Consider the following 57,671-nt stretch of genomic DNA (forward strand, 5'->3'; position numbering starts at 1 on the left):
AGGCAGCAACAGGCCGAGCGCACCTTGATGGAACAGAATCGCGAACGCTCGGACGCCAATGCATCAAAATCCGACTTCATTGCCAATATGGGGCATGAACTGCGCACCCCGCTTAATGCGATTATCGGCAATTCCGAATTGATCGCCGAAGGCGTGCTGGGCGATATTTCCGACAGCTATCGTGACTGCGCGCGCGACGTGTACGAGGCCGGAACGCATCTGCTTGAACTCGTGAACAATGTTCTTGATGTCTCGAAGCTTTCAAATGGCTCGATGGCTTTGCAACTGGCAGAAGACGATATTGTTTCTGTAACGCAGGAAGCAACAAAACTAGTCAGCGACGACATCAAAAAACGGCATCACAAACTGATCCTGAATTTGCCGCAAAAACCATTGATGATGCCATGTGATCGCCTGAAACTGAAGCAAATCCTGATAAACATCCTCAGCAACGCCGCCAAGTTCACCCCCGACAAGGGAGAGATTTCCGTAACATTGACGGTCTTGGACGACGAAATCTGTTTTGCCATTCAGGATAATGGTGTCGGCATGAGTCCGAACGACATTCCACGTGCGCTTGCTCGATTCTCCCAATTGCACCCATCTGGGGTCAAGGAAAGTGCCGGAACGGGACTTGGTTTGCCGCTGACCAAGCTTTTGGTTGAATTGCACGGTGGACGACTAAGCATCGAAAGCGACCTTGGCAAGGGCACAACAGTAAGAATCACCCTGCCCCGCGTTTAGGTTTTATGTCGTAAAAACATGAAGGCCCGGCAGAACATTGCCAGGCCTTGTGCTTTATTGGTCGGCCGACTTGTTCATCTGATCGTGACGCATCCGGATTTCTTTGGGCCAGCGGCTTTTGATATAGGACAGGGATGCTATGATTTCCTCATCCGTCAGAACTTTTTCAAAGCCGGGCATCGCAGACTGATAACCATCACCGATCATTTTCGCCGGACCATATTTGGTCAATGCAAACAGCAAATCATCCGGGTGATGCCAGGTATGGCCGGTTTCATCATGGGGAGGTGCAGGCAGCAAACCATCGTCGCGTCGTTCGCGCCAGTTTGCTTCCCCTTTAAAATCACGACCGTGGCAGGACGCACAATTGGCGTCATAGATTTTCTTGCCCATTGCAACCAGTTGCAAATTATCGGGTTGCAAGCGAACCTGCGCCGCATCTTTTTCAGGGTAGGCACCTGAAACGACAACAGCAATCACCAGGATTGCGGACACGGCCACAGCTCCGCCGAGGGCAAAAATCGTTTTCTTCTTCAACGAATGTCTTCCTTCTTCAGATTTAAGCAGGCTATCCCGCGAGATCGTTGATGATAGGACAATGAGGACGATGATCGCCTTGGCATTCGTCAACCAGATGCGACAAGGTCTTTTGCAGACTTTGCAGTTCTGCGATCTTGCGTTCGATTTCGATCAGATGTGTTTTGGCAATCTGCTTCACATCTGCCGAAGCACGGTTGCGATCCTCGTAGAGCGACAGTAACACCCGGCAATCCTCTACCGAAAAGCCAAGCCCCCGGGAACGCTGCAAAAAGCGCAATTTGTGCAAGTCATCGTCGCTGTAGTCCCGGTAGCCGTTTTCAAGCCGACCGGGCTTTACCAGTCCGATATCCTCGTAATAACGGATGGTTTTCGCCGGAAGACCGCTATCGCGGGATGCATCGGAAATATTCATGGTTTTTCTCCGCGGACTTTCCAACCGCGCAGCAACAGCGAGTTGCTGACGACCGAAACCGAACTCAACGCCATCGCAGCCCCCGCAATCGCGGGGCTCAGGATACCGAACGCCGCCAACGGCACGCCGATCACGTTATAACCAAACGCCCAGAACAGGTTTTGGGCGATCTTGCGCCGTGTTGCGATCGACACATCAATTGCCCCCTCGACAAGTGCCGGGTCAGACCGCATCAGGGTAATGCCCGCCGTCTCCATGGCCACATCGGTACCGCCCCCCATCGCAATACCGACATCCGCCGCCGCCAGGGCTGGCGCATCATTGATACCATCGCCGACCATGGCAACATGACGGCCAGCCTTGCGCAGTTTTTCGACCTCGCGCGCCTTGTCCTGCGGACGGATACGACCGCGGCCTTCTTCAAGACCAAGCTGCTCTGCAACATAGGAAGCAACATCTTCACCGTCTCCAGACAACATGATGCTGTTGATCCCACGCGCTTTCAGATCGGCTATCGCCTGCTTTGCCGACGCACGAATCCGATCTTCCAGCGTGATGAACCCGGCGAACCTGCCGTCAATCGCAACCAGAATGACGGTCTGGCCGCGCCCTTCGTAATCGGCAATCTGGCTGCCAAGATCACCATCTGGCAATCCAATACCAAGATCGGCAAGCATTGCCTCATTGCCTATAACGACATTGTGGTCTTCAACCTTTGCCTGAACACCGGCACCGGTTTTGCTGCTAAAATCAGTGATGTCAGGAATTTTAATTTCCTGTTTGCGTGCGGCATTGACGATTGCACGCGCCAGCGGATGTTCGCTTGCGGCCTGCACGGCGGCAACCATACGCAGCAGTTCGGCTTCATCTGTGCCCTCTGCGGGTTTGATGTCTCGAACTGTTGGCTTGCCTTCGGTCAGGGTACCGGTTTTATCAAAAATGACGGTATCAACATTGTGTGCCTGTTCCAGCGCATCGAAGTTCCGGATCAGGATACCGCTTTTCGCCGCGGCCCCCGTGCCCGCCACCAGTGCGGTTGGTGTCGCAAGCCCCAATGCACAGGGGCAGGCAATAACAAGAACCGAAACAGCGGCCACAATCGATGCTTCCATCGTGGCACCGAATAAAAGCCATCCGCCAAAGGTAACCATGGCAATCAAGACGACCACGGGCACAAAAATCCCGGAAACTTTATCGACCAGTTTCTGAACCGGTGCCTTTCCGGTCTGGGCATGTTCAACCAGCCGAATGATCCGCGACAGTGTTGTATCTTCGCCGATTGCGGTGACTTCGACATCAAGCCGCCCGGTACCATTGACAGCACCACCAACGACCATATCCCCTGCCACACGCGCGATCGGGCGTGTTTCTCCGGTGATCAGGCTTTCATCAAGCTCACTTTCACCTGCTGAAACCTTGCCATCAACGGGAACACGTTCACCTGGCAAAACCCTGACGGTGTCACCGATAACAAGCTGGGCGATATCGATTTCAATTTCGCCTTTGGTTTCGTCAAGTTTACGCGCACGGCGCGGACGTAGCGCCATCAGTTCACGAATAGCCGCCGACGCACCGCGTTTGGCGCGTTCTTCCATGATTTTACCGGCAAGGATCAGGGTGATGATCGCGGCGGATGCCTCGAAATAAAGATGCGTCTGCCCGTCATGACCAGCCACAATCATGTTATAAAGGCTCAGGAAATAGGCGGCCGACGTGCCAAGTGCGACCAGCACGTCCATATTGGCACTGGCGTTACGCAACGCCATCCAGGCGCCGCGATAGAACCGCCAACCGATCAGGAACTGCACCGGGGTCGCCAGCGCCAGTTCTACCCACGGGCTCAAATGAAAATCGACCCCCAGATACATCCAGATCATCTGGGCCACCAGCGGCGCGGTCAGGACAATAGAAGCCGCCAGCCACCAAAACGACTTGTCGGGATTCTTTTGGTCTGCGGGATCCTGCCCGTTTTCCTGACCCGATTTGCCTCGTGAAACAGCGTGATAACCGGCCTTTTCAACAGCCGCGATGACATCGGCGTCACCAACCTGTCCCGGTAAGGTATGAATATCGGCCCGCTCCAGTGCGAAATTGACACTGGCTTCCGTAACCCCGGGCAGTTTGCTCAATGCCTTTTCGACGCGAAGCGCGCAATTGGCGCAGGTCATGCCATCAATATCAAAAGACCGGCTTTCATCGGCAACAGAATAGCCCGCAGAACGGATGGTATCGGCCAGTTTGCTAACTGATGTCTGATCACGATCAAAGGTGACATGGGCAGAATTCAGCGCAAGGTTCACCTCGGACGATACACCGGGCAGCTTGCCCAATGCCTTTTCAATCCGACCGGCACAGGATGAACAAGTCATCCCGCCGATTTGCAGGGTCACTTCGCCACGCGCCCCTTCGTCCGTCGGTTTTTTCAAACCGGGGGCACCATTGCCACGAATTTCAGGGATGTCGGGTTCTGATCGCCTGTCCATTTAGGTCACCATTCCATGATCAATAACTTGATATGGGTGACCATAGAGGTTCCAGCAACTGGAAGGTCAAGCATAAAACGGGCGGATTGATTTTGCGTTATCAATTCACCCGCAAATATCTGATAAAAATAAAAAAACCCCGGACAATACCGGGGTTTTCAAATGACATTTGGCAACCTTAACCGTGCGGGTTCGGCTCGCCAACAGCGCGGAACTGGATATAGTTCGGCAAGCCCATCATATCGATCAGACGGATCTGCTGTTCAAGCCAATATGCATGATCCTCTTCGCTGTCATCCAGCAGCGTGGTCAGCATATTGCGCGTCTGATAATCTTCTTCCTTCTCGGCAAGTTTAATCGCCTTTTTCAGAAGATCGATCACATGATATTCGTGTTCGAGATCGTTTTTCATCATCTCAGGCACGGTTTTGCCGATCTTGATCGGACTGCGCGACGCGGTATCGGGCACACCTTCAAGGAACAGAATACGTTCGATCAGGCGTTTTGCATGTTCGAGTTCTTCGTCCTTTTCATGATGCATACGAGCATAAAGTGCATGCAAACCCCAATCGAGATACATCTCGGCATGGGTGTTGTACTGGTCGGCGGCGGACAATTCAGCCGTAAGCTGCTTGTTCAGCGCGTCGATAACCTTCTTGTTACCCTTCATGGCGTAAAGCTCCTGAATTGTTAGTCGCCGTCGCCAGAACGGCTTTGAATATAATTCTGCATACCGACATTTTCGATCTGCCACTGCTCCGTTTCCAGCCAGTCGACATGTTCTTCCTGATCTTCAAGGAATTTGACCAGCAGATCGCGGGTTACAAAGTCTGCGGCCTTTTCGCAGGCGCTAATCGCCTCGCGCAGAAGCGGCAGGCTTGCCAACTCGAACTTCATGTCGCAGGAAACGATTTCCTCGACATTCTCGCCGATCATAAGCTTGTTCAAATTCTGAAGATTGGGCAGACCTTCAAGGAACAGAATGCGCTCGATGGTGTCATCGGCACGTTTCATTTCCTTGATCGAAAGTTTGTATTCGTACTCGCCCATTTCTTCCACGCCCCAGTCGCGGAGCATACGGGCATGCAGGAAATACTGGTTAATCGCCGTTAACTGGTTGGTAAGCACGCGATTAAGATAACTGATGATCTTGGGATCACCCTTCATGGTGGCACTCCTGATGATTGGGCTGTCCAAATAGTGGGATCGACCATTCCCCTTTTCAAGGGAAAACCGCGCCTTTGATTACCATTATCAATAATTTAGCCGATTTTTTTGCAAATTTTCAGATCATGGCACACAAGTAAAAATCATTCGCGCAGCAACCATTGCGAATGAAAATCGGTCCGCCCGTTTTCGGTTGTTTTTGTTTGCTTCAACCAATCTCTGGGACCTTTTTTCGCGTACGAGTCGGAAATATGATTTTCGCTGCCGGAGGTCGCCCGTTAAATGTCTGCCATCAAATCGATCCGTTTCATACTTGGTGATCAGCTGTCTGTTTCACTGGCAAGTTTAAGGGATGCCGATCCTGATCACGACTTGATTGTAATGGCGGAACCGAACAGCGAGGCAAACTATGTCGCCCATCACAAGCAGAAAATTGTCTTCATTCTGTCTGCGATGCGCCATTTCGCTCATGAATTACGTGAAAAGGGTTTCGCGGTTTGTTATTTCGATTATGAGAATCAGCCGACCAATAGCTTTAGCGATGCCCTGAAACTGGCATTGAAAAATCATCCGGTAAAACAGGTAATCATTACAGAGCCCGGCGAATGGCGGATACGCACGGAAATCGAAACATGGGCGGACAAGTTCGGTATCGTCCTTGATGTTCGCGACGATGATCGTTTCTTTGCCCCACTTTCGGTATTTGCGGAATTTGCTGAAAACCGCAAGGAACTCCGTATGGAGTATTTCTATCGGCAACTGCGACGTACAACCGGTATCCTGATGGAACCGGATGGCAAACCGGTTGGCGGTCAGTGGAATTTTGATCACGATAATCGCAAACGCCTTCCCGATGATCACAGGCCGCCAAGCCCCCTGACTTTCAAACCGGATAGCATCACGCAGGCATTGCTCAACCGGGTTAAACAGGATTTCCCGAATGCCTGCGGGGATCACGAAAGTTTCGGCTGGGCGGTTACCCGACGCGATGCGCTTACAGTCCTTGATCACTTTATAGAACATCAATTGCCGCTATTTGGTGACTATCAGGATGCGATGACTGTAAAAAGCAGCACTGTTTATCACTCTCTTCTAAGCGGCTATATCAATGTCGGCCTTTTGCTCCCCGATGAAGTATGCCGTGCCGCTGAAAATGCCTATCGCGTCGGCAAGATACCAATCAACGCCGCCGAGGGCTTTATTCGTCAGATCCTTGGCTGGCGCGAATATGTGCGCGGGCTTTACTGGCATATGGGGCCCGATTACGGAAAAGGCAGTTATTTCGATGCCAGACGCCCCCTACCCGCCTTTTTCTGGGATGGGAATATTGGGATGAACTGCCTGCATCACGCCATCACCGAAACGCTGGACAATGCCTACGCGCATCACATTCAGCGATTGATGGTGATTGGCAACTTTGCGCTTCTATCCGGTCTGGATCCAAAGGAAGTCTGTGAATGGTATCTGGCAGTTTATATCGACGCATTTGAGTGGGTGGAACTTCCCAACACCTTTGGCATGGCACTTTATGCCGACGGGGGAAAAATGGCGTCCAAGCCCTATGCTGCGAGTGGAAAATACATCAACCGGATGTCTGATTACTGTACGGCTTGCCAATACAGTCCCAATAAGAACACAGGGCCCGATGCATGCCCCTTTAACGCACTTTACTGGCACTTCCTGGATCGTAACGTCGATAAACTCGGCAAAAACCCGCGCCTTGCTATGCCATATCGCAATTGGTCGCGTATGAATGGGAACAGTAAAACGGCACTAATCGAACAGGCCGAGCATTTCCTGACACAGATGGATACCGGAAAAATCCCAAAGCCATCACATCAGGCAAGCCTGTGGTAGCCGGGATCATCTGAAATACAGCGCATATTCAGAAGACAGAAAAACAAAAAGCCGGACGAAATGTCCGGCTTCTGCTTACACAGCTGCCTACAAACTGGCGCTGTCGAAATTCAGTCTGGCTTAAGCGATCGCGTCACGAGCAGCTTTGCGCGCTACGTCTTTGATCTGCCAGTGGGAAATCCCGACATCATCCAGGTCACGCTTATCGAGATTGTAGAGTTCGTTCGCGACAGAGCGTGCATAGGCCCAACGGCGAACAGCAACGAGAATACTGGACAGGAACATGTTGAACCTCCTTGGTTTAAGAATAAGAACGCTAGCCTGCGGGTCTTCCGCTTTTGGTCGGCGCGTTCATCACTTCGCTTTCTGCAATGCAATATGCTCCCAAGAGCCATATATCTCAACCGCCAAAGATTGCATATCATCTATTCCAAAACGTCACAATTGAATGGGTTCAATTGTGAAACTTGTAGCCTTCATCACAGGAAAAATTGAAATAAATCATATATTTCAGCCTTCGCCCCCATGCGGCAACGCAACATAGCCACGCACGGCAAAAAGCTCATTTCGCCATTCCCGCGGCAACCACACATTTATCACCCGCTAATTTATCACCCGCTAGCTGATCACGTACCCCCATTGCCAATTCAAAGAACTGTTCCCGCACGGCACCGGCATAGGGGTTCTCGTTTTCAATCGCCCAGAAAACGCTGGGCGCGTCGTAGCGCACCATTTCGGTGGCCTTGACCAGCAAGTCAAAGCTTGCTGTTGTCATGCGCACAGGCAATGGATCCATCCGGGCAAGAACCTTGGCAATGAGATGCGTGACACCCTGCACGACCGCGGCCTCGCGGTCATGGACCTCCGGAGTAACAACAAAAACCTTGAGCCGCAGAATATGGCGCAGGAACGCGGCAATCCGGCGAAATTTGTATCCCCGCACAGGGCATATCGCGATCTTGAGCCCGGAAATACCGTCCCGCGCACTTTGCGGACCAAACAACGGATGGGTACCGATGATCTCGACATGATCGGGAAGCCCTTCAAGCATTGCCTGCGCCGGTTCCATTTTCACGGACCCGACATCCAGAACAATCGCCCCCGTACGCAAATATGGTGAAATCGTCGCGATCACAGACCTCATTTCCGTAACGGGAACGGCCAGAATGACGATATCGCATTTCGCCACGCTTAGAATATCAGCCGCCCGAATGTTTCCATGTGCGGCTTCCGACACGTATGCCGAAACCGCATCAGGATTAACATCATGTACCAAAACCGGAAAATGATCTGCCAGATGCCGGGCGGTCAAACAGCCAAAGGCGCCGAACCCGAAAATCCCGATGGTCGGGTGATCTGGAAATAAAAAAGGCATCGTCTGTCTCCGAAGAGCTGCGATGCCGGTGCCTGCCTTATAAATCAACCGCCGACGACGCAGCGGTTGAACATAGAAAAACGCTCCCGCCTTATGTGGCAGGGCCGTAATAGAAATCAGCAAACAGGCAAATAACGTTTTTCATGGCGGCGATTAATAATGCCAAACCTTTCCATGTCAAGGCATCTTGGCATCTCTGGTACGATACCAAGAGCAGCACAGCATCAATACTAAAGTCCCTCACCCTCTCGCAGAGCTTTTCACGCCTTCTCCGAAGGACGCATACTGAATTCAAATTGCACCGGCACGCCTTTTCCAAGCTGTTACAAATACGGACACATTTCATTCAGTTGTGCATCATTGGAATAACTGTCTTGCGGCGAAATACGCTAATTTTTCTTGCTGCCATGCAATATAATTCAGGACTATCATGCTATTTTTGTAACAGTTTGTTTCAGTTCGCATTCTGGAAACGCCCTGTTACAGTTTTGTGAGTGCAAAGGGTCCCCCTTGGCAGCATGTTGTCGCTGCAATTGGTTTAAAGCCAGGGAGGAAACCTAAATGAATCTGCGCAAAACCATTCTCGCCACCGGTGTGGCGTTCTCTGCTCTCGCGACTACAAGCTTTGCACATGCCGAACCGACTGCCGAAGTCCTGCATTGGTGGACCTCGGGCGGTGAAGCCAAAGCGGTCTCTGCCCTGAAAGAAGATTTCGAAGCACGTGGTGGCAAATGGGTTGATAGCCCGGTTGCCGGTGGTGGCGGTGACGCCGCAATGACCGTGCTGCGTTCGCGCGTTCTGTCGGGCGATGCCCCGGCCGCTGTTCAGCTTAAAGGCCCGGCGATCCAGGATTGGGCAGAACAGGGTGCACTTGCCGATCTGAATGACGTTGCCGAAGCAGAAGGCTGGGACAAAGTCATTCCGCCAGCTATTCAGAGCGTCATGAAGTATGAAGGCGATTATGTTGCCGTTCCTGTAAACATTCACCGTGTTGACTGGATCTGGGCAAACCCGGAATTGCTGGCCAAAGTTGGTGCCACCGAAGCGCCGAAAACCTGGGACGAATTCAACGCCCTTGCTGACAAGCTCAAAGCGGCCGGCATCACGCCTGTCGCCCATGGTGGTCAGCCGTGGCAGGATGCAACCGTCTTTGAAACCGTCGTTCTTGGGCTTGGCGGCCCGGAATTCTACCAGCAAGCCCTGGTTGATCTCGACGAAGACGCGCTGAAATCCGACACGATGAAAGCCGTGTTCGACCAGATGCGCAAAATCCGCGGTTATGTCGATGCCGACTTCCCGGGCCGTGACTGGAACCTTGCAACAGCTATGGTCATGAATGGCGATGCCGCCATGCAGATCATGGGGGACTGGGCAAAAGGCGAATTCCTTGCCGCAGGCAAAGTCCCGGGCAAAGACTTCATCTGTTCGGCAACCCCGTCCGAACACGGTTACCTGTTCAACGTTGACAGCTTTGCGATGTTCAATGTTTCGGGCGATGACAAGGTAGAAGGCCAGAAACTGCTTGCAGAACTGATCGTTGGCCAGAAATTCCAGGAAACCTTCAACCTTCTCAAAGGCTCGATCCCGGCACGTCTTGGCGTTCCGCTCGACAAATTTGACGATTGTGCGAAGAAATCCGAGGCTGACCTTCTGGCTGCCCAGGACGCAGGCGGGTTCCTTCCGTCGATGGCACACGGCATGGCTCTTCGCGGTCATCTTTCGGGTGCGATCATTGACGTCGTAACCGCACATTTCAACTCCGACATGTCGTCTGACGAAGCCGTCTCGCGGCTGGTCGAAGCTGTTGAACTGGCCAAAGACTAATCTCATCTGACCTGTACAGTCACATTGACTGACGACGCACCGGCCCCGGACATTTCCGGGGCCGGATTCCCGCTACTTTAATTGTTTGAGGCAAAGGGTATGGGGGCTTCTTCAAGCACCGAAAGCAACCTGACGGCCAGCATCCAGCGTCATCTTTCCAAGATCGTTGTTGCACCGTCCTTTGCTGCGTCCCTGTTTTTCGTCTACGGGTTCATCCTGTGGACAGGCTATATGGCGTTTTCGAAATCGCGCATGCTTCCGGTCTGGGATTGGGCCGGTCTGCGGCAATACGAACGTCTGTGGCAAATGGAACGCTGGCATGTTGCCATCGAGAACCTGCTGATTTTCGGCGGTCTCTTTATTGTTATCTGCCTGTTTCTTGGCTGCCTGCTTGCAGTTCTTCTTGATCAGCGCATCCGCGCCGAAGGCGTCCTTCGCACAATTTTCCTGTATCCGATGGCCCTGTCCTTCATCGTGACGGGTACCGTCTGGAAATGGCTTCTCAACCCGGGCCTTGGCCTGGAAAGCATGATGCATGACCTTGGCTGGACCAGTTTCAAATTCGACTGGCTGGTCAATTCGGACATGGCGATCTACACGGTCGTGATCGCAGCCGTCTGGCAGGCATCGGGTTTTGTTATGGCAATGTTCCTTGCGGCATTGCGCGGCGTCGATCAGGACATCATTCGCGCAGCCTATATGGATGGTGCCAGCCTGCCCCGCATCTATTTCGGCATTATCATCCCGTCGATCCGTCCGGTTTTCCTAAGTGCGATCGTCGTTCTGGCCCATCTGGCCGTTAAAAGCTTCGACCTCGTCATTGCGCTTACCGGTGGCGGCCCCGGCTATTCGTCCGATCTTCCGGCAACCTTCATGTACACGATGGCCTTCCAGCGCAACCAGCTGGGCGTTGGTGCCGCAAGTGCCATGATGATGCTGGCGACCGTGATGGCGATCATTGTGCCGTATCTGTATTCCGAACTGCGCGGAGGCAAGAAAAATGGCTGATATTCAGCATTACAGTCACGACGCAGGCTGGAAACATACCATACTGCGCGGGTTGCTATATCTCGTTCTGATCCTGTTTGCAGCCTACTATCTGTTCCCGCTTTTCGTGATGATTTCGACCTCGTTGAAGTCGCTCGATGAAATTCGGGAAGGCTCACTCATTTCGCTGCCGCGCGTCATCACGTTCGATGCCTGGACCTATGCGTGGAATGAAGCCTGTGTTGGCGTTGAATGTTCAGGCATCAAAATTTACTTCTGGAATTCGGTCAAAATGGCGGTTCCGGCGGTTCTGATTTCGACATTCCTTGGTGCGATCAACGGATATGCCCTGACCAAATGGCGTTTTAAAGGGGCTAATATCGTCTTTGCCCTACTGCTGTTTGGTTGCTTCATTCCGTTCCAGGTTGTGCTGCTGCCGATGTCACAGGTTCTGGGGTCACTTGGCCTTGCCAGCTCGACCACCGGTCTTGTTCTTGTGCATGTCGTTTACGGCCTGTGCTTCACCACCCTGTTCTTCCGCAATTACTATGTTTCGATCCCGGATGAACTGGTGAAGGCAGCCACCATCGACGGCGCAGGTTTCTTCACCATTTTCTGGCGTATCATTCTGCCGATTTCGACACCGATCATCGTCGTGTCGGTCATCTGGCAGTTTACCCAGATCTGGAATGACTTCCTTTTCGGTGCTTCCTTCGCCTCTGGCGATAATGCGCCGATGACTGTCGCACTCAACAATATCGTCAACACCACGACCGGCGTGAAACAGTACAATGTCGATATGGCCACAGCCCTGCTGACCGGCCTGCCGACGCTACTTGTTTATGTTCTGGCCGGAAAATACTTCGTCCGCGGCCTGACCGCCGGTTCGGTGAAGGGATAAGCAAATGGCATCACTCACCCTTGATAAAGTTCGCAAGGCCTTCGGTCCTGTCGAGGTTCTCAAAGAAATCAATATTGCTATTGAGGACGGCGAGTTCCTGGTTCTGGTCGGCCCGTCGGGTTGCGGCAAATCGACCCTTCTTAACCTGATCGCAGGTCTTGAAGGTTCCAGCGACGGGGAAATCCGCATCGGTGATCGCGTGATCAACGATGTCCACCCCAAGGACCGAAACATCGCCATGGTGTTCCAGTCCTACGCGCTTTATCCAAATATGACCGTTCGCAAGAACATCACCTTCGGTCTTGAAATCCGTGGTGTTTCGGCAGCAGAACGTGACAAGGCTGTCGCCGACGTCGCCAAACTGCTACAGATCGAAGCCCTGCTGGATCGCAAACCATCCCAGCTTTCGGGGGGACAGCGCCAGCGCGTTGCGATGGGCCGTGCACTGGTTCGCGATCCGGACATCTTCCTGTTTGACGAACCTTTGTCGAACCTTGATGCCAAGCTGCGCGTCGATATGCGCACCGAGATCAAGAAACTGCATCAGCGTCTGGGTGCCACCATCGTTTACGTGACCCACGACCAGATCGAAGCCATGACCCTTGCCTCGCGCATTGCGGTCATGAAAGACGGCATTCTGCAGCAGTTCGATACGCCGCAGAACATCTATGAACGCCCAAACAATATCTTTGTTGCTGGCTTTATCGGTTCGCCGTCGATGAACTTCATCAACGCAACCCTGATCAATGACAATGGCAATCTGGCCGTATCGATCAAACGCGATAACGACCCGATCATTCTGCCGCTGAAAGATGCGCCGGAAAGCTATCAGAGCTATGTCGGGAAAGATGTCGTTTTCGGCATCCGTCCGGAAGGTTTGACGCACAAGCGTACCGGTTCTGATGAACCGGGCAGCCAGTATGTCAATTTCGACTGCAAGGTCGAGGTTATTGAACCGACCGGTGCTGACACCATGACCGTTGTCGAAATCGGCGGAAAGGAAATCGTTGCACGTGTCCGGCCTGACCGGGCACCGCAACCGGGCGAGATGATGACATTCTCGGCCGACATGTCTCAGATCAGTCTGTTTGATCCGGTAACGGAACTTCGGATCTGATCTGATCGGCGGGCGGTTCTGGGGGCCGTCCGCCGTTCTTGTCTTTATAGGATTCTTAAAAACGGCCTGGAATTCCCGGGTCGTTTTGTTTTCAACCTTTGTCGACGCGCCGCGGCAAAGCAATCGTGACCTCCAACCCACGTCGGGGCAGATTGCGTAATCGTATCGTCCCGTCATGGGCATCGATGACCGTTTTTACAATCGACAGACCAAGGCCGCTGCCACCGGTGGTGCGTGCGCGTGATCCTTCTACACGGAAGAACGGCAGAAAGACATCCTCCTGATGTTCCGCGGCGATACCCGGTCCTTCGTCCCGAATGGACACCAGAACCGTATCGGCCGTCGCATCCAGACTGACATAAGCGCGATAGCCATATTTCAGCGCATTCTCGATCAGATTGGTGAAGGCACGTTTTAATGTTCCGGGTCGGCAGGTCAGACGGATGCTGCGCTTGTCACCAAACGAATGCGCCTCGTCCCCGCCGCCAAATACGGTGTGAACCGAACTGAAACGAAGCGGCTGCGGTCCCTCGAAACTTACCGGACGGCCAAGATCGGCATAATCGTCACAAATCGCTTCGAGAACCGATGTGAAGTCAACTGTGCGCTCTTCTTCCTTGCTAATCCAGTCACCAAGGAAATCGAGTGCATCGTTGAGAAGCCCGTCCATTTCATCAAGATCGCGCAACACGGTTTCGCGCAATTCTTCATTTTCGATAAATTCTGCACGCAGGCGCAGGCGCGTGCTGGGCGTGCGCAAATCGTGTGAAATTGCGGCCAGCATACGGGTTCTGTCACCCAGCATCCGTGAAATCCGTTCTCGCAATCCATTATATGCCGCGGCCATTGACCGGGCTTCGGTCGGGCCGCGCTCCTCCACCGGTGGGCCTTCAACTTCATCCCCCTGGCGAATGATCGCCTCGGTCAAATTCTTGAAGGGACCGGCCAGAAGATCGGCCAAAGCAGCAAACACCGCCAACACGGCAACAACCCCGACCAGAAAGATCAGAAAAACCATGGATGGCGATGCATAGTCGGACCACAGCACCGGATGAGACAGCAGCATTCGCATGCCGGATGGCAACATGATTTCAACGCGAGCCTCAAGTCCCTGACGCGCTATTTCGCGCGATAGGCCGGCAAAAAACAGACTGGGATTTTCGGCGGTTTCAATCAGGTCGCGCTGTTCCGCACCAAGACGCCCGCGCCGAAAATGCACCTTTACCGATGTCGGCCAGCCCGTATCGGCCAGACGTGCGGGCATTGCGATATGTTGTGCCGGGCGCGAAAATAACAGAATGGTACCGATATCGTCAGATGGCAGAACACGAACAGAAAGCCCGTCACGCGCGGCTATATCAACGATATTTCCCTGTAACTCCGGACTTTCGGCAATCAGGATCAATTCGCGAATGGTAAAGCCCAGAGTATAGGCTCGGCTGATCCGCTCGCTCCGTTCGATGATGTATTTCGATGCGATTGAACTGATGCCCGCGATGATGACACCGCCGACCATCATGATCATAAAGATGCGTCCGCCTAGCGTGCGGGGCTTGAATCGCCGCATATATTCGGAAAACGCACCAATCTGAACTGCCATCGATCGAATTCCTAGACGGTCCTCGTATCGGCACAGAACTGATAGCCAATGCCGCGCACGGTTTTGATCAGCTTGGGGTTTTTGGCATCTTTTTCAATTTTGCGGCGCAGGCGACTGATCTGGATATCGATACTGCGGTCAAACGGGATAGAGCTTTGCCCGCGTACGATATCAACAAGCTGTTCACGCGACAGCGCACGCTTGTTATGCTTGACCAGCGCCAGCAACAGCGAAAATTCCCCGGTCGACAAATGCACCGCCACATCATCCAGATCGCGCAATTCACGTGATCCGATATCGAGCGTCCAGTCGGCAAACAGGATTTTCTGGGTTTTGGTTTCTTCGTGATGAACCTGTGTCACGGTACCGGTTTCAAAACGGCGGAACACGGCACGAATACGGGCCAGCAATTCACGCGGATTGAACGGCTTGGTCAGATAGTCATCTGCACCCAGTTCAAGACCAAGAATACGATCTGTATCCTCGCCCACCGCAGTCAGCATGACAATCGGTACCTTGGAATTGCGGCGCACATCCCGACAGAGCGCAAAACCATCCTCGCCAGGCAACATGATATCAAGGATCACCAGATCAATATTCCAGTCACGAAGCGCACGATGCATCTCCGCCCCGTCGGAAACGGTGGTGATACGAAACCCGTGCTGGAGCAGGAATTTTTTCAGGAGCTTCTGGATTTCCTGATCGTCATCGACAACCAGAATATGGGGTTCACGCCGCGTACTCAGTCTCCGCCTCCCTTGGATCCGACAGGTCCGTGACCGGACTGTCGCGCGGAGTTTAGTGCATATTGTCCCGGGTTTGAACTATTTTACCCAATGCCGGGGATAAATGAAAAAGCCGGGATAAAAAACCCCGGCTTTCCTAAAGAAAATCTTCTTCCCCAACGTGTTAGGTGACCTATTTCAGGTCATAAACCTTGGTGCTTCCCGATACTTCGGATGCGACGATCAACATTGCATTGCCCGTCGGGCTGTTTTTGGCATCAACAAACAGCATCCCTTCCGGGGCAAGTTCACCCGCGGTGTCGGCTTCCGGGCTTCCGGAATATCGACGATCAGAATGATATGTCACGAATTGCGGGTTAACCGGATTGGTCAGATCATAGACCATAAACCCGCCCTGACGTTCCAGACCGATGAAAGCATAAGGCGTGCCATTGACATAACCCGATGCCAGACCTTCGGGTTCTGGCCCCTTGTCATCGGAACGATTATCGCGGCTATAGTTTTCGGTATCCGAGGCATTGAAAACATTGCTGTAATTCGCTGCCATGAACTGTTCAAATTGATCACCACTGTCAAAGACCATCTTGCCACCGGCATCAAGGACCGAGAACGACCGGGCGCCATAGCTATAAATCACATCGAAATCACCATCGCCGTCAATGTCGCCCTGTGCCTTGGTGGTTTTAAGGCGGCCCAGGTTTTCATCCTTTTGCAGGTTTGCTGCATTCGGGAATGCTACCGGATCAAGGGTCAACTTGCCGACGCGGGTTTCCTCGCTATAGCCATCATAATCGCGGGAATCGCCTTCGTTCGCGATCAGCACCCAGGTTTTGCCATCGATTTCAATCGTATCAATGGTGTCGGGCATATACATCCCCATCACCGGCCAGGTGCGGATATTGATCTTGCCGTCCTTGTCGCTGGCATCAAACGCATTGACCGAATGGTCCTTGAACCCAAGACCGGCAACACGGATCACGCTGGCGGTTGCAATATCAAGGATCGCAACAGCGTTATTTTCCTGAAGCGACACATAGGCCGTTTTACTGTCTTTCGACACGGCGATATATTCCGGCTCAACATCCTGTGCGACACTTGACGTGCCCGGGTTCGATACCCGCATGCCGTATGGAAGCGTCGCATCATTCAAAAAGGCGAAATCAACGTTACGAACATCCGCATCCGTTAACTTGGCCACATCACCCGATACCGGAATGATCGAAACGCTGCCTTCCGGATCATTGTCAAACGCATCATTTGGTTCACCTTCATTGGCAACCAAAACATATTTACCATCCGGGGTAAATTTGATCATATCGGGCAAGGCGCCCACAGTAACGGCTGCGATAAAATCACCATTGGTGGTAAAGAACACAGCTTTGCCAGATGCCTGTTTATCTTTATTTTCAACAGCAACGGCCACAACGCCATCGTGAACAGCAACGCTGTTGGCGGCTTTGCCCCAATTCGAAAGATCAAGCGCCCCGATTTTACTGATTTCATTTGGGTTCGACATATCAAGAATGTCGATGGCCTTATCCCCACCATTCACAACAAAAATACGCTTGGTCACCGGATCAAATGCCGGAATTTCAGCCGCACTTTCATCAAACACGCCGGTGCGATATTCGCCCATTGAAAGGATCGAAAGCGGTTTGGCCGCCGGTGTTGCCGTATCAAGCCCCATCGCAACGTTCTTTGACGTCGCCGCTGTACCACAAGCCCCAAGAAGCACAGACATCGCAACAGTCGCCATTAATGAATAACGCATAGTTCCCCCTGAAAACTGAATTAACCGTGGCAGACAACCTGCAAACAAGCCGTAACAGTTTGATGACGACGCCGTGACAGTTTCATAAATTTCCTGAACCCCGCTATGCTCTGAACAGCCACAATCAACCTAAAGCAATAACCGTTCACGAAAATCAGTTGGAAACAGCAAGAATGGCCACGATCAATATCGCCGTGATCGGTGCGGGCATGGCTGGCCTTAAGGCAGCATCGACCCTGCATGGCATTGGCATCAATGTAACGGTCTTTGAAAAAAGCCACGGCACAGGCGGGCGGCTTGCGACCCGCCGAACCGAATTTGGCAATTTCAACCATGGCGCCCAATATGTGACGGCACGTGATCCGGCATTCCGTGCCTTCCTGCGCCATGCCGCAAGCCAAAATTCAGCGCGCGACTGGCGGCCCAACCTGTATCACGGCCAGCAAGCCCAAAGACAACAGACGCCACGCCCGATTGCGGATGGCAACACCGCCGCCGACATTTGGTATCAGGGCGCGCCACTAATGAACAAGCTGGTCACGCCTCTTCTGACCTCATTTGAAATTCGCACCCGTCACCACATCAATCGCATTGAACCACATGGCCCCCGTGAATTTATCCTGCATAATAATCTTGGTCAGGAATTTGGTCCTTTTGACGGTGTAATCGCAACTGCACCGGCCCCTCAAGCCGCCGAACTGTTACAGCCCTTAAGCCCGCGGTTTGATGTCATCAATAACGTTAAAATTGCTCCCTGCTGGTCAGCAATGATCGCATTTGCCAACCCTTTACCCACGGCATTTGACGCCATGGTCCATCCTGACCCTGCCATCAGTTGGGCCGCGCGAAGCGACAATAATAATAATCTGCCCCACAGACCATCACCGGATCTTTGGGTTTTGCACGCCACCACAGAATGGTCCCGTGACAATCTGGAAGACGACAACGAACGTGTCGCATCGCGCTTGCTGGAAAAATTTCGCGATATATGTGGCAGCCGACTTCCCGAAATCATATCAATCGACGCCCATCGCTGGCGATATGCCCGAACGGAAACACCGCTTGGCCAAAGCCATTTAACCGGGATGAAGGGTCGAATAATTGCCGCAGGTGACTGGTGCCTTGGCGCACGGGTCGAAGCCGCATGGCGCAGCGGAAAATGCGCGGCACATGCCATGATCGAAACTCTGACCAGTTGATCCCCATGGCAAAAAAGAATGCGTAAACAAAGACAAGGACGGTGCCAGCCGATAGCCGCCACCGCCCCCAAATGATTGACGTCTGCATCACGTGTGGTGATTAACCACGCAATGCCTGCAACTGCTTGATCAAACCGGCCGTGGATGCATCACGGGCATCGGCACTTTGCGTGGCCTGCACCATCGGCAACAATTCCTTGGCCAATTGTTTGCCCAGTTCCACCCCCCATTGGTCATAGGAATTGACGTTCCAAATGATGCCCTGAACAAAGATTTTATGTTCATACATCGCAACCAAACGTCCCAACGTGAAGGGATCAAGCTGCTTATACAGGATCATATTGCTCGGCTTGTTGCCGGCAAAAACCTTTTGCGGGGCCAGAACATCAATCTCGGCCGGGGTTAAGTTGGTATCCGAAAGTTCATCGCGGACTTCGGCCTCGGTCTTACCACGCATCAGGGCCTCGGCCTGGGCAAAGCAATTCGCCACCAGCTTGTCATGATGGTTTGCCAGTGGATGCAATGCATTGGCCGCTACAATGAAATCAACCGGGATCAGTTCTGTTCCCTGATGGATCAGCTGATAAAACGCATGCTGGCCATTGGTCCCGGGCTCGCCCCAAATAATCGGACCGGTTTCGTAATATATCGGCTTGCCATCGCGGGTCACCGACTTGCCGTTGCTTTCCATATCGGCCTGCTGCAAATAGGCAGGCAGTCGTGACAAATGCTGATCATACGGCAAAATCGCCTGACTGGATGCGCCCAGCACATTGCGATACCACACCCCGATCAACGCCAAAGTCACCGGAATATTTTTATCAAGCGGGGCGGTCTGGAAATGCAGATCCATCGCCTGCGCACCGCGCAACAATTCTTCGAACCTGTCATAACCAACGGCCAGAATGATTGGCAACCCAATCGCCGACCAAAGGCTGTAACGGCCCCCAACCCAATCCCAGAAACCGAACGCATTATCAGTATCGATGCCAAAGGCGGCGACCTTATCAAGGGCGGTCGACACGGCCACGAAATGCTTGGCAACCGCGGCCTCGTCCTTTAGCAGCCCAATCAGCCAATCCCGCGCCGAAAAGGCATTGGTCAGGGTTTCATCGGTGGTAAAGGTCTTTGACGCAATGATGAAAAGCGTCGTTTCCGCATCAAGGTCTTTCAGCGTATCAACAATATGTGCGCCATCGACATTGGAAACAAAATGGCAGCGAATGCCGTCAATATGATACGGGCGCAAGGCCTCGTTGACCATCACCGGGCCAAGGTCCGAGCCACCAATCCCGATATTGACCACATCGGTAATCGCCTTGCCGGTATGCCCCTTCCAATCGCCACGATGAATGCGTGCACTAAAGGCCTTCATCCGTGCCAATACGGCTTTGACATCAGGCATGACATCCTGACCATCAATCACCACCGGGCCACCATCCAGATTGCGAAGGGCGGTGTGAAGCACTGCACGGTCTTCGGTGACATTGATCCGCTCACCGGCAAACATGCGATCGCGCCAGCTTTCAACCTGTGCCGCCCCGGCCAGATCACGAAGGGCTGTCATCACTTCATCGGTGATCAGGTTTTTTGAATAATCAACAAACAGATCATCCAGCGTGACCTGAAAACGGTCAAACCGCGCCGGATCATCGACAAAAGCCTTGCGTAAATTGAGGCTCTTGGAAACATCCCCCCCCAATTGATCAAGCTTTTCCCAGCAGGTCGTCATATTTTCTGTGGACATTCCACCCTCGGCTTCAAACAGATAGCAAACAATACCGGCGTTATATTCAAAGAATAACATGCCGATACGACCATTTGTGGGACAGTTTATGGGACATTTTGATGGCAATTCCGATGGGGTGAAACTGCCATCAAACAAATTCTAACCGGGCAATCCGTTCACAGACAGGAATTGCGCAACCTCTGCCTCGGTCGGAAGGGCCGCAATCGCACCGCGTTTGGTGGCTGTCATCGCGCCGACCGCATTGGCAAATCGGCAGGCAGCAGCGACCTTTTCCGCCGATGTCAGCAATTCCGGGTCCTTAAGCAAACGTGACAGGAAACCGGCGGTAAAGCCATCCCCTGCCCCGGTCGCATCAACCGCTGTGACTTTGAACGGCTTGGCCGCCCCTTCAAAATCCGGGGTAAAGAAACGGCTGCCTTTCGGGCCGGATGTTACGATCATCAGTTTCCAGTGATCACACCATAATTCGCGAACCCCTGCCTCAAGGTCATCCTTCCCGGTGATAAAGGCCACTTCATCATCGGAAATCTTGACCACATCCGCCTTGGTAATCGCAAGCCGCAACATATCACGCGCGGCGTCCGGATTGGGCCAAAGCGGCAAACGAAGGTTCGGATCACAGGAAATAATCGCCCCGTTTTCGCGTGCAATGTCAATTGCGGCAAGGGTCGCTGCACGCGGATCATCATCAATCATGCAAAGCGTACCGTAATGAAACAGGTCACAGCCTTTGAGCATATCCTGATCAAGATCGGCCGGTGTCAGCAACATATCCGCCGACGGGCTGCGATAGAAAGAAAATTCGCGTTCGCCATCGGCACGCAGCGACACAAAAGCCAACCCGGTCAGGGCTTCCTTGGTCAGAACAATGCCCGATGTATCAACATTGTCGGCCTTTAAAGTATCGACCAGAAAATGGCCAAAAGCATCATCGCCAAGCTTGCCGATAAAACCGGTTTCAATGCCCAGCCGTTGCAATCCCACAGCCACATTGCCCGGCGCACCACCTGCGGCCTTGGCAAAGGCCGGTGCATCGGCAAGGCCGGTACCGGTCACAGTCGGGACAAAATCAATCAGCAATTCCCCAAGGCAAACTGCTTTTGCGCTCATAGCGATTCTCCGTTTATATCGCCCGTCAACCGGGTTGCGGGCATTATCATTTGCTGTGGGACGCGATGGTTTTAAATCGATTCAATTCATCAGGCAAAGAAAAAGCCACCTTAGGCAAAAAGTGGCTTTAGCCCGCTGCTTTTTCAATAACTTCAGGCCGATTTCCCCAGCGCAACTTCACGCCCGCGGCCAAGCGATGTCATCCATTCATCGAAATGATCATCATGCTCAAGCTGATAACGATAATGGCGTGTCAGCGCCGCATTCAGTTTACCACCCCGCCCCAGCAGATCATCGGCAAAGGAAATCATGCGCGAATTGGGCCAGGCAATCGGACGAATGGCACGAAGGGTTGCAAAAAGTTCATCTTCGTTTGCATCGGGCTGGGTTTGCGCCATGAGCGTCAGCATCGCTGCTGTCGAACGTGAAACGCCCATATGGCAATGCACCAGCAAATGGCCGTCCTTACGGGCATCGACGGTGTTTTTGAGTCCCTCACCAAAGGCGAGAACCTCTTCGACATGGGCGACCGTCGGAGCCATCTGACCGGGCAGTTCATCAATGATATCGTGGAACCGCAAAATGGTACGTTCATGCGGGGCATAAGCCGCGAATGCATCCGGGTCCGGTCTTTCCGGATCAAGGACCGAAAGCACATGCGAAACCGACCGGGTTTGATGGGTTGGCAGTTCATCAATGCCACAAATCGTCAAAAGCGAAATAGAAACCGGTTTCATGTCTTTCCTCCAATACACTGATTAAGCGTAATAACATCACAGCAACCGTAAAAAGCAAAGGGCCGGTACTGTTAAAATACCGGCCCGCGTTGAAATCTGTGTGATCTTGCTATTACGGCTTTCGGTTCACCGCATGGATATTCAGCATTTCCCAAGCAATCGTCGCACCGGCAAGCGATGTGATGTCCGATACATCATAAGGCGGGGAAACTTCCACCACGTCCGAGCCGATCAGATTGATCCCCCCCGCAAGACCGCGCAGGATCGAAACCGCCTGATGGCTGGTCAGGCCGCCCAGAACCGGCGTGCCGGTGCCCGGTGCATAGCACGGGTCAAGCCCGTCGATATCAAAGGTGATATAGGCGTGATTGTCGCCGACCACGTCTTTGATTTTGGCAACGATCTGATCAATCGACATCGCCTGCACATCCGGCCCGTACAGGATGTTATATCCATGGGTCGATTCATTATGCGTGCGGATGCCAACCTGAATGGATTTCGACGCGTCAACAATGCCATTCTTTGCCGCATGCCAGAACATGGTGCCATGATCGATACGATCGCCATCATCTTCCCATGTGTCGGAATGGGCATCGAACTGGATCAGCGAAATTCCCTTGCCGTACTTTTCGGCATGAGCCTTCAGGATTGGGTAACTGATGAAATGGTCGCCACCAATCGTCAGCATTTTCGCACCCGAGCTAACGATATCGCGTGCGTGATCCTCGATCATCTCCGGGATTTTATGCGGATAACCGGGATCAATCACCATATCGCCATAGTCGATCACGGCCAGTTCACCAAAAATATCGCGCCCGGACGGGAAATGCGGTGCCCATGCAAGATTTACCGACGCACGGCGCACCCCCTGCGGGCCAAGGCGCGTACCAGGGCGGCTCGACGTTGCAAGATCAAAGGGGATGCCCGTAACCGCAACATCAATGCCCGTAAGATCACGGGTATATTTGCGGCGCATGAATGACAGCGCGCCGGAATACATCGGCTCGCTGGTATTCTGATGCACGGATTTCGCAGTAAAAGCGTTGTCGCCGCCTTTGGTATCAATAACCCCGGTACTGCTCATAATTCGTCCCCTTGTCCTTTCCGAACCTCAGGCGTCGCCTAGTGCAATCCAGGTCGACTTGATTTCACAATATTTGTCCATCGCATGCAGCGAACGGTCACGACCGGTGCCCGATTGCTTGTAACCGCCAAACGGCATGGTGATGGATCCACCGTCCCAGCAATTGACCCAGACAAGACCGGCACGCAGTTTTTTCGCGGCCAGATGCGCCTTGTTGATATCGCGCGTCCATACGGCTGCGGCAAGTCCATATGGCGTATCATTTGCCGTCTGAACAGCCTCTTTCCAATCCTTGACCGAAATCACCGACAAAACCGGGCCAAAGATTTCTTCCTTGGCAATCGTCATGTCGTTTTTGACCGCATCAAAAACGGTTGGTTCGACATAATAGCCACCGGACTCGGTGCGTGCACGCTTGCCGCCGGTGCAAAGTTTTGCACCCTCGGCCGCCCCCTTCTCGATATAGCCGAGAACGCGGTTCATCTGATTTTCATCGACGATTGCGCCCATCTGGCTGTTCGGGTCTAGGGGGTCACCCGGCTGCATTTTGCGGCCTGCTGCAACCACTTTCTCGATGAATTCGTCCTTGATGCTTTCTTCGACAATCAGGCGCGAACCGGCCGTGCAAACCTCGCCCTGATTATAGAAAATTCCGCCTGCTGCCGCTTCGGCCGCCGCGTCCATGTCGGGGCAATCGGCCAGAACGATATTCGGGCTTTTTCCACCGCATTCCAGCCAGACGCGTTTCATGTTCGACTGACCGGAATATTGCAAGAACAGTTTCCCGACTTCGCCCGAACCGGTAAAAGTCACGCAATCAACATCGGGATGCAGACCAAGCGCCTTACCCGCCGTCGGGCCAAAGCCGGGCAGAACGTTCAGAACACCCGCCGGAAGACCGGCTTCGACCGCCAGCTCCGCAACACGGATCGCGGTTAATGGCGACTGTTCGGCAGGTTTGAGAATGATCGAGTTCCCCATCGCCAGTGCCGGACCCAGCTTCCAGACCGCCATCATCAGCGGGAAGTTCCATGGCACGACTGCCGCCACCACGCCCAGCGGTTCACGCGTGATCATACCGATTGCGCGTGCTTCACCCGGTGAAATCTCGTCATAAATCTTGTCAATCGCCTCTGCGTACCAGCGAATGCATTTATAGGACAACGGAATGTCATCACCCGCCGCAAGGCTGATCGGTTTGCCCATATCAAGACTTTCAAGCAGCGCCAGTTCGGCAGCATGCTTTTCCGTCAGATCGGCAAATTTCATCATGACGGCCTTGCGCTTGCCCGGTGATGCTTCCGACCAACTGCCTTTTTCAAAGACCGCACGCGCGGACTGCACCGCGCGATTGACGTCTTCAACATCGCATTCGGCGACTTGGGTCAAAATCTTGCCGTCGCGCGGGCTGATGCAATCAAACGTTTTACCCGATGCCGCATCGACATAAACGCCATTGATAAAGGCCTTGTTGCGGATCGTCAGGCTGGCGGCCTGTGCTCTAAGCTGTTCGAAATTCAACTGGTTTGTCATCGGAAATCCTCCTGACGGATCGCGCGTGCTGTTTGTTCCGCGCGATATTCAAACATGATGATTGTGCAATCAGTATGACGGTGGTGTCGCGGCACTGACAACTTCGCATTCAATGTCGCCCGCGTTACGAAACCGGTGCGGGATTTCCGCATTAAAGTAATAGGCGTCACCTGGCCCAAGAACCTGAACCCGTTCGCCCACCGTGACCTCAAGCTTGCCACGGACGACAACACCGGCCTCCTCACCCTTCTGGACGATCAGATTGTCGCCGGTATCGCCGCCGGGCGGATAAATTTCATGAAGGACGCGCAGATTGCGGTCCTTGCGTGTTGCGCCGACAAGACGCATCGACATGGTGCCATCGGAAAGCTCGACGAGGTCTTCCTTGCGAAAGAAAATCTCCTCGCCGTTTTCCAGATCAATCGTAAAGAAGTTGATCAGGCTCATAGGGATGCCTGCCAGAACCTTGGCCAGACTGTCGACCGACGGGCTGACCCGGTTCTGTTCAATCGTCGATATCGTGCTGTTGGTGACACCGGCGCGGCGCGCCAGTTCACGCTGGGATAGCCCGTACATGGTACGTACTGCTTTCAGGCGATCCCCAACCTTTTGTGACATCCGGTCTCTTCCCTGTCGGTCGCTCTTATCGGCGACCATTTTGCAAAAATGGCGTTATACCGCGTCAAGATACCAGCGGTATTCAAGCGGCGTGACCTCCGAGAAGAATTCATCATATTCGGAACGTCGACAGATATCGAATACCTCGACAAACCGTTCCCCCAGATATTCCTTGACGATGTCACCCTCGACAAAACGATCAAGTGCAGAAATCATGCTGCGCGGGACGATCTTGCCGCCATGCTGTTCATAGCCGTTACCAACAATCGGATCACCTGGATCAAGCTTGTTCTTGATGCCGTAATGCATCCCTGCAAGAACGCAGGCCAGAACCAGATACGGGTTGGCATCCGCGCCCGACACACGATGTTCGATACGCGCGGCCTGCGGGCTACCGGCTGGGATACGCAGGGCAACCGTACGGTTGTTAAGCCCCCAGTTTGGAGACATCGGCGCATAGGCCTTGTTCTGGAACCGACGGTAGGAATTCGGATTTGGCGCAAAAATCGCCATGCTTTCAAACATCGACGCCTGCAAGCCGCCAATAGCGTTCAACAGGAGATCCGAAACATCCTCGTCGCCCTTGGGCGACAGGGCGTTATTTCCTTCCTCGTCACGTAGCGACACATGAACGTGCAATCCGTTACCCGCCTGATCGGAATAGGGTTTTGCCATGAATGTCGCGGTCACACCATGATCCCAGGCAATACCTTTGACAACGCGCTTAAGCTGCATCGCGTGGTCTGCCGCCTGCATCGGATCATTGACATGACCCAGATTGATCTCGAACTGGCCGGGGCCAGCTTCGGCAACGATTGTATCAGCAGGAATGCCCTGACGGTTCAGTTCGGCAACCGCGTCGTGAAGGACTTTTTCGAAATCCTCGATCTGCTGGAGGCCATAGACCTGCACACCATCCGACGCGATCCCGCCGCCAAGCGGTGCGGGTGGCAAGGGTGCGGCAGTTTGTTCGTTCTGATCGGCAAGATAGAATTCAAGTTCCAGCGCCACGGTCGGATAGAAACCATCCGCTGCCAGACGATCCACAACCGCCTGCAAAACGTTGCGCGGATCGGCAAAGAATTTTGTACCGTCCAAGTTATACAGGCTCATCATGACCTGTGCCAACGGTAGCTCACCATAGGGAACCGCATGCAGGGTTCCCGGGATTGGCTTGGCGATATTGTCCTGATCACCACTGGACCAAAGCATGCCGGTACCTTCCGGGTTGTCGCCGGTGATATCCACCAGACACACAGAACCCGGCATGTTGATGCCTTCATGGAAGCTTTTAAGAAACTTCTGCTTGCTGATTCGCTTGCCCCGGAACACCCCGTTCACATCAGGAATGAGTAATTCGACAAGTTCTATATCCGGATTTGCTTCAAAGAATCGTTGAGCTTCCGCCCTACTGTCTTCGACGAACGACTTGTTCATCGTCTAATACTCCCAGAAAAGCCTGTTTATTTCACTTTTCATCGTGCCCCGCCCAATGATTGCGGTCAAGCCCCTCGTTCGATATATCGTGCAAATAATGCACTGCAAAATAAACGCACGACATCATTGCATTGGATATTAATAATGGTTTGAAACAACCAGTGCATATCAAATTTGGCACCAAGACGACAAAATTGTTTCATAAAATTTCCCCTTGCAAAGGTGTTCAAAAAAACGAACACTTGTCTCAGATGTTCAACATATCGCACAAAGCAGGCGACTATCGCTGTCAGGAGACGTTATGAATAATTTCGACAAAACCGCCTATTGGCAGGATATCGATCAGCAGCACCACATTCATCCGTTTACCGATACGGCCGACCTTAACAATCGTGGCACACGCGTGATTACACGCGCCAAAGGCGTCTTCATCGAAGATTCGCACGGTAAACAGTATCTGGACGGCATGGCTGGCTTGTGGTGCGTCAATGTCGGTTATGGCCGCAAGGAACTTGCCGAAGCCGCCTATAACCAGATGCTGGAATTGCCCTACTACAACAACTTCTTCCAGTGCGCGAACACGCCTGCGATCGAGCTTTCCAAAGTTCTTGCAGAAATCACGCCCGATGGTTTGAACCACGTATTTTATGCCAACTCCGGGTCGGAAGCGAACGACACGGTCGTGCGCATGGTGCGCCAGTACTGGAAGCTTAAAGGCCAGCCGGAACGCACCTACATCATCAGCCGCAAGAACGCCTATCACGGCTCGACCATTGCCGGGGCATCGCTTGGCGGGATGGCCGGGATGCATTCACAGGGCGGGCCGATGCTGCCTGATGTTGTGCATATCGATCAACCGTACTGGTACGGCGAAGGCGGCGATCATACCCCCGAAGAATTCGGCCTGATTGCCGCACGCAAGCTTGAAGAAAAAATCGAAGAACTTGGTGCCGACCGCGTCGGCGCCTTCATCGGCGAACCGATCCAGGGTGCCGGTGGCGTGATAATTCCGCCATCAACCTACTGGCCGGAAATTCAACGCATCTGCAAAAAATACGACATTCTTCTGATTGCAGATGAAGTCATTTGCGGATTTGGCCGTACCGGCAACTGGTTTGGCTCCGACACGTTCGATATCAAGCCGGACCTGATGCCAATGGCAAAGGGCATGTCGTCGGGTTACCTTCCGATTTCGGCCGTTATGGTCGGTGAACGGGTTGCTGACGTCCTGATCAACGAATGCGGCGAATTTACCCACGGCTTCACCTATTCCGGCCACCCGGCAGCCGCCGCCGTAGCCTTGGAAAACATCAGGATCATTCGCGATGAAAAGCTTGTTGAACGTGTCCGCGATGATATCGGTCCGTACTTTGCCGAAAAACTTAAAACCCTTGCCGATCATCCGCTGGTCGGGGCAGTTGAAACCGTCGGCCTGATTGCCGGTATTCCGCTGGTCGATAACAAGGCGACCCGCAAACCGTTCGATAAACCGGGCACGGTGGGCACGATCTGCCGGGATGCCTGTGTTGAAAATGGCGTTATCATGCGAGCCTGCGGTGATCGCATGGTGGCATCACCTCCGCTTTGCATCACGCACGACGAAGTCGATGAGCTGGTCAAACGCGCACGTGCCGCGTTTGATGCAACAGCCAGGAAAATCGGCAAAATGTAGGTTCCGATTTAAATCAAGACATTACACAAACACCCGGCGGGATATATCATTCGCCGGGTGTTTGTGATTTTGTCTCGAAACACTGCTGAAATGCCCTATCTCAAAAGAGTCCGCCATGCTCAAACGCCTTTATCAATCCCCCGCCTATCAAACCGCCACCCTGCCCGACAGCTATTGGGTTGCCAGTGCTGGCCATCTGCCCGAATGTGATCAAATGCCCGATGAGGGCACCATCACGGCCGATGTCGCGATCATTGGTGGCGGTTATTGCGGCCTGTCAGCTGCACTGGAACTGGCAGAAAGCGGCATTGATGTTGCGGTATTCGATGCCGGGCGTTCCGGATGGGGCGCATCAGGGCGCAATGGTGGATTTTGCTGCATGGGCGGAAGCGGCAAAAGCTATGCACAGCTTTCAAAGAAGTTTGGTGATGACCAAACACGCCATTTTGCCAAACTTCAACGCAGTGCGATTGACCTTGTCGCATCGCGGCTTGAAGAGTGGAATATTGATGCTGATCGTCATTCGGACGGGGAAGTCATACTGGCGCACAAAGCCAATCGGGTGGCGGAATTGCGCAAAGAGGCCGAGGAAAATAATCATTTTACCGGTATCGAAAGCGAATTCCTGACCAAGGACGAGCTTCGCGAACGCGGTCTTTGTGCGCAGGAAACCCATGCAGGATTGCACGTCAAAAAAGGTTTTGGCCTGCATCCGTTGAAATATCTGGCCGGACTGCATCGTGCCTGTGTAACCAAAGGTGTTCGGATATTTGAACAGGCGACCATTGAAGACCTCCAAGACACCGGGGACGGTTACATCCTGACCTGCAAAAATGTGCGAATTTCGGCGAACAAGGTCGTTATCGCCACTAATGGCTACAGCGCCGAAAACCTGCCAGACTGGATCGGCGGGCGATTGATGCCGGTCTTTTCGGGTATTCTTGTCACCCGACCGATGTCAGATCATGAGCTTGCAACGCAAGGCTGGACCAGCGACCTGATGGCGTTTGATACCCGCATCTTGCTGCACTATTTCCGTAAACTCCCTGATAATCGGTTCATGTTTGGCGGTCGCGGCGGCATCACGGCAACCCCCGCCGCATTTGATGATGCAAAACAGCATCTGTTGGCGCATTTTCGCCGGATGTTCCCCGCATGGCAGGATGTTGAAATCACCCATCACTGGAACGGTCTTGCCTGCCTTTCGCAGTCGTTCCGCCCCTATCTTGGTCGGGTTCCGGGGCATCGGGACGTCTGGACGGGACTTGCATGGCATGGCAACGGCGTCGCACTTGGAAGTCTGGCCGGGAAAATGCTGGGTCAGCAAATTCTGGGCGCCAAGGGCCCGGATGATGTCGGTGCCATCATGGGGACACCACCGGATCGTTTCCCGTTATCAAAGTTTCGCCGGATCGGCCGCAGTCTTGCCTATCGATATTATGGTCTGCGTGACGAGTTTGCGTAATCAGTCAAACTGACCTATGTCATGTCGCGGATATGGCCTTTGCGCTATTGCCCGGATTAATCCTTATCGAGCACGAGACGAGCATGTCAGATCAACCGACCCTTGCCGAAATCAAAGAACGGCGTGAAATCGCGACCCGCAAAATCCGCGAAGAAACCGGTATTGATCACCAAATGATCAAAGATATCGTGCATGGCTTTTATGCCAAGGTACACGACGACGCGATGCTGGGCCCGGTATTTGCCGAGAAGATCACGGATTGGGATCACCATTTGGAACGGATGTGCATGTTTTGGGCATCTGTGGCACTTGCCAGTGGTGCCTATGACGGTCGCCCGATGCAAAAGCACCTGACACTCAGGATCGACCGCACCCATTTTGATCGCTGGCTTGAATTATTTGCCGAAACACTGGCAGAGCATTGCGAAACAGCTGCCGCACGTCACTTCATGGAACGCGCCCTTCGGATTGCATCCAGTTTCGAAATCGGGATTGCTGCGCATAACGGCGTCATTCTGGGTAAAGGCGAACGTTACGATCCGGTTTCGGCATGGTCCCCGAAATAGGCCAGAACTCATAGTAATCAGCACACTGCAAAACTTTTTGTCAGCTTTCTTAAGACCGACATGTTGACAACATTGTCCTGCTCTGAACAAAATATTTTTACGTGTTATTACTAGACGGGGGCAATCTTCGCGCGCACTGAACTGGCAAATCAAAGGGCTTATATTGGCAGCCCTGCAAGATTGCTATGTGCCAGACCGATTGCAGAGTACGACGGACGAGAGCGGAGAAAGACGATATGTGGTCTTGGATTGGCGTCAGCGCAGTCATCATTCTAGCCCTGATTACCTATACGATTTATGGCCACAAACGTCATCTCAGCCCGACAAAGGGTAAGAAAATCGATCTTTCTCAACGCCCAAACAGCGCGCTTCTAATCATTGATCTGCAAGAAGACTTTACGCTGGCCACCGGCAAAAACGCCTATGAACCTGCCGCGGTCGAAAAAACGATTTCCGCGATCAATGAACTTGTTGAAATTGCCAACAAAACCGGTCAATCGGTGATCTCTGTCCGTCAGATATTCAAAGGCTGGTACATCAATCTTCTGGTTAGTCTGTTCAATAATGGGCGCGGTAGCCCGAAATCACCGGGCCTTGATCTTGATGCCCGCCTGAACGGCGATATCGATCATGACATTACCAAAGCCCGCGCCGATGCCTTCAGCGCGCCTGAACTTGAACGCGTTCTTGAACGCCAGAAAGTCGGCAAGCTGCACATCGTCGGTCTGGATGGAAATTACTGCGTCCAAGCAACAATGCAGGCCGCAATCAACCGCGGATATGATGTTTCATTCACCGATGCCGGTATTTTGGCGGTCAATCCCGGCATTTGGCAAAAAACCAAGGCCCGCCTCGCGGCGAGTGGTGCCAAAAGCACCATCACACAAGCCCCCGCCAAGGCATCCTGAAACTTTACAGTCTGTCGCGGATTGAATACCAGGTCATGGCAAGAACCAAAAACGGATAGCGCAACGCCTTGCCGCCCGGGAAACTTGGAATTTTGATGTTTGACATCACATCAAACCGGTCCATCGTGCCCGATATCGCATCGGCCATGATCTGCCCGGCCAGTGTCGCCATGGCAACCCCATGCCCGGAATAGCCCGTCGCGGTATAGACGCGGTCCTCTACCTTGCGGAAAAACGGCATGCGATTCATCGTAATCGCCAATGTCCCGCCCCAGCCATAATCGATTTTCACATCCTTAAGCTGCGGATAGACTTCCAGCATATGCGGCGCAACAAAGGATTTTATATCCTTGGGGAAGTGATAGCTGTATGTCTCGCCACCGCCAAACAACATGCGTTTATCAGCCGACAGGCGATAATAATTGATCACGAATTTTGAATCCGCCACCGCCACATCATCGCGGATCAGTTCACGCGCCAGATCATCGCCCAATGGCTCGGTCGCAATAACGAAATTGTTGATCGGCATCACCCGTCTGGCAACCCGGTCTTCCAGCCCGTCAAGATACCCGTTGCAGCCCAGCACCATCATATCCGCCGTCACCCGATGCCCTGATGCCGTTTTGACAATAACCTTTTCGTCATTGTCATAGCCATTAACCGTCGCGTTTTCAAAAATCCGCGCCCCGGCGGCACGTGCCGCATCCGCAAGTCCAAGCGCGAAATTCAGCGGATGAAGATGCCCCGCCCCCATATCAAGCGACCCGCCATAATAAAATTCCGACCCCAGCATGTCGCGGATTTCATCCCGGTCAACGGCACGGATCGCGTCATAGCCATATTCGGTCCGGAGTTTTTCGGTATATTCGTGCGTGCCTGCCACAAATCGTTCGCGATGATCGGCATGCAGAATGCCCGGTTTCCAGTCGCATTTGATGTCATGCTTGGTAATCAGGCTTTTGACGATATCCTTGGATTGCTCCGCAATATCCCATAGCTTTCTGGCATCGTCGCGACCGACCATCTTTTCAAGGTCGTCCTGCTCGCGGCGCTGTCCCGAACCGACCTGCCCGCCATTGCGCCCTGATGCACCCCAACCAACCCGATGCGCTTCAAGCAACACAACACTATATCCGCGTTCCGCCAGATGAAGTGCCGCGGACAGTCCGGTAAACCCGCCGCCGACAACAACAACATCGCAAACCTGATCCCCATCCAGTTCGACAAAGTGTTCGGTCTTGTTTGCCGTCGCGGCGTAATAGGACGACGGATATGCACCGGACTTGTCATTTGCGGTCAGGAAGCTTGGGGTAAACACGCGATGCCTCGGATTGGTTGTCTTGAGATTTATAATCCCGTCATGGTGCCGGAATTGATCGGACCATCAAGGGAAAACTGGCTAGAACCAGCCTTCGCACATGCTTTTCACCGATTATGTCAAAACAGGCAACAACCGGAACAAAGGATTGCGCAAAAACCGGTTTATAAGGGTAATTCAACGCGCCTGCGTTACAGCCTCAACCATACGAAGGGCGGTTTTGGTCGCAGCACATCCGCCGCGTGCCGTGCATCGCAAATCCGGATGCATCATGGCCCCGATTTTAACCGTCTGATCGACCAACTCGTCATATCCCAACACCGCATCAAACCCGGCCATAACCGCCATTGCCGATGAAAATGCGTGCGACACCCCGGCAACATTGCGCGCATGGCACGGGATTTCAACATCCCCGCCCACCGGATCACAGACAAGGCCCAGCGTATTCATCAAACACATGCTGGCAGCGTCAAAACATTGTACAGGTGTTCCGCCAAATGCCTGCGCCACACCCGCGGCCGCCATTGCCGCCGACGCACCGGTTTCCACCGAACAACCACCGCATTCGGCGGCAAAGGTTCCGCGCGCGGCAAACACGGCACCCACCAGCGCCATCACCTGCAACGCATCGGTCGCTCCATCCAGATCAATGCCATGCCGGATAAGGCCATACAGTGTGCCCGGAACCACACCAGCACTGCCTGCCGTTGGTGCAGCACAGACCAGTCCGCGATTGGAATCCCGTTCCATCGCCGAAAGCGCGCCTGCAATCGCATCCTGCAAAACCGCCCCGCCCAGCCCTGCGGGCAGATTGGCATCGCGAACCTTGCGCGCACGCAGGGTTAAAAACCGCATCACATTGTCTTCGGGCTTGGCATCGAACCCTTCGGCCACCACACGCAACATCAATTCGCACCGTTCACGAAAAAGCGCGCGCGTTGCATCACGTGAAAGACCAAGGCGCCTTGCTTCCAGAACCAGGCCCGCCTCGGCAAGTGATCCGCCCTGTTGCTCGGCCACCGCGATGACCGCATCGCTGGTCGAAAACAGATCATCAGTGGCACACACCGGATATTGCGAGGCAGCAGCGAAACGAACGTCTTTGATACCGTCCTGATCACGCAAAGAGGCTATCAACGTTGTATCAGGCAAGGCCTGCAGGGCAATTTCGCAGCGATCATGATCCGGATCGACCGATATTCCGAGCAACTTGTTGCCATTCAAAGCAAGCCCGGCCGCAATATCATCCGACCGCGCACCGATATCAGGGCACCAGACAAACACACTTGCGGTTTTGCCAGTCAGAAAGACCGGTTCGCCATTCATCGCATCGATGTAATACATCCCGCCACCAACCGATGCACCGGCATACAGATCGGCACGATCCGCGCCATTCCGCTCGGTTACGGTCAGTTCAAGGTCAACACGATTGGGATGGTTGTTGTTTTCAAGTTCGACGATTTCGACCGCGAAGAGAAATCCCTCGCCCCGCGTCACACGCGGTAAAATGTCACGGTAATCTGTATCCGTCAGCGCCGCCCCGGCAAAACCGGCGGCAAAATTTTCATCCGAACTTTGTGCCTGATACACGGGCGCAAACGACCCGCGCGGATCGAAACGGACAATCGCCTTTTTCAAAACCTCGCCATTGCTGCACGATAATTCGCGCGCGACCTTCGCCATCATATAAGGTGCTGCCCAATGGGAACTTGATGGACCGCGCATCACGGGGCCAATAACGGAGTTAAGCAGACTAATTTCTTGCATGGCGGGGCAATCCGGGAAAATTGCATATGATTTTCCCCGATGATCGCGCGCAAGATGGACGAAAGCAATGACCGAAACGAAAAATCCCCGGTCCTGAAAGATCAAAGACCGGGGATGAGCAGTATCAGCGCTGTTTGGTTTCCCATTCAGGATGGACGAAATATGGCGCATTTGATGGCGGCAACGGATCGCGTCCGCGAATGATATCTGCGGCCTTTTCCCCGATCATGATGGTCGGGGCATTCAAATTGCCCGATGCGATTGTCGGCATGATGGAACTGTCCACCACGCGCAGGCCTTCGATACCATGCACGCGCGTTTTTTCATCCACCACTGCCATATCGTCGCTGCCCATCTTGCACGAACAGGACGGGTGATAGGCACTTTCGGCATGATCGGCGACCCATGCATTGATTTCATCATCGGTCTGAATGTCCCTGCCCGGCGAAATTTCAATACCGCGCAGGTCCTTGAAGGCATCCTGTGCGAAAATCTCGCGGGTCAGACGCACGGATGCGCGCATTTCTTCCCAGTCTTCCGGATGGCTCATGTAATTGGGATCAACAATCGGGCGCTTTGCCGGATCGTTTGATGCCAACCGGACCGTGCCGCGCGATTTGGACCGCATCGGACCGACATGCGCCTGGAAACCATCCTTTTCGGCGGCTTTGGATCCGTTATAGTTAATCGCAGCCGGTATAAAGTGATATTGCAGGTCAGGATGCTGAATACCCGCTTTTGACCGGATAAACCCACCGGCTTCAAAATGGTTGGTCGCACCAAGCCCGGTTTTGAAAAGATACCATTCCAACCCGATCTTGAATTTGTTCCAAGGATCAAGCTTGCTGTTCAGACTGATCGGCTGGGTGCATTCCATCTGGACGTAAAGTTCCAGATGGTCCTGAAGGTTTTCACCAACACCGGGGATATCGGCCACTACATCAATCCCGTGTTCGCGCAAATGTGCTGCCGGACCAACTCCAGACAACATCAAAAGCTTGGGCGAATTGATCGATCCTGCCGAAATAATCACCTCGCGCTCGACCGTCGCGCGTTTGAGTTCACCACGGTGGGTGAAATCAAGTCCGATGGCGCGTTTTCCATCAAAAACAACGCGCTGCGCCAGTGCCTTGTCATGAACTGTCAAATTCGGACGTTTCATTGCCGGATGCAAATAGGCCCGCGCGGTTGACCAGCGGCGGCCCTTGTAAACCGTCATATCCATCGTCCCCAGACCTTCCTGGCGATAGCCATTCTGGTCGGGAGTAAATTCATAACCGGCTTCCTGACCGGCCTTGATCCACGCCTTGTGCAGCGGGTTTTTGCAAGCCCCCGTGGTGACATGCAGCGGGCCATCTCCGCCATGATATTCGTCACCATTGGTGTCTTCATTGCGCGTATCGGCCTTGCGGAAATACGGCAGGCACCGCGCATAATCCCATTCTTTCAGCGCCGCATCCTGTTCCGCCCAGCGATTGTAATCAAGTGCATGACCACGAACATAGGCCATGCCGTTGATTGAACTGGAACCACCGAAAACACGCCCGCGCGGTGTTTCCATACGGCGATTGTTAAGGTTCGCCTGCGGCGTCGTCCAATAGGCCCAGTTATAGGTTTCCGACTGCATCGGATAGGAAAGTGCGGTTGGCATATGGATGCGCCAATCCCACCAATGATCAACCGGTCCGGCTTCAACCACCAGCACCTTGACTTCCGGGTCCTCGGTCAGGCGACTGGCCAGAACGGCACCGGCAGAACCGGAACCGACAATAACGTAATCGTACTTTTCCGTGGTGGTCGGCGTATTCATGCTTTTTCCTTATCTTCAACAGGTTGCAGGCAGCCATTCACAGTTCGGAACCGTGATCAATAAGGCGCCTCGACGTCACCGGTTTCGACATAGACGGATTTGATCCGGGTATAATGTTCAATCGCGGCCCGGCCATTTTCGCGGCCCACCCCGGATTTCTTGACCCCGCCGAACGGCATTTCAATCGGGGTGATGTTATAGGTATTGATCCAGCAAGTTCCTGCCTCAAGCCGCGCGACAACTCGGTGCCCGCGCGACAGGTCTCTGGTAAAGACCCCCGCAGCCAGACCATACTGCGTATCGTTAGCACGTCTGATGACTTCGTCTTCATCCCTGAAGGTCAGGACCGACATCACCGGACCAAAGATTTCCTCACGCACAATAACCATATCATCGGCGCAGCCGGTAAAGATGGTCGGGGCCACAAACAGGCCGCCTTCGGGCATGTTTTCGGTAACCGCATGACCGCCAAGAACGCATTTCGCGCCCTCGCCCTTGCCTGCCTCGATATAAGACATGATCTTGTCGAATTGAGCTTTGGTCACGATCGGACCAACCTGGGTTGTCGGTTTTTCCGGATCACCAAGAACAAGATCCTTGCTGCGCGCAATCAGTTTTTCGATGAAGGCATCGGCAACGGTTTCATGCACAAAAACGCGCGTGCCGTTCGAACAAATCTGCCCGGATGAATAAAAGTTCGCCATCTGCGCGCCCGATACGGCGTTATCCAGATCGGCATCTTCAAACACGATCATCGGCGATTTGCCGCCAAGCTCCATGGTCACGGCCTTCATGCCGCCTGCGGCAACTGCGGCGACCTTGGCACCGGTCTCGGCCGAGCCGGTCAACGAGATTTTATCAACGCCCGGATGTTCGACCAGTGCCGCACCACAGGTCCGTGCGCCTTGAACCACGTTGTAAACCCCATCGGGAAGACCTGCTTGCTGCAATGCCTCGGCCACCGCAATCGCCGAAAGCGGCGTGACTTCGGAGGGTTTGTAAACAACCGCGTTTCCGCACGCCAATGCCGGTGCGGCTTTCCAGCAGGCAATCTGGATCGGATAGTTCCACGCCCCAATGGCACCGCAAACGCCAACCGCCTCGCGCCGGGTATAGGCAAAATTGCCGCCAAGATCGATATGCTCTCCCGATAGGCTTCCGGCCACACCGGCAAAATATTCAAGACATTCGACACCGGAAATCACATCCACGATTTCGGTTTCCTGAATGGCACGGCCCGTATCACGGGTTTCTACCAGCGCCAATTCATCGTTACGGTCCCGCAGGATTTGGGCCGCCTTGAACAAAACGCGCGCCCGTTCAGCGGCGGGCGTGTTTTTCCAGATTTCAAAACCGGCACGTGCGGCCTTCACTGCGGCATCAACATCGGCAGCGGTGCTTTCCTTACCCTTGGCAAGGACCTTATTGGTCGCGGGGTTCAGCGTGACCATTTCCGCACCCGAACCGGCAACTTTTTTGCCGTTGATGAAGTTCTGGATCTGATAAAGGCTCATGTCGAAACTCCTGCAGGCCACACCGGAAACGGGCAGCCCTTTTTTTAAGTGTATGTCTCTTGACTAGCGCGCAGGCGAACTCGCCAGATGCAGGTGCATGGTATCAAGCACCATTTTCCGCGCCGCCGCGACATTGGCGCGTCCCGGTGTCAAACCGGACCGCACCCAGATGCCGTCGATCATGGCAGCAGTCACCGCCGCAATTTCTTCGGCCCGCTGATCGGTTGTCAGCCGACGCAACTCATGGCGTAAATTCGATGCCAGTCGCTTGAAATAAACCGCATTCAATCGGCGCAGCGGATCGGAAAACGGCACCTGCGACCAGAATGACAACCACGCACCAATCACCTGCGGCGTGAATTGTTCTTCGTTGAAGTTGGTATCAACAATCGCTTCAAGACGTTCGTGGGGTGTTTTCGCCTTGGCAACGCGGCCCAGAAAATCGCTACGCAATTCCTGCATCAGAAAGCGCATCGTTGCTTCCAGAAGCGCATTCTTACCGCCAAAATAGTGCGAAATAATTCCTGACGACATCCCCGCCGCCCCGGCAATCCGACTGATCGTGGTATCGGCAAAACCAAAGCGGTGAATGGTCTCGATCGTGGCATCGATCAGTTGCCTGCGGCGTACAGGCTGCATTCCAACCTTGGGCATTACTAATCCAATTCTAAGCGACCCGAAGGACTTAGGCCTGTTTGATGACGCAAATGCGACTTTTTCGCCCTTCGCAATTGACCTCGGGGGAATATGCTGTATTTTAATTGAACAATCAATCAATAAAAAACGCCGTCTTTTGTGGCGCGACGTTAACAGGGAAAGTGCCTTGGTTGCGCGGCTTTATGGCTGTTTTTATGATTATTCCGGTCTATGTGACCGGGTTCAGGGGACCCGATCACATGGTTTTGGACGGGTGTTGGCGGTGCCAGATGCGCATCGTTTTACATGCGTCTGGCCTCCGGAACCGAAAGTCTGATGGCGGCGATATTGCCACCATCAGTAACCGCTAGGTCCACACAAGGGAGAACCATAAACATGACCACACGTTCCACCATTGGCCGTCTTCTTGGCACCACTGTCATTGCCACCACCCTTCTGGGGGCGGCCGGTGCACAGGCGGCTGATAGCGATGCTTGCAAAACCGTAACATTTTCTGATGTTGGCTGGACCGACATCACCGCGACCACGGCAACCGCATCGGTTATTCTCGAAGCACTTGGCTATGATGCTGAAACCGAACTTCTTTCCGTTCCTGTCACCTATACCAGCCTTGCCAACGGGGACGTTGACGTCTTCCTCGGTAACTGGATGCCGACAATGGCAGCAGACATTGCGCCTTACCTGGAAAAGAAAACCGTCGTCAGCACCGGTGCCAACCTTGAAGGCGCTAAATATACGCTGGCCGTTTCGAAAAATGCTTATGACGCGGGCCTCAAGGATTTCGCCGACATCGCCAAATTCAAGGATCAGCTTGATGGTGAAATTTACGGGATCGAGCCGGGCAATGATGGCAACCGCCTGATCCAGGACATGATCGACAATGACCAGTTCGGCCTCAAGGGCTTTGAACTTGTTGAATCTTCCGAACAGGGCATGCTGGCCGAAGTCAAACGCAAATCGGCACGTGACAAATTCATCGTTTTCCTTGGCTGGGAACCGCACCCGATGAATGCCAAATATGACATGGCCTATCTTGATGGTGGCGATGACGTATTTGGTCCTAATTTCGGGGGCGCTACGGTTCATACCAATCTGCGTGCCGGTTACACCGATGAATGCCCGAATGCCGGTAAATTCGTCACCAACCTGAAATTCAGCCTCGATATGGAAAACCAGATCATGGATGCCATCCTGAACGAAGGCACCGATCCGGAAGATGCCGCAACCGCATGGCTTAAAGCCAATCCGGATGCCGCGATGGCCTGGCTTGACGGTGTCACCACCTTTGACGGTGGCGATGCCAAGGCAGCGCTTAAAGATGAACTCGGTCTCTAGGGTCCAGCTTCAAATACATAATGCCGGTACGTTGCCCCCATCACAGGCAGCGTATCGGCACATTTTCTTTGTTCAAATAATGGAAAAATCCAATGGAATGGCTCACGGAAACTAAAATTCCGCTGGGACGGTGGATTGCATCCCTTATGGATGCGCTTAACGAGCATGCCGACTTCGTGTTTTACACCATCTCGGACGTTCTTGAATTCATTATCGAAAACACAGTCGAACTGCTGGTCTGGTTACCGCCGTTTCTGATTATCGCGCTATTTGGCGTGCTGGCTGCATGGCTGCACAGATCATGGAAACTGACGGCCTTCACTGTTCTTTCCCTGCTTCTGATCGTCAATCTTGGCTATTGGGAAGCCACCATGGAAACGCTCGCACTTGTGATCTATGCGACGCTGTTCTGTATGGTGATCGGGGTACCGCTTGGCGTAGCATCGGCACATCGCCCATGGCTTTATCAGGCATTGCGTCCGGTTCTTGACCTGATGCAGACGATTCCGACCTTTGTCTATCTGATCCCGACCCTGATCCTGTTTGGTCTTGGTGTGGTTCCGGGACTGATTTCGACCGTGATCTTTGCCATTGCCGCCCCGATCCGCCTGACGCATCTTGGCATCGCCAGCACGCCAAAGGCACTGATTGAAGCTGGTAGAAGCTTTGGCTGCACGCCGCGGCAATTGCTTTTCAAGGTCGAACTGCCATCTGCCATGCCATCGATCATGGCGGGCCTTACCCAATGCATCATGCTGTCGCTGTCCATGGTGGTGATTGCCGCTCTTGTCGGGGCAGATGGACTTGGCAAACCGGTTGTTCGCGCCCTTAACACGGTCAATATCGCCCAAGGCTTCGAGGCCGGCCTTGCAATTGTGATCCTGGCCATTGTGCTGGACCGCATCTGCCGCCGCGACAAATCAGAAAATACGGGGCAGTAATCATGAGCAATGCTGTTGAATTTGATAATATCGACGTCATTTTCGGGGACAAGCAGGCTGAATCGCTCGCCCTCCTCGACGCCGGTAAAAACCGTGACGAAATAGCCAAGGAAACCGGCAATATCCTTGGTGTTGCCAATGTCAGCTTTGATGTCCCGCAGGGTGAAATCTGCGTTCTGATGGGGCTTTCGGGCTCGGGTAAATCCTCGTTGCTGCGCTGTGTAAACGGGCTTAACCGCGTTTCACGCGGATCGCTTCGGGTACATGACGGAGACTGGATGGTCGATGTCACCAGTTGTGATGCCAATACGCTACGCGATCTGCGTCGTAAATGCGTTGCCATGGTCTTTCAGCAATTCGGCCTGTTCCCTTGGCGCACCGTCGAAGACAATGTCGGATTTGGTCTTGAGCTTGATGGCATGGGTCTGAAGGAACGCCGTGAAATCGTCCGGGAAAAGCTGGCCCTTGTCGGGCTGGATCAGTGGGCGGGTAAGTATGCCCACGAACTTTCAGGCGGCATGCAGCAGCGGGTCGGCCTTGCCCGTGCCTTTGCCACCGATGCACCGATCCTTTTGATGGATGAACCGTTTTCGGCCCTTGATCCGCTGATCCGTAACCGCCTGCAGGACGAGCTTCTTGATCTTCAGGAAAAGCTTAATAAAACCATCCTGTTTGTCAGTCATGATCTGGACGAAGCCATGAAGCTTGGCAATTCAATTGCCATCATGGAAGGTGGCTATGTCGTACAGCATGGCACGCCCGAAGACATCGCCCTGCGTCCCGCCAATGAATATGTCGCCGATTTTGTTGCCCATATGAACCCGGTCAATATCCTGCGCGGTCGCGCCATCATGCACCGCATTGACCGCGATCAGCGCAACATGACCGGCGAACTTTCCGTCGAAGACGAAGATATCCGCATCACGCTTCAGGACGGCATCATTCGTGCCGCCAATAGCGGCGAACATGGCGAGTTGAAGCTGATCCAGTATGACGGCAACCTGCCGGACGATCTGGACGGGACCGACAATTCGGTCATCTTCGTTGCCGATGATACCGTGCTTCTCAAAGACCTGATCGAAATGCGCAGCATCACCCAGAATCCGGTGCTTCTAACCCGCGAGGGACGCATTTCCGGCACATTGGGCCGCAAGGAATTTTTTGAAAGCCTGACGCAAACGGCAACCGTCGCAGACTGATCATCAAAAAAGGCGCCCTGCAAACCGGGCGCCTTTTAAATACCATTTCAATTTCGTCTTTTATCCCCCGGTTACCGGCGGAAACAGCGCGATTTCGCTGGCACCACGAACATCACGTTCGCCTTGCGCATATTCCTGATCAACCGCAACCCGGATAATCGCCGGATCAGCAAACGCATCAGCGAAATTCGCCCCCCTGCCCGGCATCCATGCCAGAAGGTCGGCAACGGTTTTCACATTTTCCGGCAGTTCAACCTCTTCCTCGGCCATGCCGATACGGTCTTTGACCCAGGAAAAATAAACCAGCTTCATCTTCTATCCCGTTCGCTTGAAATCCGTGTTTGGCCGCATGCTTGCGCAAACACCCACAATCCGCAAGTCCCGATCACATCCTGTTTACGGATAAACAAAATAGCCATCCGGCGCATTGCCAAGCCGCCCGGTCAGGTTTTCAATAAAAAACCGTTCCGCCCGGCCAAGCGACATGCGCGGATTGGTCACCAGATAGATATCAATTGCCGGCGGCGCATCATAGGGTGGCAGGCGCCATAACTGCCTGCGTTCCATCGCGTTTTGCACGACATGGATCGGCAACGGGCCAATGCCAAGTCCAGCATTGATCAGGCGGCGTACTTCTTCAAGATGCGGGCTGGTGGCGATCACCTTGCCTTTCATGCCTTCGCGCGCGCGTAATACCGCAACCGGGGCTAGCGCATCGGAAAGCTGATCGGTGGAAAACGATACAAATGCTTCGCTACGCAGATCGGCAAGTGTCAGGTTTTCCCGGCCAAACAAATGATGTGTCGGCCCGCAAAAGAACCCGAAATGTTCACGATACAGTTTGCGATATTCCAGCCGGGGATGCTGTTCATTCACCAGACAAATGCCAAAACTCGCCTGCTGGGATAAAACCTGGCTTGTAACATGGGCGGATGTCGCGACGTTGATTTCATAGGTGACTTCGGGATGTTCGCGATTGAATTCAAACAACGCATCGTCAAGCGGCGGAAACACCACATGACTTGCCAGCCACAAATGCAAATGCCCGCTAAGCTGATTGCCACTGTCCGACATTACATCGGAAAGTCGGCCAATCGCCCCGCAAATCTCGCGGCATTCATGATAAAGCGCCAATCCCTGTTCGGTGACCTCAAACCGGCCGCGTTCCCGGTCAATCAGGCGCGCGCCGATCTGATCTTCAAGCCGTTTAAGCGCATTGCTGACACTGGGCTGGCGCAAAAGCAGCCGGTTGGCCGCCCCGGTGATCGACCGTTCTTCGACAATCACCGTAAAGGTATGCAACAGGTTCCAGTCGAATTGCCGTTTTAAAAGGTCGCTCATTTCCCCACCCATAGCAATTGGCTATGCAATCCATTCTACTTATCTATTTGCGCTATGTGCAAGTCTGGGGTGAAATGATCAGACATATTCATTCACGGCCAGATAACCGCGCATGGCAGGCAATTGCCAGAGCACAATAACGGGAGGCAAAAATGGCCGCAGATGTAGCCGGGGCACGCAGAACGCCCTGGGTCCTGCTATCGCCGTCACTGGCGACGATATCGCTGTTATTGATCATCCCGATGATATTCATCGTGGTTTATTCGTTCTGGCTGCGCACCGCAACCGGTGCCGATCAGGTCGGATTTTATCTTGATAACTGGGTCGAAGTCCTTGGCGACAGGTTTTACCGCGATATCCTGTTTCAGACCTTTGCCATTGCCTTTTACACCACGGTGATCTGTGCGCTGGTTGGCTATATCCCGGCCTATTTCGTTGCCAACACCCCGATGAAATCGAAGACTTTCCTGCTGTTGATGCTGATGCTGCCCTTCTGGATCAGCTACATCATCCGCACCATGTCGTGGATCAACATCCTTGGCACGTCGGGCGCGCTCAACACATTGATGATCTCGCTTGGCATCATCGATGAACCGATCCAGATGCTCTATAACCAGACGACAGTTGTTCTGGGCCTTGTGCACTATCTGCTGCCCTTCATGATCCTGAATGTCTATGTCAGCCTGGATGGTATTGAAAAAAACCTTACCGAGGCAGCCCAAAGCCTTGGCTGCACCGGCTGGCAAGCCTTCCGCGAAGTCACCCTGCCGCTGTCCTTCCCCGGTCTCGCCGCCGGATCGCTGTTATGTTTTGTTCTGGCCGCGGGGACCTATATCACCCCGATCGTTCTGGGCGGGCCACGCGACGCGATGTTTGCCAATCTCGTGTTCGAGGCCATCGTCACACAGCTTAACTGGCCTCTGGGCTCCGCCCTTTCGCTTGTCCTGCTGGCGCTTCTGGGTGCGCTGGTTGTCATTTACACCCGTTATCTTGGCGTCGATCAGATCGCCAAAAGCTTCAAATAGGGGAATGTAATGATGTCCGGCTGGTCCCTGATCCGTATCGCCACAATCCTTGTTTATCTGTTTCTGTTCGCGCCGGTCGCGGTCGTCATCCTGTTGGCATTCAACGCCAACCAGTTCGGCAGTTTCCCGATCGAGGGCTTTTCAACACGCTGGTTCGAAGCATTGTGGAACAACGATGCCATTATCCGTGCATTCAAAACATCTCTGTTGCTGGGCGCGCTGACCAGTGCGATTTCAACGACGTTTGGCACGCTCGCGGCCCTTGCCATGGTCAGGTACGATTTTCCGGGGAAGCGTTCAATATCAACGCTTCTGGTTGCTCCAATCCTGATCCCCGAGGTCGTCCTGGCTGTGGCTCTTTTGCTGTTTCTGCAATTCCTCTCCATGCCCAAAAGCTTTGGCCTGCTTCTGATGGGGCATGTCGTATTCACCCTGCCCTTCGTGGTTCTGGTCGTTCAGGCGCGCCTTGTATCGATCCGGCGCGACGTCGAAGAAGCCGCCATGAGCCTTGGCGCAACACCGATCCAGACTTTCTTTGAAATCACCCTGCCGCTGATGATGCCGGCTGTCATGGCCGGGATGCTGTTTTCATTCACCATTTCGTTTGACGACATTACCGGCACCCTGTTCTGGAAACCGGGCGGGGTTGAAACCGTCCCAACCCAGATTTTTGCCATGCTGCGCAATTCCATCAGCCCGGAAATCAATGCACTGGGCGCTGTGATGGTGATCTTCACCATCGCGCTGCCATTGATTGCCACCGCCATTGCACGCATCGCATCAGCACGAAAAATACGGGCACAAAAAGCCGCTGCCTAACAAACAACAGATACCGCGGGAAACCGCCAAAACCAACAACAAGACCATAAAAAAGAAGACCATAAGACCGACAAGAAAACGGATAAAAACCTTTATCAGGAGGCCTTAAATGGACGAGACGAAACGCTATGAACGCCTGCTAACCCGCCTCAAAGACGGTGATATCAACCGTCGCACTTTCCTGACCGTTCTGGGGGCTGCGGGTGTCACCGCCGGGATCACCGGTGGCCCGATGGGCATGCTGACCCGCAACGCCATTGCCGCAACACCAGAACAGGTCCGCTTTGACGGCTGGGGCGGTGTGGTATCCGAGGCATTTGAAAAATACGCATTTGCCCCCTATACCGAAAAAACCGGGATCAAGGTCGTATCGGGCACCTTTGGCGGTGCGGACGAATATATCGCCCGCGTCAAGGCGGGCCAACCGGGCGAGTTTAACCTTGCCCACCTGTCGGGTGTGTTTGACTATGCCCGATATCATGGTCTGGAACTGACGTCCGAGCTGAACGAAGCCAATATTCCGAACCTCAAAAACGTCATTCCCGGCCTGATCGAACCGCTGCGCAAAATCACCGGCGGTACCATTTCGGCGGTTCCCTATGATTACGGCACCACCGGCATTGCCTATAACCGCAAATATATCAGCGACGATGAAGCCAAGGCCAAAGGTGCCAAGCTGATGGTCGATGAAGCTTACAAAGGCAAGATCGGCGGTTGGGGCGAATGGAAAACCCGCGTCTGGTACGGTGCCCTGCAATCCGATCAGGACCCGAATGCAATCAAGGATATCGACGCCGTCTGGGACATGATCCGTGCCCATCGCGATCTGGCCCTGAAATACTGGAGCTCAGGGGCCGAACTGATGAGCCTTCTGGCCGAAGAAGAAATCTATGTCACCGAAGGCTGGTCCGGGCGCATCAAGGCATTACAGGATCAGGGCCACGATATCGGCTATCACGACCCGAAAGGCGGTCTTGGCTGGCAGGAATGCCTGTTCGTTCTGCGCGGAAGCCCGATGGCAGCCTGTGAAGAACTTCTGAACTTCATGCTCGAACCCGAAGTCGCGATTGCGGTTGCCGAAGGCCAAAGCTATCCGCCTGCTCTTGATCCGCAGAAAGTCGAACTCGGCAAAGTCATCCCGACCCTGCCCGCGTTTGATCCATCCGGCACGCTCAAGGAACTCAGCTTCTTTGATCCGGCCTACTGGAACGAAAACGAAGCCGACTGGTCGAAAACCTTCTCGCGGGTTCAGCGCGGCTACTAAGCCGGACTGATCGCATAAACCGGAACCCCGGTCGTTGTTTTTAAATAATGGCCGGGGCACCACCGCCTTTTTCTGACAGGGTTATTTGTGATGGCTGACATCGAAAATGCGGTCGAACTGCAAAATGTCGTCAAACGTTACGGCGAATTTACCGCCGTGCAACGCATGGATCTGACCGTGCCTGACAACAGCTTCGTGACCTTTCTGGGTCCATCGGGCTGCGGCAAGACCACGACACTTCGCATGATTGCCGGGCTGACCGACATTACCGAAGGCAATTTGCTGATCCGTGGCAAACGGGTCAATGCCCTGCCGATCCACAAACGCAATCTGGGACTGGTTTTTCAGAACTACGCCCTGTTCCCGCACAAATCGATTTACGACAATATCGCCTTTGGCCTGAAATACCGCAAGGTGTCCAAATCTGACATCCGGGAAAAGGTCAATCGTGCCCTCGATCTGGTGCAACTGCCCCATGTTGCGGATCGCTTTCCAAACCAGCTTTCCGGCGGGCAGCAGCAGCGCATTGCCCTTGCGCGCGCCATCGTGATCGAACCCGATGTACTGTTACTTGATGAACCGCTATCTGCCCTTGACGCCAATCTGCGTGAAGAAATGCGGGTCGAACTGAAACGTATTCAGCGCGAGCTGGGCATTGCCACCGTTTTCGTCACCCACGATCAATCCGAAGCCCTTGCCATGTCCGACAAACTGGTGGTGATGAATAACGGTGTCGTCGAACAGGAAGGCGCGCCTGAAGACGTCTATAACAATCCCGCATCGGCCTTTGTTGCCGATTTCCTTGGTCATTCCAATATCATTCCTGCTGCCCTTGGTGCACCGGATGCGGCCTTTACCAAGGTTGCCCTGCAAAGCGGCGAAACATTGCTGACCACATCCGAACAAACCGCCAAAACCAATGGTTCAAAAGACGTCCGCGCCGTTATCCGCGCTGAAAAAATCGGCCTGTCGGATCAGAACGGTGCGACGGACGGTGTGATCGCCATCCCCGGCAGGATCAAAACAGTCGACTATCTGGGGCAGCAGGCCCGCTATTTCGTCACGGCCAATGGTCGTGACTGGCAGGTGATCAACCCGATTGATGCCCGCCCCCATCACGAAGGTGCCGATGTGTTCATGCACATTGCCGCCCGAAATTGTGTGTTGTTGCCCGGTCATCACGACTGACCGGATCTGGAGTGCCACCCGAAGTGACGCATGATAACCCCAAAACCGGCCATAACCGGGAATCCCGCCTGTTTTATCAAAGCCGTTCGCGCCGGCCGCTGATCGACCGCGCCAAGGGCGTCTATATGTGGGATGTCGATGGCAAACGCTATATCGACGCTTCCAGCGGTGCGATGGTCAGCAATATCGGCCATAGCGACCCACGCGTGATTGCCGCAATGAATGCGCAGCTTGAAAAGGCCAGTTTCGCCTATCGCCTGCATTTTGAAAATGATGCGGCCGAAAATCTGGCATTCCGCCTTGCCGAACGCGCACCGGGCGATCTTGAACGGGTATTTTTTGTCTCCGGCGGGTCCGAAGCTGTCGAAAGCTGCATCAAGCTTGCCCGTCAATATGCCCTGGCAAAGGGGCAAGCCCAACGAACCAAGATCATTTCGCGTTTCCCCAGCTATCACGGCTCAACCCTTGGTGCGCTTGCCATCACCGGCTATACGCCGATGCATGCGCCCTTCGCCCCGATGATGGTGGACCAACCCAAAATCCCCGCCCCGACCTGCTATCTGGATCGCGATGATCTGAGTAATCATGAACGCGGCCTGAAATACGCCAACATGCTAGAATCCGAAATACTCAAACAGGGCCCTGAAACCGTTCTTGGTTTCATCATGGAACCGGTTGGCGGGGCTGCGACCGGCGCACTGGTTGCGCCTGACAGCTACTATGCCCGTATCCGCGAAATCTGTGATCAATACGGCATTCTTCTGATCTATGACGAGGTCATGACAGGTGCCGGGCGCACTGGCAAATATTTTGCCGCCGAACATTGGGGCATCACACCCGATATTCTGGCCGTGTCAAAGGGGCTGGCGGCGGGGTATGCCCCGCTGGGGGCGATGATTGCACCTGATCGCATTGTCGGACCGGTTCTTGATCATGGCGGGTTTATTCACGGTTATACCTATGCCGGAAATCCGATGGCCTGTGCGGCGGGCAACGCGGTTCTTGATGTGATTGATGAAGACAACCTTCTGGAAAATGCGACCCAAAGCGGGGCGGCATTGAAGGCCGAACTTGTCAAACTTGCCGATGAATTTCCGATCATCGGCGATGTGCGTGGCCTTGGATTGCTGCTTGCGGTCGAACTGGTCAAAGGCCGCGAAACCATGGAACCGATTGATCCCAAACACCTTGCGGCTGCCCGCCTTGTGGACATTGCCTATGACAAGGGCCTGATCATTTACTGGCGTCGCACCCGCGGCGGTTATCGCGGTGATCATGTGATGGTCTGCCCGCCCATGACGATCACACCCGATCAGTTTGACGACATCCTCATTCCGTTGCGCGCCGCCCTTGGCGACCTTCAGGACGAACTCACCCGTGCCGGAGCCTTCGCATGAGCCGGAAAGTCATCATCACCTGCGCAATCACCGGATCGGTTCACACCCCGTCCATGAGCCCGCACCTGCCAATCACCCCCGACCAGATTGCCGATCAGGCAATTGCGGCGGCAAATGCCGGGGCTGCCATCCTGCATCTGCATGCACGCGATCCCGAAACCGGCTTTCCAAGCCCGGAACCGGCTGTTTTCAACCAATTCCTGCCGCGCATCAAATCGGCCACCGATGCGGTGATCAATATTTCGACCGGCGGCGGCATGACCATGACGGTAAAGGACCGCATTCGTGCGGCAAAGCAGGCCGCGCCCGAAATGGCGTCATTGAATATGGGGACGATGAATTTCGGCCTGTTCCCGGCGCTTGCCGGGCGCAGCGACTGGAAACACGACTGGGAACCGAAATTTCTCGAAGATAGTCGTGATTTTGTTTTCAAAAACACGTTTTCCGATATCGAGACCATTCTGGCAGATCTCGGCGATGCCAATGGCACAAGGTTTGAATTTGAATGTTATGACGTCGGGCATCTCTATACGCTGGCCCATTTTGTTGATCGCGGCCTGATCAAAGGGCCGATTTTCATTCAGTTCGTTCTGGGCGTTCTGGGCGGTATCGGGGCCGATCCCGACAATCTTGCCCATTTGAAACGCACCGCCGACAAACTTTTTGGCGATCAGTACCAGTTTTCGGTTCTGGGTGCCGGGCGACATCAGATGCCGCTTGCCACCATGTCGGCCACCATGGGCGGTCATGTCCGGGTCGGTCTTGAAGATAATCTGTATTTGCGCAAGGGCGAACTCGCCCCGGACAACGCATCGCAAGTTCGCAAAATCCGCAACGTTCTGGACGGGTTATCGCTTGAAATCGCAACACCGGACGAAGCCCGCGCCATGCTGGGTCTGAAAGGTGCCAATCAGGTCGCCTTTTAGGAAACAACAAACTGCCACCAACACCACGACGCAAAGCCAACGAAAGGCGGCGCCCATGATGCATGCCTATTTCTCAGCCGATCAGCTTCGCCATCACGGCCAGACATTCATGGTCGCAGGCGAAGCACGGCCAATCCCCGAAGTCCCCGAACGGGCGGAAATCCTGACCACTGCCATAAAACGGCTTGGCCTTGATTTGCGCACCCCCGATGATTTCGGCATGGGTCCGATTGCCACCATTCATGCGCCCGAATATCTGAAATTCCTGCAAACCATCCATGCCGAATGGAAGGCTGTTGGTGGGTCTGATCTGGTGGTGCCCGGTATTCATCCGTTTGACCGGCTTGGCCCCTATCCCAGGTCACCGGCGGGCAAGGCCGGTTTTCATATGGGCGATACATCCTGCCCGATATCGGCAACCACCTGGCAATCGGCCTATGCCAGTGCGCAAACCGCCATTGCCGCCACGCGCCAGGTCCGCGATGGCAATGCCAGATCGGCCTATGCCCTGTGCCGTCCCCCCGGCCACCATGCCAGCCGCGATATCGCCGGTGGTTTCTGTTACCTGAACAACAGCGCGGTTGCGGCACAGGAACTCCGTGTCAAATACGACCGCGTTGCGATCCTTGATGTCGATCTGCATCATGGCAACGGCACACAGCATATTTTCTATGCCCGTGATGATGTCATGACGCTGTCGATCCATGCCGACCCGCGTGATTTCTATCCGTTTTTCTGGGGCCATGCCGAAGAACGCGGACAGGGTGCAGGGCTTGGTTTCAACCACAATTATCCCCTGCCCCTTGGCAGCGGCGATGACGCATTTCTGGCCGCCCTTGATCGTGCGCTTGTCATGATCGATCATTTCAGCGCCGATGCAGTTGTCATTGCACTGGGTCTGGATGCATCATCGGATGATCCGTTTGGCGGACTTGCCGTGACACCCGGCGGATTTGCCAAAATCGGTGAAAAAATTGGCAGCCTCAAACTGCCAACCGTGCTAGTGCAGGAAGGTGGTTATGTCAGTAACACACTGGCTGAAAACCTTTTTCAGTTTATCAGCGCCTTTGACGCCACCACCGCGGGGAGCCCCAAATGAAAACATCCGATATCCTGATCATTGGCGGCGGTATTGCCGGCATGTCAGCAGCCTATTTTCTGGCCAAACACGGCAGGTCCGTTACGGTTCTCGAACGCGAAGATCAGCCCGGCTATCACAGCACCGGCCGGTCAGCCGCACTATACAGCGAAACCTATGGCCCGAAAATCATCCGCAAGATGTCGACAGCCAGCCGGGAGTTTTTCCTGAACCCGCCCGAAGGTTTCACCGAAAATCCGATCCTGACCCCGCGCGGTGTGATCCTGACCGCTGCCCACGGCAATGAAGGCGCGATTGACGAACTACTGACCGAAGGCCGCGCAAATGGCGCGAATGTTGTCGCCCTGACAGCCGATGATATCAAAAAGCTGATCCCGATCCTTAATACCGATCTCATCGCGTGCGGTGCCCTTGAAACCGATGCCATGGATATTGATGTTCATGCGCTGCATTGGGGCTTTATCCGTCATTTCAAAAAGCTTGGCGGTGATCTGGTCGTCAATGCCGATGTCAGTGCAATCACAAAGACCGCAACCGGTTGGCAGGTCACGGCAGGCGGCGAAACCTATGAGGCCCAAATCCTCGTTAACGCATCCGGTGCCTGGGCCGATGAAATCGCAAAACTGGCGGGCGTTACCCCATTGGGCATCACCCCCAAACGCCGCACGGCGGTGATGGTTGATCTGCCATCTGATGTCAATGCGCATGGCTGGCACATGGTGTCAGACGTCGGCGAAGGCCTGTATTTCAAGGAAGATGCTGGTCGCCTTCTGGTGTCACCCTCCGATGCAACGCCGACGGTTCCCCACGATGTCCAGCCCGAAGAACTTGATATCGCCATCACGATTGACCGCCTGATGACGGCAACCACGCTTAAGGTCAATCGACCGGGCGAAGCATGGGCTGGCCTGCGCAGCTTCTTACCCGATGGCGATCCGGTATCGGCATTCGATCCGGTTGCGGATGGCTTTTACTGGCTTGCCGGTCAGGGCGGCTATGGCATTCAAACCGCCCCGGCCATGGGCGAATATGCCGCCAGCCTGATTTGTGGCGATGGCGTTCCGGACCGGATGGTGAAACTTGGCGTGACCGAAGATGCCCTTGCCGCCACCCGCCCCGGCCTTGTCCGAACCGCGTAAGGAAGAATACGGAAATCGTGCCATGACCCGTTTTGATCGCAATGAACTGCGACGCAGCGTCGCCAATCGCCGGGATCGTGCGATTGATGATCTGTGCGCACTGGTTCGCCATAACAGCCTTCTGGGCAATGAAACATCGGCCCAGAACTGGGTCGCGGATCGTTTCGCCGATATGGGGCTTTCGGTCGAACGGGTTGCGATCAATATTGACGCATTGCGTGATTTACCGGGCTTTTCCCCACCGGTTACGACGGAATATAACGGACGGGAAAATATCGTCGGTATTCATCAACCGGCCAAACAAACCGGACGCAGCCTGATTTTAAACGGGCATATTGATGTCGTGCCGACCGGGCCAGTGGCGCAATGGCGACGCGGACCGTTTGATCCCTATGTCGAACGCGACTGGCTTTATGGCCGCGGGGCTGGCGATATGAAGGCCGGCATCATTGCCTATTACCATGCCCTTGCCGCCCTTCATGATCTGGGGCTTGAGCCCGCCGCCCCGGTGATCCTGCAATCGGTTGTCGAAGAAGAATGCACCGGCAATGGTGCCTTAGCCTGCCTGCATGCCGGGTATCGGGCCGATTGTGCGATCATTCCCGAACCGTTCAATCAGACGCTGATGACCGCCCAGCTTGGCGTGATGTGGTTTCAGCTTCACGTCACCGGAAGTCCGGCGCATGTGCTTGATACCTCAGCCGGAAGTAACGCCATCGAGGCCGCCTTTGGCTTTTTCGAAACCCTGAAAGAAGTCGAAGACATCTGGAACCATCCCACCCACCGTCATGCGGCCTATGGTGCGCATATCCATCCGGTGAATTTCAATCTGGGCAAGATCGAAGGCGGTGAATGGGCATCAACCGTACCACCGGTTTGTTCGGCCGATATCCGTGTCGGCTTTTATCCCGGCATGGAATTAGCCAAGGTGCGTGAAACCATCGAAGAAGTTGCCAAAAGTGCGATGGAAAATCACCCAGCCTGCAGGGGGGCAGAATTCAAGATAACCTATCGCGGTTTTCAGGCGGAGGGATGCGTTATGGACGAAACCCATCCGATGATGACCATGATCGGCGACATCCATCACGAAGTCACCGGCAATGCGATCAAAAATTATGCCTCCACCGCCACCACGGATGCGCGGTTTTTCCAGATTTACGGCAATATCCCGGCCACCTGCTATGGCCCGAAAGCCGAACGAATTCATGGCATTGACGAACGGGTTTCGATTTCCAGCATGATGGAAGTCACCGAGGTCCTTGCCCTGTTCATTGCCGACTGGTGCGGCGTTACCAAACGTGATAATCACGCCGCATAATCATACCAAAACCCAATCATATCTTGATATCAGGAGACTTTGATGAGCATTCAGCGTTTTCACACCGGCCCCCGCATGAGCCAGGCCGTTGTCCATGGCAACACCATCTATCTTGCCGGTCAGGTTGGCGAACCGGGCAGCGACGTCACCAACCAGACCAAGGAATGCCTTGCCAAGGTTGATGCCCTTCTGGCCGAATGCGGCGCGTCAAAGGAAAACATCCTGTCGACCACCATCTGGCTTGCCGATATGGCCGACTTCGCGAAAATGAACGAAATCTGGGATGCATGGGTCCCGCAGGGTCACACCCCGGCCCGTGCATGCGGCGAAGCCAAACTTGCCACCCCAGATTATCTGGTTGAATTCATCGTGGTTGCGGCAAAACCGTAATCCGGTCACTTCCGACCCGAATGCAAAACGCCCGGCTGATTTCGCCGGGCGTTTTTATTTTGGCCATTTGCACGGGAATATGAATTCTACCGATCCCGCTCGTCCCGTGTCACGATCAATGACTTGGCTTCCAATGTCCGATGTACCGGGCATTTATTGGCAATCGCGATCAGTTTTTCCCGGACTTCCTCGGTAAAATCACCATGCAGGGTAATGATCCGTTCAAACCGGTCGATCTTGCCGCCCTTTTGTTCGAACTCTGCCCCGCATTCCATACAATCACTTGCGTGGATTTTATCATGTCGGACTTCGACCCGAATGCCATCGACCGGTATCTGTTTCTGATCGGCATACATCCGCATCGTCATCACCGTGCATGACCCAAGGGCCGCTGCCAAAAAATCATAAGGTGACGGTCCGCTGTCAAACCCGCCAACATCTTCGGGCTCATCGGCCAACATGCGGTGATGCCCGGCCAGAACCATCGCCTGAAACTTGCCAAGCCCGGTTTCACGCACAACCACCGCCCCATCGGGCACTTCGTCATTTACCGGGTCTTCGTCGGTAATATAACGCTTGGCCCAGGCGCTGATCACCTCGGCGGCATAGGTCGCATCATCGGGATCGCGTAACAAATGATCCGCACTATCAAGCGACACAAAACTTTTCGGATGCTTGGCGGCATCAAAAATCCGTGCGGCATTTTCAATACCCACCGTCTGATCCATCGGCGCATGTAGCACAAGCAACGCCTTGTGCAATCTGCCGACCGATTTTTCAATATTGTGGGCACGCAGATCGTCAATGAAATGCTTCTTGATCACAAAGGGCCGCCCGCTTAACGAAACTTCGGCTTGCCCGTCCCGTTCGATATCTTCAAGGTAATCGGCGAAATTATGGGTCACATGCTCGACATCGGCGGGCGCACCAATCGTTGCAACCGCGGTTGCTTCGGGTACGCTATCGGCCACGGCCAAAACCGCAGCCCCGCCCAACGAATGCCCGATCAGCAAACGGGGGGCGGCAAATTCATGCCGCAGGAAATCGGCCGCACGTTTCAGGTCATCCAGATTGGATGTGAAATTGGTCGATGCAAAATCACCACCCGATCCGCCAAGCCCGGTAAAATCGAACCGCAAAACCCCAATACCCTGCATGGTCAGCGACTGCGCGATCTTGCGCGCCGCCGTCAGGTCCTTGCTGCACGTAAAACAATGCGCAAACAGCGCATAGGCCCGAACCGGCCCCGTTGGCAAATCCAACCGTGCCGAAAGCTGTGCCCCCAGTGCACCTTCAAAGCTAAGCTTAATCGGCCTTACAGCCATATCGGACCTCCGCCGCCGGTATTTGGCGAATTCATTGTTCATTTATGCACGTTCTACGCTAGCATGCGATATTCGCTGCCACGAAACCAAGGGTAATACAGTATGACAATACTGGAAACCAAAAGAACGCTTGTGCGTCATGCCACCCATGATGATGCCCCCTTTATCATGCAACTGCTGAACGAACCGGGCTGGATACGGTTTGTCGGGGATCGCAACATCCATGATCTTGATGCCGCCCGAAAATTTATTGATGACCGGCTTCTCAGCAGCTATCTGAAACACGGTTTCGGGCTCTATATCGTGGACGAAAAAGCAACGCATACCGCAATCGGTCTATGCGGTTTTGTCAAACGCGATACCCTTGATGCGCCCGATATCGGCTATGCCATTACCGAAAGCCGTCAGGGCATGGGCTATGCCTTCGAAGTCAGCAACGCCCTGATCGACTATGGTTACGACGTTCTCGGGTTTGAGCGGATATTTGGCTATACCCTGCCCGACAATACCGTATCGCTAAAACTTCTGACCAAACTTGGCCTGACCTATGAACGCGATCAGGACGTCAATAACAGCGGCGAAACCTGCAAGCTGTTTGTAAAGGTCGCCTGAACGCAAAAACCCGCATCACTGGATGCGGGTTTGCTCATTTCGGAGCATTGAAAATCGTTATTCCTTGCGGCGAATACCGATCTTGCGCCCGACACCCGTTGGCACCGGCAAATCGCGATGCGCCTCACGGATCAGATCAAGCGTCTTTTGAATGTCATCGGGAAATGCCGCCGAACGGCGCGTTTTCATATCGATATGCATCGTGATGATTTCATTGGTCGCCGACAGCCACCCTTCGGTCCCGTGACGCAATTCGTGATACATGTGAATGCGTTTGTGATCGCAATCCAGAATTTGCGTATGGATCACGAACGGATCGTTAAGGTGAATTTCCCGGTCATAGGTGATGTGCATTTCAAGCGCAAAGGTCGAAAACCCGCGCCGTTCGGGATAAGTCCGCCCCATCCCGACCCCGTCCAGAAACGCCACAGACCCCAGATCAAAACCAACCACGTAATAACCGACATTCACATGCCCGTTAAAATCGATCCAGTCCTGCGGCACCGTCCCGCGATAACTTTCCAGCATTTCCGGGGCAAAAAGATCGGCACTGATCATTTACCGGCCTTTCCCACGGCATCGACAACCGCGACCGCCGCAACGAAATCTTCAAGCGAATGACCGACGGATTTGAAAACGGTGCATTGCGTATCTGTCTCGCGTCCCTTGACCTCACCGCGGGTCAGGCCAAACAGATCGCCCAGAATATCGGATTTTGAAATCAGTCCGGCATTCAACGGCTGAACCACGTCGCCGCCTTCGGCACCGGCCCCTTCAAAACTATCAACATAAATCCGGCATTTCTGCATCAGGGCATCATCGGTTTCGCGCATGGTCGGCTTGAACGCCCCGACCAGATCAACATGCGTCCCCTCGCGAAGCCATTCACCACGGACCAGCGGCTCGGTCGAAAGTGTCGCGCATGAAATCAGATCGGCTGTTTTGCATGCAGCTTCCAGATCATCCGTGCCCACCGCCTCAAACCCAAGGGTGGCGGTTTCTGCGGCCAACGCCCGCGCCTTGTCCCCATTCCGGTTCCAGATCGTGACCTTTTTGATCGGACGCACCGACGCATGTGCATTGATCAGATTGGGTGCCATCGCCCCGGAACCGACCATGACCATTTCGCAGGCGTCCTTGCGCGCAAGGTAATCCGCCGCCAATGCCGATGCCGCCGCCGTGCGACGTGTCGTCAGTTTGGTGCCGTCAATCACCGCCGATGGTTGCCCGGTCACCGCATCAAGCAGGATATAAGTCCCAGAAACAGCCGGAAGGTTACGCGCCGAATTACCTGGCACAACGGCCGCGACCTTGACCCCGGCCGCACCATCCTTTTGCCAGGCGGGCATGATCAGGAAAGTCGCGTCATCCTCATTGCTGCGTTCCATGTTGAAATGGCTGCGTAGCGGCGCTTCGCAGCCATCGGCAAATCCTTGACGGAGCGCCTCAACCAGATCGCGGGGCGAGACGAATTTATCGATTTCTTCGGCAGAGATGAAACGCATGGGCCTTCCTGTAAATTTATTTTCGATTTCAGCGTGGTAGCGTTGATATCTTATACCACGTCAAAGGACATGCGTCACAGGATCGCACACTGTTTTTCACTTTGTTTCCGGTCAAAAATCTTCCCGAAATGGGTGAAATTAACGCTGCAAAAAACGTTTGAAATGGCCAAACAGTGAAC

General features: G+C 53.9%; 53 protein-coding genes (2 of these 53 running past the window's edge). 25 read left to right on the top strand and 28 right to left on the bottom strand.

The window, feature by feature from the left end; translation table 11 throughout:
* Positions 1-744: the 3' portion of a PAS domain-containing sensor histidine kinase gene (locus tag TH3_RS10795; protein ID WP_007089396.1), read on the top strand. 369 nt of this gene lie to the left of the window's left edge; only the last 744 of its 1,113 coding nucleotides appear in the window; its start codon lies off the left edge, out of view; the stop codon is at positions 742-744.
* Between the two features lie 54 nt (positions 745-798).
* Here TH3_RS10795 and TH3_RS10800 read toward each other — a convergent pair whose 3' ends face one another.
* The 5 genes from TH3_RS10800 to bfr (TH3_RS10820) all read right to left on the bottom strand — a co-directional run bounded on the left by TH3_RS10800 (position 799) and on the right by bfr (TH3_RS10820) (position 5,346).
* Positions 799-1,239 (bottom strand): c-type cytochrome, encoded by a 441-nt coding sequence (locus TH3_RS10800; RefSeq protein ID WP_233421751.1) that lies wholly within the window; start codon positions 1,237-1,239, stop codon positions 799-801.
* A 73-nt stretch (positions 1,240-1,312) separates the two neighbouring features.
* Positions 1,313-1,696, bottom strand: a complete 384-nt coding sequence (cueR, locus tag TH3_RS10805; RefSeq protein ID WP_007089394.1) for a Cu(I)-responsive transcriptional regulator — start codon at positions 1,694-1,696, stop codon at positions 1,313-1,315.
* On the bottom strand, positions 1,693-4,179 hold the full coding sequence (locus TH3_RS10810) for a heavy metal translocating P-type ATPase (RefSeq protein ID WP_007089393.1): 2,487 nt from the start codon (positions 4,177-4,179) through the stop codon (positions 1,693-1,695). The genes cueR and TH3_RS10810 overlap by 4 nt, the downstream gene beginning before the upstream one ends.
* Before the next feature lie 178 nt (positions 4,180-4,357).
* Positions 4,358-4,849: a bacterioferritin gene (gene bfr, locus TH3_RS10815; RefSeq protein WP_007089392.1), complete on the bottom strand. Its 492-nt coding sequence runs from the start codon at positions 4,847-4,849 to the stop codon at positions 4,358-4,360.
* 20 nt (positions 4,850-4,869) lie between these two features.
* Positions 4,870-5,346: a bacterioferritin gene (gene bfr, locus TH3_RS10820; protein ID WP_007089391.1), complete on the bottom strand. Its 477-nt coding sequence runs from the start codon at positions 5,344-5,346 to the stop codon at positions 4,870-4,872.
* A gap of 282 nt (positions 5,347-5,628) precedes the next feature.
* Between bfr (TH3_RS10820) and TH3_RS10825 the strand changes: the two genes are divergently transcribed.
* Positions 5,629-7,203 carry a cryptochrome/photolyase family protein gene (locus TH3_RS10825; RefSeq protein ID WP_007089390.1) on the top strand — a complete coding sequence of 525 codons (1,575 nt, stop codon included), beginning with the start codon at positions 5,629-5,631 and terminating at the stop codon, positions 7,201-7,203.
* A gap of 120 nt (positions 7,204-7,323) precedes the next feature.
* On the opposite strand, the gene TH3_RS22655 is transcribed toward TH3_RS10825, so the two are convergent.
* Positions 7,324-7,488 (bottom strand): DUF1127 domain-containing protein, encoded by a 165-nt coding sequence (locus tag TH3_RS22655; RefSeq protein ID WP_007089389.1) that lies wholly within the window; start codon positions 7,486-7,488, stop codon positions 7,324-7,326.
* 277 nt (positions 7,489-7,765) lie between these two features.
* Positions 7,766-8,578 (bottom strand): prephenate dehydrogenase, encoded by an 813-nt coding sequence (locus TH3_RS10830; protein ID WP_007089388.1) that lies wholly within the window; start codon positions 8,576-8,578, stop codon positions 7,766-7,768.
* 561 nt (positions 8,579-9,139) lie between these two features.
* Here TH3_RS10830 and TH3_RS10835 point away from each other — a divergent pair.
* From TH3_RS10835 to TH3_RS10850, 4 genes are all read left to right on the top strand, one after another.
* Positions 9,140-10,402 carry an ABC transporter substrate-binding protein gene (locus TH3_RS10835; protein ID WP_007089387.1) on the top strand — a complete coding sequence of 421 codons (1,263 nt, stop codon included), beginning with the start codon at positions 9,140-9,142 and terminating at the stop codon, positions 10,400-10,402.
* A 99-nt stretch (positions 10,403-10,501) separates the two neighbouring features.
* Positions 10,502-11,410 carry a carbohydrate ABC transporter permease gene (locus tag TH3_RS10840; RefSeq protein WP_007089386.1) on the top strand — a complete coding sequence of 303 codons (909 nt, stop codon included), beginning with the start codon at positions 10,502-10,504 and terminating at the stop codon, positions 11,408-11,410.
* On the top strand, positions 11,403-12,290 hold the full coding sequence (locus TH3_RS10845; RefSeq protein ID WP_007089385.1) for a carbohydrate ABC transporter permease: 888 nt from the start codon (positions 11,403-11,405) through the stop codon (positions 12,288-12,290). The genes TH3_RS10840 and TH3_RS10845 overlap by 8 nt, the downstream gene beginning before the upstream one ends.
* Positions 12,291-12,294: 4 nt before the next feature.
* Positions 12,295-13,407: an ABC transporter ATP-binding protein gene (locus TH3_RS10850; protein WP_007089384.1), complete on the top strand. Its 1,113-nt coding sequence runs from the start codon at positions 12,295-12,297 to the stop codon at positions 13,405-13,407.
* Positions 13,408-13,498: 91 nt separating this feature from the next.
* Here the strand turns inward: TH3_RS10850 and TH3_RS10855 are convergent, their stop codons facing one another.
* The 3 genes from TH3_RS10855 to TH3_RS10865 all read right to left on the bottom strand — a co-directional run bounded on the left by TH3_RS10855 (position 13,499) and on the right by TH3_RS10865 (position 17,524).
* Entirely contained in the window at positions 13,499-15,007 is a 1,509-nt protein-coding gene (locus tag TH3_RS10855; protein ID WP_007089383.1) for an ATP-binding protein, read from the bottom strand.
* An 11-nt stretch (positions 15,008-15,018) separates the two neighbouring features.
* Entirely contained in the window at positions 15,019-15,753 is a 735-nt protein-coding gene (locus TH3_RS10860) for a response regulator (protein ID WP_037991605.1), read from the bottom strand.
* 172 nt (positions 15,754-15,925) lie between these two features.
* Positions 15,926-17,524, bottom strand: coding sequence for a choice-of-anchor I family protein (locus TH3_RS10865; protein ID WP_139328142.1), 1,599 nt, complete (start codon positions 17,522-17,524; stop codon positions 15,926-15,928).
* A 173-nt stretch (positions 17,525-17,697) separates the two neighbouring features.
* On the opposite strand from TH3_RS10865, the gene TH3_RS10870 reads away from it, so the two are divergent.
* A complete protein-coding gene (locus tag TH3_RS10870; protein ID WP_007089380.1) occupies positions 17,698-18,723 on the top strand; it encodes an NAD(P)/FAD-dependent oxidoreductase in 1,026 nt (341 codons plus the stop codon).
* Between the two features lie 100 nt (positions 18,724-18,823).
* Here the strand turns inward: TH3_RS10870 and pgi are convergent, their stop codons facing one another.
* The 7 genes from pgi to TH3_RS10905 all read right to left on the bottom strand — a co-directional run bounded on the left by pgi (position 18,824) and on the right by TH3_RS10905 (position 26,992).
* Positions 18,824-20,470, bottom strand: coding sequence for a glucose-6-phosphate isomerase (gene pgi, locus TH3_RS10875; protein ID WP_040060853.1), 1,647 nt, complete (start codon positions 20,468-20,470; stop codon positions 18,824-18,826).
* Between the two features lie 141 nt (positions 20,471-20,611).
* Positions 20,612-21,583 carry a PfkB family carbohydrate kinase gene (locus TH3_RS10880; RefSeq protein ID WP_007089378.1) on the bottom strand — a complete coding sequence of 324 codons (972 nt, stop codon included), beginning with the start codon at positions 21,581-21,583 and terminating at the stop codon, positions 20,612-20,614.
* 152 nt (positions 21,584-21,735) lie between these two features.
* Entirely contained in the window at positions 21,736-22,320 is a 585-nt protein-coding gene (locus TH3_RS10885; RefSeq protein ID WP_007089377.1) for a tyrosine phosphatase family protein, read from the bottom strand.
* A gap of 112 nt (positions 22,321-22,432) precedes the next feature.
* A complete protein-coding gene (speB, locus tag TH3_RS10890; protein WP_007089376.1) occupies positions 22,433-23,404 on the bottom strand; it encodes an agmatinase in 972 nt (323 codons plus the stop codon).
* Between the two features lie 27 nt (positions 23,405-23,431).
* Entirely contained in the window at positions 23,432-24,937 is a 1,506-nt protein-coding gene (locus TH3_RS10895) for an aldehyde dehydrogenase (protein ID WP_007089375.1), read from the bottom strand.
* Between the two features lie 69 nt (positions 24,938-25,006).
* The gene (locus TH3_RS10900; protein WP_007089374.1) at positions 25,007-25,555 is read right to left on the bottom strand and encodes a cupin domain-containing protein; all 549 of its coding nucleotides are present in this window, start codon (positions 25,553-25,555) and stop codon (positions 25,007-25,009) included.
* A 54-nt stretch (positions 25,556-25,609) separates the two neighbouring features.
* Positions 25,610-26,992 carry a glutamine synthetase family protein gene (locus tag TH3_RS10905; protein WP_007089373.1) on the bottom strand — a complete coding sequence of 461 codons (1,383 nt, stop codon included), beginning with the start codon at positions 26,990-26,992 and terminating at the stop codon, positions 25,610-25,612.
* A 301-nt stretch (positions 26,993-27,293) separates the two neighbouring features.
* On the opposite strand from TH3_RS10905, the gene TH3_RS10910 reads away from it, so the two are divergent.
* The 4 genes from TH3_RS10910 to TH3_RS10925 all read left to right on the top strand — a co-directional run bounded on the left by TH3_RS10910 (position 27,294) and on the right by TH3_RS10925 (position 31,603).
* Entirely contained in the window at positions 27,294-28,664 is a 1,371-nt protein-coding gene (locus tag TH3_RS10910; RefSeq protein ID WP_007089372.1) for an aspartate aminotransferase family protein, read from the top strand.
* Positions 28,665-28,779: 115 nt separating this feature from the next.
* Positions 28,780-30,129, top strand: a complete 1,350-nt coding sequence (locus tag TH3_RS10915) for an NAD(P)/FAD-dependent oxidoreductase (protein WP_007089371.1) — start codon at positions 28,780-28,782, stop codon at positions 30,127-30,129.
* Positions 30,130-30,212: 83 nt separating this feature from the next.
* Positions 30,213-30,695: a group III truncated hemoglobin gene (locus TH3_RS10920; protein ID WP_007089370.1), complete on the top strand. Its 483-nt coding sequence runs from the start codon at positions 30,213-30,215 to the stop codon at positions 30,693-30,695.
* 236 nt (positions 30,696-30,931) lie between these two features.
* Complete coding sequence (locus TH3_RS10925; protein WP_007089369.1) at positions 30,932-31,603, top strand: cysteine hydrolase family protein; 672 nt, start codon at positions 30,932-30,934, stop codon at positions 31,601-31,603.
* 4 nt (positions 31,604-31,607) lie between these two features.
* On the opposite strand, the gene TH3_RS10930 is transcribed toward TH3_RS10925, so the two are convergent.
* The 5 genes from TH3_RS10930 to betI all read right to left on the bottom strand — a co-directional run bounded on the left by TH3_RS10930 (position 31,608) and on the right by betI (position 38,666).
* Positions 31,608-32,921 (bottom strand): NAD(P)/FAD-dependent oxidoreductase, encoded by a 1,314-nt coding sequence (locus tag TH3_RS10930; protein ID WP_007089368.1) that lies wholly within the window; start codon positions 32,919-32,921, stop codon positions 31,608-31,610.
* A 177-nt stretch (positions 32,922-33,098) separates the two neighbouring features.
* Positions 33,099-34,688: an L-serine ammonia-lyase, iron-sulfur-dependent, subunit alpha gene (locus tag TH3_RS10935; protein ID WP_040060858.1), complete on the bottom strand. Its 1,590-nt coding sequence runs from the start codon at positions 34,686-34,688 to the stop codon at positions 33,099-33,101.
* Positions 34,689-34,812: 124 nt separating this feature from the next.
* Entirely contained in the window at positions 34,813-36,498 is a 1,686-nt protein-coding gene (gene betA / locus TH3_RS10940; protein WP_007089366.1) for a choline dehydrogenase, read from the bottom strand.
* 56 nt (positions 36,499-36,554) lie between these two features.
* Positions 36,555-38,012, bottom strand: coding sequence for a betaine-aldehyde dehydrogenase (gene betB / locus TH3_RS10945; RefSeq protein WP_007089365.1), 1,458 nt, complete (start codon positions 38,010-38,012; stop codon positions 36,555-36,557).
* A gap of 63 nt (positions 38,013-38,075) precedes the next feature.
* The gene (gene betI, locus TH3_RS23320) at positions 38,076-38,666 is read right to left on the bottom strand and encodes a choline-binding transcriptional repressor BetI (RefSeq protein ID WP_007089364.1); all 591 of its coding nucleotides are present in this window, start codon (positions 38,664-38,666) and stop codon (positions 38,076-38,078) included.
* A 378-nt stretch (positions 38,667-39,044) separates the two neighbouring features.
* Here betI and TH3_RS10955 point away from each other — a divergent pair, with 378 nt between their 5' ends.
* From TH3_RS10955 to choV, 3 genes are all read left to right on the top strand, one after another.
* Positions 39,045-40,004, top strand: coding sequence for a choline ABC transporter substrate-binding protein (locus tag TH3_RS10955; protein WP_007089363.1), 960 nt, complete (start codon positions 39,045-39,047; stop codon positions 40,002-40,004).
* A gap of 92 nt (positions 40,005-40,096) precedes the next feature.
* A complete protein-coding gene (gene choW, locus TH3_RS10960) occupies positions 40,097-40,945 on the top strand; it encodes a choline ABC transporter permease subunit (RefSeq protein WP_007089362.1) in 849 nt (282 codons plus the stop codon).
* 2 nt (positions 40,946-40,947) lie between these two features.
* A complete protein-coding gene (gene choV, locus TH3_RS10965) occupies positions 40,948-42,144 on the top strand; it encodes a choline ABC transporter ATP-binding protein (RefSeq protein WP_007089361.1) in 1,197 nt (398 codons plus the stop codon).
* 60 nt (positions 42,145-42,204) lie between these two features.
* Here the strand turns inward: choV and moaD are convergent, their stop codons facing one another.
* Entirely contained in the window at positions 42,205-42,456 is a 252-nt protein-coding gene (gene moaD / locus TH3_RS10970; RefSeq protein ID WP_007089360.1) for a molybdopterin converting factor subunit 1, read from the bottom strand.
* Between the two features lie 84 nt (positions 42,457-42,540).
* The gene (locus TH3_RS10975; RefSeq protein ID WP_139328141.1) at positions 42,541-43,485 is read right to left on the bottom strand and encodes a LysR family transcriptional regulator; all 945 of its coding nucleotides are present in this window, start codon (positions 43,483-43,485) and stop codon (positions 42,541-42,543) included.
* Between the two features lie 152 nt (positions 43,486-43,637).
* Between TH3_RS10975 and TH3_RS10980 the strand changes: the two genes are divergently transcribed.
* The 10 genes from TH3_RS10980 (at position 43,638) to TH3_RS11025 (ending at position 54,050) form a co-directional block, all read left to right on the top strand.
* On the top strand, positions 43,638-44,510 hold the full coding sequence (locus TH3_RS10980; RefSeq protein WP_007089358.1) for an ABC transporter permease: 873 nt from the start codon (positions 43,638-43,640) through the stop codon (positions 44,508-44,510).
* Positions 44,511-44,519: 9 nt separating this feature from the next.
* Positions 44,520-45,329: an ABC transporter permease gene (locus tag TH3_RS10985; protein WP_037991397.1), complete on the top strand. Its 810-nt coding sequence runs from the start codon at positions 44,520-44,522 to the stop codon at positions 45,327-45,329.
* Between the two features lie 109 nt (positions 45,330-45,438).
* A complete protein-coding gene (locus TH3_RS10990; protein WP_007089356.1) occupies positions 45,439-46,593 on the top strand; it encodes an ABC transporter substrate-binding protein in 1,155 nt (384 codons plus the stop codon).
* Positions 46,594-46,683: 90 nt separating this feature from the next.
* Complete coding sequence (locus TH3_RS10995; RefSeq protein ID WP_007089355.1) at positions 46,684-47,781, top strand: ABC transporter ATP-binding protein; 1,098 nt, start codon at positions 46,684-46,686, stop codon at positions 47,779-47,781.
* A 23-nt stretch (positions 47,782-47,804) separates the two neighbouring features.
* The gene (locus TH3_RS11000) at positions 47,805-49,178 is read left to right on the top strand and encodes an aminotransferase family protein (protein WP_007089354.1); all 1,374 of its coding nucleotides are present in this window, start codon (positions 47,805-47,807) and stop codon (positions 49,176-49,178) included.
* Positions 49,175-50,104, top strand: a complete 930-nt coding sequence (gene kce / locus TH3_RS11005) for a 3,5-dioxohexanoate:acetyl-CoA acetone transferase (RefSeq protein WP_007089353.1) — start codon at positions 49,175-49,177, stop codon at positions 50,102-50,104. The genes TH3_RS11000 and kce overlap by 4 nt, the downstream gene beginning before the upstream one ends.
* A gap of 55 nt (positions 50,105-50,159) precedes the next feature.
* Entirely contained in the window at positions 50,160-51,203 is a 1,044-nt protein-coding gene (locus TH3_RS11010) for a histone deacetylase family protein (RefSeq protein WP_007089352.1), read from the top strand.
* Positions 51,200-52,342 carry an NAD(P)/FAD-dependent oxidoreductase gene (locus tag TH3_RS11015; protein WP_007089351.1) on the top strand — a complete coding sequence of 381 codons (1,143 nt, stop codon included), beginning with the start codon at positions 51,200-51,202 and terminating at the stop codon, positions 52,340-52,342. Before TH3_RS11010 ends, TH3_RS11015 begins: the two co-directional genes overlap by 4 nt.
* A gap of 22 nt (positions 52,343-52,364) precedes the next feature.
* On the top strand, positions 52,365-53,660 hold the full coding sequence (locus TH3_RS11020; RefSeq protein WP_007089350.1) for a M20 family metallopeptidase: 1,296 nt from the start codon (positions 52,365-52,367) through the stop codon (positions 53,658-53,660).
* 42 nt (positions 53,661-53,702) lie between these two features.
* Positions 53,703-54,050 (top strand): RidA family protein, encoded by a 348-nt coding sequence (locus tag TH3_RS11025; protein ID WP_007089349.1) that lies wholly within the window; start codon positions 53,703-53,705, stop codon positions 54,048-54,050.
* Positions 54,051-54,136: 86 nt separating this feature from the next.
* Here the strand turns inward: TH3_RS11025 and TH3_RS11030 are convergent, their stop codons facing one another.
* The gene (locus TH3_RS11030; RefSeq protein ID WP_007089348.1) at positions 54,137-55,375 is read right to left on the bottom strand and encodes a bifunctional alpha/beta hydrolase/OsmC family protein; all 1,239 of its coding nucleotides are present in this window, start codon (positions 55,373-55,375) and stop codon (positions 54,137-54,139) included.
* Positions 55,376-55,477: 102 nt separating this feature from the next.
* Here TH3_RS11030 and TH3_RS11035 point away from each other — a divergent pair, with 102 nt between their 5' ends.
* Positions 55,478-55,987, top strand: coding sequence for a GNAT family N-acetyltransferase (locus TH3_RS11035; protein WP_007089347.1), 510 nt, complete (start codon positions 55,478-55,480; stop codon positions 55,985-55,987).
* Positions 55,988-56,044: 57 nt separating this feature from the next.
* Here TH3_RS11035 and TH3_RS11040 read toward each other — a convergent pair whose 3' ends face one another.
* From TH3_RS11040 to TH3_RS11050, 3 genes are all read right to left on the bottom strand, one after another.
* Complete coding sequence (locus TH3_RS11040) at positions 56,045-56,545, bottom strand: thioesterase family protein (protein ID WP_007089346.1); 501 nt, start codon at positions 56,543-56,545, stop codon at positions 56,045-56,047.
* Positions 56,542-57,492, bottom strand: a complete 951-nt coding sequence (gene lhpI / locus TH3_RS11045; RefSeq protein ID WP_007089345.1) for a bifunctional Delta(1)-pyrroline-2-carboxylate/Delta(1)-piperideine-2-carboxylate reductase — start codon at positions 57,490-57,492, stop codon at positions 56,542-56,544. Before lhpI ends, TH3_RS11040 begins: the two co-directional genes overlap by 4 nt.
* Positions 57,493-57,630: 138 nt before the next feature.
* Positions 57,631-57,671, bottom strand: the end of a protein-coding gene (locus TH3_RS11050; protein ID WP_007089344.1) for an alpha/beta hydrolase. It continues 811 nt past the right edge of the window; the window shows 41 of its 852 coding nt (coding positions 812-852); the start codon falls outside the window, past its right edge; its stop codon occupies positions 57,631-57,633.

The sequence above is a fragment of the Thalassospira xiamenensis M-5 = DSM 17429 genome (assembly GCF_000300235.2).
Lineage (GTDB): Bacteria > Pseudomonadota > Alphaproteobacteria > Rhodospirillales > Thalassospiraceae > Thalassospira > Thalassospira xiamenensis.

Coding starts and splice junctions, on each gene's coding strand:
- cueR (WP_007089394.1), bottom strand. CDS start 1,696: ATGAATATTTCCGATGCATCCCGCGATAGCGGTCTTCCGGCGAAAACC.
- TH3_RS10810 (WP_007089393.1), bottom strand. CDS start 4,179: ATGGACAGGCGATCAGAACCCGACATCCCTGAAATTCGTGGCAATGGT.
- bfr (WP_007089392.1), bottom strand. CDS start 4,849: ATGAAGGGTAACAAGAAGGTTATCGACGCGCTGAACAAGCAGCTTACG.
- bfr (WP_007089391.1), bottom strand. CDS start 5,346: ATGAAGGGTGATCCCAAGATCATCAGTTATCTTAATCGCGTGCTTACC.
- TH3_RS10825 (WP_007089390.1), top strand. CDS start 5,629: ATGTCTGCCATCAAATCGATCCGTTTCATACTTGGTGATCAGCTGTCT.
- TH3_RS22655 (WP_007089389.1), bottom strand. CDS start 7,488: ATGTTCCTGTCCAGTATTCTCGTTGCTGTTCGCCGTTGGGCCTATGCA.
- TH3_RS10830 (WP_007089388.1), bottom strand. CDS start 8,578: ATGCCTTTTTTATTTCCAGATCACCCGACCATCGGGATTTTCGGGTTC.
- TH3_RS10835 (WP_007089387.1), top strand. CDS start 9,140: ATGAATCTGCGCAAAACCATTCTCGCCACCGGTGTGGCGTTCTCTGCT.
- TH3_RS10840 (WP_007089386.1), top strand. CDS start 10,502: ATGGGGGCTTCTTCAAGCACCGAAAGCAACCTGACGGCCAGCATCCAG.
- TH3_RS10845 (WP_007089385.1), top strand. CDS start 11,403: ATGGCTGATATTCAGCATTACAGTCACGACGCAGGCTGGAAACATACC.
- TH3_RS10850 (WP_007089384.1), top strand. CDS start 12,295: ATGGCATCACTCACCCTTGATAAAGTTCGCAAGGCCTTCGGTCCTGTC.
- TH3_RS10855 (WP_007089383.1), bottom strand. CDS start 15,007: ATGGCAGTTCAGATTGGTGCGTTTTCCGAATATATGCGGCGATTCAAG.
- TH3_RS10865 (WP_139328142.1), bottom strand. CDS start 17,524: ATGCGTTATTCATTAATGGCGACTGTTGCGATGTCTGTGCTTCTTGGG.
- TH3_RS10870 (WP_007089380.1), top strand. CDS start 17,698: ATGGCCACGATCAATATCGCCGTGATCGGTGCGGGCATGGCTGGCCTT.
- pgi (WP_040060853.1), bottom strand. CDS start 20,470: ATGTCCACAGAAAATATGACGACCTGCTGGGAAAAGCTTGATCAATTG.
- TH3_RS10880 (WP_007089378.1), bottom strand. CDS start 21,583: ATGAGCGCAAAAGCAGTTTGCCTTGGGGAATTGCTGATTGATTTTGTC.
- TH3_RS10885 (WP_007089377.1), bottom strand. CDS start 22,320: ATGAAACCGGTTTCTATTTCGCTTTTGACGATTTGTGGCATTGATGAA.
- speB (WP_007089376.1), bottom strand. CDS start 23,404: ATGAGCAGTACCGGGGTTATTGATACCAAAGGCGGCGACAACGCTTTT.
- TH3_RS10895 (WP_007089375.1), bottom strand. CDS start 24,937: ATGACAAACCAGTTGAATTTCGAACAGCTTAGAGCACAGGCCGCCAGC.
- TH3_RS10900 (WP_007089374.1), bottom strand. CDS start 25,555: ATGTCACAAAAGGTTGGGGATCGCCTGAAAGCAGTACGTACCATGTAC.
- TH3_RS10905 (WP_007089373.1), bottom strand. CDS start 26,992: ATGAACAAGTCGTTCGTCGAAGACAGTAGGGCGGAAGCTCAACGATTC.
- TH3_RS10910 (WP_007089372.1), top strand. CDS start 27,294: ATGAATAATTTCGACAAAACCGCCTATTGGCAGGATATCGATCAGCAG.
- TH3_RS10915 (WP_007089371.1), top strand. CDS start 28,780: ATGCTCAAACGCCTTTATCAATCCCCCGCCTATCAAACCGCCACCCTG.
- TH3_RS10920 (WP_007089370.1), top strand. CDS start 30,213: ATGTCAGATCAACCGACCCTTGCCGAAATCAAAGAACGGCGTGAAATC.
- TH3_RS10925 (WP_007089369.1), top strand. CDS start 30,932: ATGTGGTCTTGGATTGGCGTCAGCGCAGTCATCATTCTAGCCCTGATT.
- TH3_RS10935 (WP_040060858.1), bottom strand. CDS start 34,688: ATGCAAGAAATTAGTCTGCTTAACTCCGTTATTGGCCCCGTGATGCGC.
- betA (WP_007089366.1), bottom strand. CDS start 36,498: ATGAATACGCCGACCACCACGGAAAAGTACGATTACGTTATTGTCGGT.
- betB (WP_007089365.1), bottom strand. CDS start 38,012: ATGAGCCTTTATCAGATCCAGAACTTCATCAACGGCAAAAAAGTTGCC.
- betI (WP_007089364.1), bottom strand. CDS start 38,666: ATGCCCAAGGTTGGAATGCAGCCTGTACGCCGCAGGCAACTGATCGAT.
- TH3_RS10955 (WP_007089363.1), top strand. CDS start 39,045: ATGACCACACGTTCCACCATTGGCCGTCTTCTTGGCACCACTGTCATT.
- choW (WP_007089362.1), top strand. CDS start 40,097: ATGGAATGGCTCACGGAAACTAAAATTCCGCTGGGACGGTGGATTGCA.
- choV (WP_007089361.1), top strand. CDS start 40,948: ATGAGCAATGCTGTTGAATTTGATAATATCGACGTCATTTTCGGGGAC.
- moaD (WP_007089360.1), bottom strand. CDS start 42,456: ATGAAGCTGGTTTATTTTTCCTGGGTCAAAGACCGTATCGGCATGGCC.
- TH3_RS10975 (WP_139328141.1), bottom strand. CDS start 43,485: ATGAGCGACCTTTTAAAACGGCAATTCGACTGGAACCTGTTGCATACC.
- TH3_RS10980 (WP_007089358.1), top strand. CDS start 43,638: ATGGCCGCAGATGTAGCCGGGGCACGCAGAACGCCCTGGGTCCTGCTA.
- TH3_RS10985 (WP_037991397.1), top strand. CDS start 44,520: ATGATGTCCGGCTGGTCCCTGATCCGTATCGCCACAATCCTTGTTTAT.
- TH3_RS10990 (WP_007089356.1), top strand. CDS start 45,439: ATGGACGAGACGAAACGCTATGAACGCCTGCTAACCCGCCTCAAAGAC.
- TH3_RS10995 (WP_007089355.1), top strand. CDS start 46,684: ATGGCTGACATCGAAAATGCGGTCGAACTGCAAAATGTCGTCAAACGT.
- kce (WP_007089353.1), top strand. CDS start 49,175: ATGAGCCGGAAAGTCATCATCACCTGCGCAATCACCGGATCGGTTCAC.
- TH3_RS11010 (WP_007089352.1), top strand. CDS start 50,160: ATGATGCATGCCTATTTCTCAGCCGATCAGCTTCGCCATCACGGCCAG.
- TH3_RS11015 (WP_007089351.1), top strand. CDS start 51,200: ATGAAAACATCCGATATCCTGATCATTGGCGGCGGTATTGCCGGCATG.
- TH3_RS11020 (WP_007089350.1), top strand. CDS start 52,365: ATGACCCGTTTTGATCGCAATGAACTGCGACGCAGCGTCGCCAATCGC.
- TH3_RS11025 (WP_007089349.1), top strand. CDS start 53,703: ATGAGCATTCAGCGTTTTCACACCGGCCCCCGCATGAGCCAGGCCGTT.
- TH3_RS11030 (WP_007089348.1), bottom strand. CDS start 55,375: ATGGCTGTAAGGCCGATTAAGCTTAGCTTTGAAGGTGCACTGGGGGCA.
- TH3_RS11035 (WP_007089347.1), top strand. CDS start 55,478: ATGACAATACTGGAAACCAAAAGAACGCTTGTGCGTCATGCCACCCAT.
- TH3_RS11040 (WP_007089346.1), bottom strand. CDS start 56,545: ATGATCAGTGCCGATCTTTTTGCCCCGGAAATGCTGGAAAGTTATCGC.
- lhpI (WP_007089345.1), bottom strand. CDS start 57,492: ATGCGTTTCATCTCTGCCGAAGAAATCGATAAATTCGTCTCGCCCCGC.